Source organism: Cyanobium sp. NIES-981 (assembly GCF_900088535.1).
GTDB lineage: Bacteria > Cyanobacteriota > Cyanobacteriia > PCC-6307 > Cyanobiaceae > NIES-981.
Genome location: NZ_LT578417.1, coordinates 1,806,268 through 1,860,285, shown reverse-complemented (window position 1 = coordinate 1,860,285; position 54,018 = coordinate 1,806,268). Strand labels below are relative to the sequence as shown.

Annotated in this window: 59 protein-coding genes (1 of these 59 only partly in view); 40 read left to right on the top strand and 19 right to left on the bottom strand. The window is 69.8% G+C overall.

All coding sequences use genetic code 11. From position 1 onward, the window contains the following. On the top strand, nucleotides 1–626 hold the 3' portion of the coding sequence (locus tag CBM981_RS09620; protein WP_087068229.1) for a hypothetical protein. The gene continues 130 nt to the left of window position 1, outside the view; the window shows 626 of its 756 coding nt (coding positions 131–756); its start codon lies off the left edge, out of view; its stop codon occupies nucleotides 624–626. A 114-nt stretch (nucleotides 627–740) separates the two neighbouring features. Next, nucleotides 741–887 carry a hypothetical protein gene (locus CBM981_RS15330; RefSeq protein WP_172820863.1) on the top strand — a complete coding sequence of 49 codons (147 nt, stop codon included), beginning with the start codon at nucleotides 741–743 and terminating at the stop codon, nucleotides 885–887. A 30-nt stretch (nucleotides 888–917) separates the two neighbouring features. Here the strand turns inward: CBM981_RS15330 and CBM981_RS15630 are convergent, their stop codons facing one another. Then, nucleotides 918–1,091 (bottom strand): hypothetical protein, encoded by a 174-nt coding sequence (locus tag CBM981_RS15630; protein ID WP_172820862.1) that lies wholly within the window; start codon nucleotides 1,089–1,091, stop codon nucleotides 918–920. A 61-nt stretch (nucleotides 1,092–1,152) separates the two neighbouring features. Between CBM981_RS15630 and CBM981_RS09615 the strand changes: the two genes are divergently transcribed. The 3 genes from CBM981_RS09615 (at nucleotide 1,153) to CBM981_RS09605 (ending at nucleotide 3,715) form a co-directional block, all read left to right on the top strand. After that, nucleotides 1,153–1,647, top strand: a complete 495-nt coding sequence (locus tag CBM981_RS09615; protein ID WP_087068228.1) for a hypothetical protein — start codon at nucleotides 1,153–1,155, stop codon at nucleotides 1,645–1,647. A 62-nt stretch (nucleotides 1,648–1,709) separates the two neighbouring features. Beyond that, nucleotides 1,710–2,027, top strand: a complete 318-nt coding sequence (locus CBM981_RS09610; protein WP_087068227.1) for a hypothetical protein — start codon at nucleotides 1,710–1,712, stop codon at nucleotides 2,025–2,027. Continuing rightward, nucleotides 2,024–3,715: an AarF/ABC1/UbiB kinase family protein gene (locus CBM981_RS09605; RefSeq protein WP_087068226.1), complete on the top strand. Its 1,692-nt coding sequence runs from the start codon at nucleotides 2,024–2,026 to the stop codon at nucleotides 3,713–3,715. Before CBM981_RS09610 ends, CBM981_RS09605 begins: the two co-directional genes overlap by 4 nt. 33 nt (nucleotides 3,716–3,748) lie before the next feature. Here CBM981_RS09605 and eno read toward each other — a convergent pair whose 3' ends face one another. Next, entirely contained in the window at nucleotides 3,749–5,041 is a 1,293-nt protein-coding gene (gene eno / locus CBM981_RS09600; protein ID WP_087068225.1) for a phosphopyruvate hydratase, read from the bottom strand. A gap of 129 nt (nucleotides 5,042–5,170) precedes the next feature. Here eno and gloA point away from each other — a divergent pair, with 129 nt between their 5' ends. The 8 genes from gloA to rplL all read left to right on the top strand — a co-directional run bounded on the left by gloA (nucleotide 5,171) and on the right by rplL (nucleotide 12,259). Beyond that, nucleotides 5,171–5,575 carry a lactoylglutathione lyase gene (gene gloA / locus CBM981_RS09595; RefSeq protein ID WP_087069325.1) on the top strand — a complete coding sequence of 135 codons (405 nt, stop codon included), beginning with the start codon at nucleotides 5,171–5,173 and terminating at the stop codon, nucleotides 5,573–5,575. Next, entirely contained in the window at nucleotides 5,575–8,409 is a 2,835-nt protein-coding gene (locus tag CBM981_RS09590; RefSeq protein WP_087068224.1) for an ATP-dependent Clp protease ATP-binding subunit, read from the top strand. The genes gloA and CBM981_RS09590 overlap by 1 nt, the downstream gene beginning before the upstream one ends. A 47-nt stretch (nucleotides 8,410–8,456) precedes the next feature. Then, nucleotides 8,457–8,768 (top strand): preprotein translocase subunit SecE, encoded by a 312-nt coding sequence (secE, locus tag CBM981_RS09585; protein ID WP_087068223.1) that lies wholly within the window; start codon nucleotides 8,457–8,459, stop codon nucleotides 8,766–8,768. A gap of 77 nt (nucleotides 8,769–8,845) precedes the next feature. Then, on the top strand, nucleotides 8,846–9,577 hold the full coding sequence (nusG, locus tag CBM981_RS09580) for a transcription termination/antitermination protein NusG (protein ID WP_225867329.1): 732 nt from the start codon (nucleotides 8,846–8,848) through the stop codon (nucleotides 9,575–9,577). Nucleotides 9,578–9,682: 105 nt separating this feature from the next. Further along, nucleotides 9,683–10,108 carry a 50S ribosomal protein L11 gene (gene rplK / locus CBM981_RS09575; protein ID WP_087068222.1) on the top strand — a complete coding sequence of 142 codons (426 nt, stop codon included), beginning with the start codon at nucleotides 9,683–9,685 and terminating at the stop codon, nucleotides 10,106–10,108. Between the two features lie 95 nt (nucleotides 10,109–10,203). Further along, entirely contained in the window at nucleotides 10,204–10,911 is a 708-nt protein-coding gene (rplA, locus tag CBM981_RS09570) for a 50S ribosomal protein L1 (protein ID WP_087068221.1), read from the top strand. 350 nt (nucleotides 10,912–11,261) lie between these two features. Then, nucleotides 11,262–11,795, top strand: a complete 534-nt coding sequence (rplJ, locus tag CBM981_RS09565; protein ID WP_087068220.1) for a 50S ribosomal protein L10 — start codon at nucleotides 11,262–11,264, stop codon at nucleotides 11,793–11,795. 80 nt (nucleotides 11,796–11,875) lie between these two features. Further along, nucleotides 11,876–12,259, top strand: coding sequence for a 50S ribosomal protein L7/L12 (gene rplL, locus CBM981_RS09560; protein ID WP_087068219.1), 384 nt, complete (start codon nucleotides 11,876–11,878; stop codon nucleotides 12,257–12,259). 310 nt (nucleotides 12,260–12,569) lie between these two features. Here the strand turns inward: rplL and CBM981_RS09555 are convergent, their stop codons facing one another. Then, on the bottom strand, nucleotides 12,570–13,397 hold the full coding sequence (locus CBM981_RS09555; protein ID WP_087068218.1) for a DUF3747 domain-containing protein: 828 nt from the start codon (nucleotides 13,395–13,397) through the stop codon (nucleotides 12,570–12,572). Between the two features lie 67 nt (nucleotides 13,398–13,464). Between CBM981_RS09555 and rnhA the strand changes: the two genes are divergently transcribed. The 7 genes from rnhA (at nucleotide 13,465) to CBM981_RS09520 (ending at nucleotide 21,492) form a co-directional block, all read left to right on the top strand. After that, nucleotides 13,465–14,274 carry a ribonuclease HI gene (gene rnhA / locus CBM981_RS09550; protein ID WP_087069323.1) on the top strand — a complete coding sequence of 270 codons (810 nt, stop codon included), beginning with the start codon at nucleotides 13,465–13,467 and terminating at the stop codon, nucleotides 14,272–14,274. A gap of 9 nt (nucleotides 14,275–14,283) precedes the next feature. Beyond that, on the top strand, nucleotides 14,284–15,489 hold the full coding sequence (locus tag CBM981_RS09545; RefSeq protein WP_087068217.1) for a quinone-dependent dihydroorotate dehydrogenase: 1,206 nt from the start codon (nucleotides 14,284–14,286) through the stop codon (nucleotides 15,487–15,489). A 66-nt stretch (nucleotides 15,490–15,555) separates the two neighbouring features. Next, nucleotides 15,556–16,437 carry a hypothetical protein gene (locus CBM981_RS09540; protein WP_087068216.1) on the top strand — a complete coding sequence of 294 codons (882 nt, stop codon included), beginning with the start codon at nucleotides 15,556–15,558 and terminating at the stop codon, nucleotides 16,435–16,437. After that, nucleotides 16,434–17,135 (top strand): PilN domain-containing protein, encoded by a 702-nt coding sequence (locus CBM981_RS09535; RefSeq protein WP_087068215.1) that lies wholly within the window; start codon nucleotides 16,434–16,436, stop codon nucleotides 17,133–17,135. Before CBM981_RS09540 ends, CBM981_RS09535 begins: the two co-directional genes overlap by 4 nt. Next, nucleotides 17,132–17,923 (top strand): hypothetical protein, encoded by a 792-nt coding sequence (locus tag CBM981_RS09530; protein WP_087068214.1) that lies wholly within the window; start codon nucleotides 17,132–17,134, stop codon nucleotides 17,921–17,923. The genes CBM981_RS09535 and CBM981_RS09530 overlap by 4 nt, the downstream gene beginning before the upstream one ends. Before the next feature lie 255 nt (nucleotides 17,924–18,178). Then, nucleotides 18,179–20,512, top strand: a complete 2,334-nt coding sequence (locus tag CBM981_RS09525) for a type II secretion system protein GspD (protein ID WP_369801600.1) — start codon at nucleotides 18,179–18,181, stop codon at nucleotides 20,510–20,512. Nucleotides 20,513–20,586: 74 nt separating this feature from the next. After that, nucleotides 20,587–21,492, top strand: a complete 906-nt coding sequence (locus tag CBM981_RS09520) for a DUF4115 domain-containing protein (protein WP_157665392.1) — start codon at nucleotides 20,587–20,589, stop codon at nucleotides 21,490–21,492. Nucleotides 21,493–21,714: 222 nt separating this feature from the next. Here the strand turns inward: CBM981_RS09520 and CBM981_RS15325 are convergent, their stop codons facing one another. Further along, nucleotides 21,715–22,002, bottom strand: a complete 288-nt coding sequence (locus CBM981_RS15325) for a hypothetical protein (protein ID WP_157665391.1) — start codon at nucleotides 22,000–22,002, stop codon at nucleotides 21,715–21,717. Between the two features lie 33 nt (nucleotides 22,003–22,035). Between CBM981_RS15325 and CBM981_RS09515 the strand changes: the two genes are divergently transcribed. The 6 genes from CBM981_RS09515 to CBM981_RS09490 all read left to right on the top strand — a co-directional run bounded on the left by CBM981_RS09515 (nucleotide 22,036) and on the right by CBM981_RS09490 (nucleotide 28,294). Next, nucleotides 22,036–22,635, top strand: coding sequence for a Hint domain-containing protein (locus CBM981_RS09515; protein ID WP_157665390.1), 600 nt, complete (start codon nucleotides 22,036–22,038; stop codon nucleotides 22,633–22,635). A 56-nt stretch (nucleotides 22,636–22,691) separates the two neighbouring features. Then, a complete protein-coding gene (locus CBM981_RS09510; protein ID WP_087069322.1) occupies nucleotides 22,692–24,062 on the top strand; it encodes a nucleotide sugar dehydrogenase in 1,371 nt (456 codons plus the stop codon). 3 nt (nucleotides 24,063–24,065) lie between these two features. Then, complete coding sequence (locus CBM981_RS09505) at nucleotides 24,066–25,013, top strand: UDP-glucuronic acid decarboxylase family protein (protein WP_087068210.1); 948 nt, start codon at nucleotides 24,066–24,068, stop codon at nucleotides 25,011–25,013. Then, the gene (locus tag CBM981_RS09500; RefSeq protein WP_172820861.1) at nucleotides 25,010–26,032 is read left to right on the top strand and encodes an NAD-dependent epimerase; all 1,023 of its coding nucleotides are present in this window, start codon (nucleotides 25,010–25,012) and stop codon (nucleotides 26,030–26,032) included. Before CBM981_RS09505 ends, CBM981_RS09500 begins: the two co-directional genes overlap by 4 nt. A 77-nt stretch (nucleotides 26,033–26,109) precedes the next feature. After that, nucleotides 26,110–27,369 carry a histidine--tRNA ligase gene (gene hisS / locus CBM981_RS09495; RefSeq protein WP_369801599.1) on the top strand — a complete coding sequence of 420 codons (1,260 nt, stop codon included), beginning with the start codon at nucleotides 26,110–26,112 and terminating at the stop codon, nucleotides 27,367–27,369. Nucleotides 27,370–27,460: 91 nt separating this feature from the next. Beyond that, nucleotides 27,461–28,294, top strand: coding sequence for an LpxI family protein (locus CBM981_RS09490; protein WP_087068208.1), 834 nt, complete (start codon nucleotides 27,461–27,463; stop codon nucleotides 28,292–28,294). A 15-nt stretch (nucleotides 28,295–28,309) separates the two neighbouring features. On the opposite strand, the gene hisB is transcribed toward CBM981_RS09490, so the two are convergent. After that, on the bottom strand, nucleotides 28,310–28,912 hold the full coding sequence (hisB, locus tag CBM981_RS09485; RefSeq protein WP_087068207.1) for an imidazoleglycerol-phosphate dehydratase HisB: 603 nt from the start codon (nucleotides 28,910–28,912) through the stop codon (nucleotides 28,310–28,312). A 123-nt stretch (nucleotides 28,913–29,035) separates the two neighbouring features. Between hisB and CBM981_RS09480 the strand changes: the two genes are divergently transcribed. After that, nucleotides 29,036–29,200, top strand: coding sequence for a Nif11-like leader peptide family natural product precursor (locus CBM981_RS09480; RefSeq protein WP_087068206.1), 165 nt, complete (start codon nucleotides 29,036–29,038; stop codon nucleotides 29,198–29,200). A gap of 3 nt (nucleotides 29,201–29,203) precedes the next feature. On the opposite strand, the gene fabI is transcribed toward CBM981_RS09480, so the two are convergent. Then, on the bottom strand, nucleotides 29,204–29,986 hold the full coding sequence (fabI, locus tag CBM981_RS09475; protein ID WP_087068205.1) for an enoyl-ACP reductase FabI: 783 nt from the start codon (nucleotides 29,984–29,986) through the stop codon (nucleotides 29,204–29,206). A 248-nt stretch (nucleotides 29,987–30,234) separates the two neighbouring features. Here fabI and CBM981_RS16105 point away from each other — a divergent pair, with 248 nt between their 5' ends. Together CBM981_RS16105 and CBM981_RS16200 are read left to right on the top strand one after the other, a co-directional pair. Further along, nucleotides 30,235–30,807: a 4'-phosphopantetheinyl transferase superfamily protein gene (locus CBM981_RS16105; protein ID WP_157665389.1), complete on the top strand. Its 573-nt coding sequence runs from the start codon at nucleotides 30,235–30,237 to the stop codon at nucleotides 30,805–30,807. 61 nt (nucleotides 30,808–30,868) lie between these two features. Continuing rightward, nucleotides 30,869–32,230 carry an FAD-binding domain-containing protein gene (locus tag CBM981_RS16200; RefSeq protein WP_197686647.1) on the top strand — a complete coding sequence of 454 codons (1,362 nt, stop codon included), beginning with the start codon at nucleotides 30,869–30,871 and terminating at the stop codon, nucleotides 32,228–32,230. Between the two features lie 18 nt (nucleotides 32,231–32,248). Here the strand turns inward: CBM981_RS16200 and CBM981_RS09460 are convergent, their stop codons facing one another. After that, on the bottom strand, nucleotides 32,249–32,794 hold the full coding sequence (locus CBM981_RS09460; protein WP_087068202.1) for a hypothetical protein: 546 nt from the start codon (nucleotides 32,792–32,794) through the stop codon (nucleotides 32,249–32,251). 17 nt (nucleotides 32,795–32,811) lie between these two features. Here CBM981_RS09460 and CBM981_RS09455 point away from each other — a divergent pair, with 17 nt between their 5' ends. Further along, nucleotides 32,812–33,438, top strand: a complete 627-nt coding sequence (locus CBM981_RS09455; RefSeq protein ID WP_087068201.1) for a thioredoxin family protein — start codon at nucleotides 32,812–32,814, stop codon at nucleotides 33,436–33,438. 33 nt (nucleotides 33,439–33,471) lie between these two features. Beyond that, nucleotides 33,472–34,734, top strand: coding sequence for a DegT/DnrJ/EryC1/StrS aminotransferase family protein (locus CBM981_RS09450; protein WP_087068200.1), 1,263 nt, complete (start codon nucleotides 33,472–33,474; stop codon nucleotides 34,732–34,734). Nucleotide 34,735: 1 nt separating this feature from the next. Here the strand turns inward: CBM981_RS09450 and CBM981_RS09445 are convergent, their stop codons facing one another. Genes CBM981_RS09445 through CBM981_RS09415 form a run of 7 tightly spaced genes read right to left on the bottom strand, consistent with a single transcriptional unit; the run spans nucleotide 34,736 to nucleotide 42,609 of the window. Continuing rightward, on the bottom strand, nucleotides 34,736–36,226 hold the full coding sequence (locus CBM981_RS09445) for an FAD-binding domain-containing protein (protein WP_087068199.1): 1,491 nt from the start codon (nucleotides 36,224–36,226) through the stop codon (nucleotides 34,736–34,738). After that, nucleotides 36,223–36,786 carry an NUDIX domain-containing protein gene (locus CBM981_RS09440; protein WP_087068198.1) on the bottom strand — a complete coding sequence of 188 codons (564 nt, stop codon included), beginning with the start codon at nucleotides 36,784–36,786 and terminating at the stop codon, nucleotides 36,223–36,225. Before CBM981_RS09440 ends, CBM981_RS09445 begins: the two co-directional genes overlap by 4 nt. 33 nt (nucleotides 36,787–36,819) lie before the next feature. Beyond that, the gene (locus CBM981_RS09435) at nucleotides 36,820–37,737 is read right to left on the bottom strand and encodes a DUF6798 domain-containing protein (protein WP_087068197.1); all 918 of its coding nucleotides are present in this window, start codon (nucleotides 37,735–37,737) and stop codon (nucleotides 36,820–36,822) included. Further along, nucleotides 37,665–38,486, bottom strand: coding sequence for a hypothetical protein (locus CBM981_RS09430; RefSeq protein ID WP_087068196.1), 822 nt, complete (start codon nucleotides 38,484–38,486; stop codon nucleotides 37,665–37,667). Before CBM981_RS09430 ends, CBM981_RS09435 begins: the two co-directional genes overlap by 73 nt. A 41-nt stretch (nucleotides 38,487–38,527) precedes the next feature. After that, nucleotides 38,528–39,094 carry a 2-amino-4-hydroxy-6-hydroxymethyldihydropteridine diphosphokinase gene (folK, locus tag CBM981_RS09425; protein ID WP_087068195.1) on the bottom strand — a complete coding sequence of 189 codons (567 nt, stop codon included), beginning with the start codon at nucleotides 39,092–39,094 and terminating at the stop codon, nucleotides 38,528–38,530. A 26-nt stretch (nucleotides 39,095–39,120) separates the two neighbouring features. Continuing rightward, nucleotides 39,121–39,630: a DUF1993 family protein gene (locus CBM981_RS09420; protein ID WP_087068194.1), complete on the bottom strand. Its 510-nt coding sequence runs from the start codon at nucleotides 39,628–39,630 to the stop codon at nucleotides 39,121–39,123. Nucleotides 39,631–39,678: 48 nt separating this feature from the next. Then, entirely contained in the window at nucleotides 39,679–42,609 is a 2,931-nt protein-coding gene (locus CBM981_RS09415; RefSeq protein WP_157665388.1) for a type 2 lanthipeptide synthetase LanM family protein, read from the bottom strand. Between the two features lie 835 nt (nucleotides 42,610–43,444). On the opposite strand from CBM981_RS09415, the gene bchD reads away from it, so the two are divergent. After that, nucleotides 43,445–45,574 carry a magnesium chelatase ATPase subunit D gene (gene bchD / locus CBM981_RS09410; RefSeq protein ID WP_087068192.1) on the top strand — a complete coding sequence of 710 codons (2,130 nt, stop codon included), beginning with the start codon at nucleotides 43,445–43,447 and terminating at the stop codon, nucleotides 45,572–45,574. A 15-nt stretch (nucleotides 45,575–45,589) separates the two neighbouring features. Here the strand turns inward: bchD and CBM981_RS09405 are convergent, their stop codons facing one another. Continuing rightward, the gene (locus tag CBM981_RS09405; protein ID WP_087068191.1) at nucleotides 45,590–46,636 is read right to left on the bottom strand and encodes an MlaD family protein; all 1,047 of its coding nucleotides are present in this window, start codon (nucleotides 46,634–46,636) and stop codon (nucleotides 45,590–45,592) included. A gap of 3 nt (nucleotides 46,637–46,639) precedes the next feature. Then, entirely contained in the window at nucleotides 46,640–47,407 is a 768-nt protein-coding gene (locus CBM981_RS09400) for an ABC transporter ATP-binding protein (protein ID WP_225867646.1), read from the bottom strand. A gap of 265 nt (nucleotides 47,408–47,672) precedes the next feature. Here CBM981_RS09400 and yvcK point away from each other — a divergent pair, with 265 nt between their 5' ends. Further along, a complete protein-coding gene (gene yvcK, locus CBM981_RS09395) occupies nucleotides 47,673–49,010 on the top strand; it encodes a gluconeogenesis factor YvcK family protein (protein WP_087068190.1) in 1,338 nt (445 codons plus the stop codon). Nucleotides 49,011–49,047: 37 nt separating this feature from the next. Further along, complete coding sequence (locus tag CBM981_RS09390) at nucleotides 49,048–49,857, top strand: sulfotransferase family protein (protein WP_087068189.1); 810 nt, start codon at nucleotides 49,048–49,050, stop codon at nucleotides 49,855–49,857. Here the strand turns inward: CBM981_RS09390 and CBM981_RS09385 are convergent. Genes CBM981_RS09385 through ndhC form a run of 3 tightly spaced genes read right to left on the bottom strand, consistent with a single transcriptional unit; the run spans nucleotide 49,854 to nucleotide 51,563 of the window. After that, nucleotides 49,854–50,411 (bottom strand): NAD(P)H-quinone oxidoreductase subunit J, encoded by a 558-nt coding sequence (locus CBM981_RS09385; protein ID WP_087068188.1) that lies wholly within the window; start codon nucleotides 50,409–50,411, stop codon nucleotides 49,854–49,856. The genes CBM981_RS09390 and CBM981_RS09385 overlap by 4 nt on opposite strands. Then, nucleotides 50,404–51,189, bottom strand: a complete 786-nt coding sequence (locus tag CBM981_RS09380) for an NADH dehydrogenase subunit K (RefSeq protein ID WP_087069319.1) — start codon at nucleotides 51,187–51,189, stop codon at nucleotides 50,404–50,406. Before CBM981_RS09380 ends, CBM981_RS09385 begins: the two co-directional genes overlap by 8 nt. An 11-nt stretch (nucleotides 51,190–51,200) precedes the next feature. Further along, entirely contained in the window at nucleotides 51,201–51,563 is a 363-nt protein-coding gene (ndhC, locus tag CBM981_RS09375; protein WP_006911271.1) for a photosynthetic/respiratory NAD(P)H-quinone oxidoreductase subunit C, read from the bottom strand. 97 nt (nucleotides 51,564–51,660) lie between these two features. On the opposite strand from ndhC, the gene CBM981_RS09370 reads away from it, so the two are divergent. The 6 genes from CBM981_RS09370 to CBM981_RS09345 all read left to right on the top strand — a co-directional run bounded on the left by CBM981_RS09370 (nucleotide 51,661) and on the right by CBM981_RS09345 (nucleotide 54,007). Then, nucleotides 51,661–52,122, top strand: a complete 462-nt coding sequence (locus tag CBM981_RS09370; RefSeq protein ID WP_087068187.1) for a rubredoxin — start codon at nucleotides 51,661–51,663, stop codon at nucleotides 52,120–52,122. 10 nt (nucleotides 52,123–52,132) lie between these two features. Beyond that, nucleotides 52,133–53,176, top strand: coding sequence for a photosynthesis system II assembly factor Ycf48 (locus CBM981_RS09365; RefSeq protein WP_087068186.1), 1,044 nt, complete (start codon nucleotides 52,133–52,135; stop codon nucleotides 53,174–53,176). A 91-nt stretch (nucleotides 53,177–53,267) separates the two neighbouring features. Next, complete coding sequence (psbE, locus tag CBM981_RS09360; protein WP_006911727.1) at nucleotides 53,268–53,516, top strand: cytochrome b559 subunit alpha; 249 nt, start codon at nucleotides 53,268–53,270, stop codon at nucleotides 53,514–53,516. A gap of 6 nt (nucleotides 53,517–53,522) precedes the next feature. After that, entirely contained in the window at nucleotides 53,523–53,660 is a 138-nt protein-coding gene (psbF, locus tag CBM981_RS09355) for a cytochrome b559 subunit beta (RefSeq protein ID WP_006909199.1), read from the top strand. Between the two features lie 11 nt (nucleotides 53,661–53,671). After that, nucleotides 53,672–53,791, top strand: a complete 120-nt coding sequence (locus tag CBM981_RS09350; RefSeq protein ID WP_006909086.1) for a photosystem II reaction center protein L — start codon at nucleotides 53,672–53,674, stop codon at nucleotides 53,789–53,791. A gap of 15 nt (nucleotides 53,792–53,806) precedes the next feature. After that, nucleotides 53,807–54,007: a photosystem II reaction center protein J gene (locus CBM981_RS09345; protein WP_087068185.1), complete on the top strand. Its 201-nt coding sequence runs from the start codon at nucleotides 53,807–53,809 to the stop codon at nucleotides 54,005–54,007. Nucleotides 54,008–54,018 lie beyond the last annotated feature (11 nt).

The following is a 54,018-nucleotide window of genomic DNA, read 5'->3' as shown; positions in this document are numbered from 1 at the left end:
AAATCGTTTGCGGTACTGCAAGGTCTGCATCCTTGGAGTTTGACGGGGAGATGCTCTCCGTCGAGTTGAAGCCGCCGGAGCAGTCGGCCTTGGTGCTCGTCGGCAATGGCAACTTCAGTCACTTCTCGGTGTATGAAAGGCAGGGTTCTCTGCCTCCGCTCTGGGTGTGCCTGCCCGGGCCTCGCCAGGCTGCGGTCGCCCAGGCTGGAGGTCTCGCGTCGATCCCCCCGGTTTCGATGGGTCTGTTCCAGGCTGTCTACGCCCCATCAGTCCGTCATAACCTTCTCCATCGGCATGGGTTTACAACGGAGTACTTCAACCGATTCAACACGGTGATCGTTTTTCTCTCGCCCACGCCATCGGCGGACTTCTTCAGAAGACAGCTCTGTTCCGAGGGTTATCTCGAGGCCAACTGCCTGCAGGGCTTCAAGCGCGCTTACGCGGCTGTCTTTGAGCTGGAAGTGGGGCAACTGGGCCTGAGAAGCGTTGAGGTGAATTACCCCCTCAAGCAGCTGGAAGTGGAGGACGGCACCACTGCGCCTGAGTATCTTCTTGAGGAGGTTCTTCAGGTGCATGGCAATGCTGCCTACTGGGAGAGCAGAATCAGAACGTCCTCTCTGCTGTGATGCTGGGATTCCACCGGTTGGGATTCACACAGCATGTTTCCGCCGCCGTGCTGGCTGGTCTTGGGCTCGTGCCGAGGCACGGTCACCGGTCTGGCAGCTATGACCCACCCCGTGTTGCCTGGCCTCCTGTTCGGGCTGGCGGTGGGCTGGAAGGGGTGGCAGCTGGCGCGTTGGTGGCAGGGTCGGCGCCGCGATGGCCCCGCCGCGCTGCAACGCTTCCGGGAGGCTCTCGAGCGGCGCTGGAGGAGCGGCCGGGCCTGAGTGGTGCGGGCTGGGGGGCGGAGCCCGGCGTCAGCGTCGGGCTGCCTGCCAGAGCCAGTACAGCACCACCGCCAGCAGCACCCAGGGAACGAGGGAGCGGAACACCAGCAGCACCAGCAGCAGCACGCCGGCGGAAACGGCGGTGCGCCGGGTGAGGGCCTTCGCCTCGTCGGTCATGTAGCGCCAGCGCGGCAGCAGGGGCATGGAGTGGGTGAACGGCGATCGCCCCAAGTCAACCGCGGCGAGCGGCCCTACTCTTGCCGCCATGGCCTCCTCCAGCCCCACCCGTGCCGTGCAGGCCCGGCCCCGCAACCGCTGGCGCGGCCCCCTGCTGGCCGGCTTCTGCTTCGGGCTGGGCTACGGCGTCACCCAGCGGTTGCTGGCCCTGCAGCTGCCGGGGCTGGTGCAGTTGCGCCAGGGCTTCGACGTACGGGAGTTCCCCGGCACCAGCCTCGAGAGCCTGCGCCTGCGCTTCGGCAACGACACCCAGGAGATCCGCGGCGATCTGGAGGTGCTCGAACTGGAACGTCAGGCCAAGCAGCGGCAGCAGGAGCGCAGGGAGGAGGAACGCAAGCAGGCTGAGGCCGAACAGCGGCGGCAGGCCGAGCAGCGGGCCGAGGAGGAGCGCCGCGACCGGGAATCCGAGGCCTCCGCGTTCCAGCCCCAGCCTGGGCCCGATTCCGGCGCCGAGCCGTCCGAACCCCCCGAGCCCGCCGCCACCGAACCGCCCGCACCCGCCCTGCCGCCGCCTTCTCCCTGACGGGCGGCCGGGCCGCAGCCGCGGGCCCCATCTGGCACAGTTTCCCCAGCAGACCACCGCCCATGCCGGCGCCCCAGCTCCTGATGCAGGCCACCCTGGCGCGATTGGGGGCCCGGCTCGGCAGCGGCCTGGTGGATGCCGCCGCCAGCCTGGCGCTGGTGGTGCAGGACGCTCCGGAGCGGCTGCGGCAGGAGCTGCAGCTCTTCTGGGATGAGGTGGAGCTGGAGGCCGACCGGCTGGAGCGGGGTGGGGGCGATGGCGGTGGGGCGACAGCCCGGAGCAGCTCCGCCCCGACGGGCCCCGGCGCCGTGCAGGATCAGATCGATGCGCTCCGGGCCCAGGTCGCGCAGCTGAGCCGCCGTCTGGATCGTCGGCCGTGATCCGGCGCCCTTTGCGCATCTGGTGGCTGGCCCTGCGTCTGGCCACAGGCCTCTGGTGGGATGGTCAGCGCTGGAGCTATCCCGGTGGACCCACGCCCGAACGGCGCAGCCGGCGGGCCCGCCGCCGCGCCCGCTGGCTCACCGAGGAATTTCTGGCCCTCGGCTCGGCCTTCATCAAGCTCGGCCAGCTGCTCTCCGCCCGGCCGGACGTGCTCCCTGCCGAGCTGGTGGAGGAGCTCGCCGCCCTGCAGGACCAGGTGCCCGCCTTCCCCTTCAGCGTGGTGCAGGCCCTGCTGGAGCAGGAACTGGGCGAGCGCTGCGCCGAGATCATCGACCTGGAGGAGAGCCCGCTCGGCTCCGCCAGCCTGGCCCAGGTGCACCGCGCCAGCCTGCGCAGCGGCCGCCAGGTGGTGCTCAAGGTGCAGCGTCCCGGCCTGGAGAAGCTGTTCCGCCTCGATCTGGAGGTGCTGCAGCAGGTGGCCCGGGTGGTGCAGCGCCATCCCCGCTGGGGCCGGGGCCGCGACTGGGTGGGCATCGCCCAGGAGTGCCGCCGCGTGCTGCTGCGTGAGCTGGATTTCCGGCTGGAGGCCGAGCACGCCGCCCGCTTCCGCCAGCAGTTCCTCGACGACCCCGGCATCCGCATTCCCGCGGTGGTGTGGGAACTGAGCTCCCGCCGCGTGCTCTGCCTCGACTACGTGCCTGGCATCAAGATCACCGACCGCCAGGCCCTGCTGGCCGCCGGTGTGGTGCCCGCCGCCGTGGCCGAGAAGGGCGCGGCCAGCTACCTGCAGCAACTGGTGCGGTTCGGCTTCTTCCACGCCGACCCCCACCCGGGCAACCTGGCCGTCGCCCCCAATGGCGCCCTCATCTACTACGACTTCGGCATGATGGGCCAGCTTTCGAGCCGCCTGCGCTCGAGGCTGGGGCGCATGGTGCGGGCTGCCGCCGGCCGGGATGCCTCCGCCCTGGTGGTGGAGCTGCAGGCGGCCGGAGTGATCGCCGCCGAGGTGGACCCCGGCCCGGTGCGGCGCCTGGTGCGGGTGATGCTCAACGACGCCCTCACGCCCCCCTTTTCCGCCAACGTGCTGGAGAAGCTCTCCGGTGATCTCTACGACCTGGTGTACGGCCAGCCCTTCCGGGTGCCGCCTGAGCTGATCTTCGTGATGCGGGCCCTCTCCACCTTCGAGGGGGTGGGCCGCAGTCTCGATCCCGGCTTTAGCCTGGTGGCCATTGCCCGCCCCTACCTGCTCCCCCTGATGACCTCCAGCGGCAACGGCGGCGATCTGTTCGGCGAACTCTCCCGCCAGGCCGCCGAGGTGGGCAGCCGGGCCCTCGGTATTCCCCGCCGCCTCGATGAGAACCTGGCCCGCATCGAGCAGGGCGACCTGCAGGTGCAGATCCGTGCCGGTGAAACCGACCGCCTGCTGCGGCGTCTTGCCCTGGCGCAGCAATCGGCGGGCCAGGCCATGCTGCTGGCCGGTCTGGCGGTGGCGGCCGCCGTGCTGGCCAGCAGCCGCCAGCCTGGCCTGGTGGCCGTGCCCCTGGTGGCGGGGCTGCCGGTGGGTCTGGGCTGGCTCAGGCTGCAGGCCCGCCTGGCGCGCGACGGCCGCCTGGATCAGATCCCCGGCATCGCCTCAGCTCCCGCCTCCGCCCCCTCGCCCATCGCGGATCCGGCGGCAGGGCCCTGAGCGGGGTCTGCACCTGCGCCGGGAGGCAGGCCGTCAGGCCTTGCCCCGGGGACCCCGGTCCTCGGCGCCGGCATAGGCGGCCTGGCTGCCCAGGTCGTCCTCGATGCGCAGCAGCTGGTTGTACTTCGCCACCCGTTCGCTGCGGCTGAGGGAGCCGGTCTTGATCTGGCCGGCCCGGGTGGCCACGGCCAGATCGGCGATGGTGGTGTCTTCGGTTTCGCCACTGCGGTGGCTGATCACGCTGGTGTAGCCGGCCCGGCCCGCCAGATCGATCGCCTGCAGGGTTTCGGTGAGGGTGCCGATCTGGTTCACCTTGATCAGGATCGAGTTGGCCACCCCCAGATCGATGCCCCGCTGCAGACGCTGGGTGTTGGTCACGAACAGGTCGTCGCCCACCAGCTGCACCGTGCTGCCGAGCTTCTCGGTGAGCAGGGCCCAGCCCTCCCAGTCGTCCTCGGCCACCCCATCCTCGATCGACACGATCGGGAAGCGGTTCACCAGCTGGGCCAGCTGGTCGACCATCTCGGCGCTGGTGTAGCGGCCGCCGTCGAAGGCGTAGCGGCCATCGCTGTAGAACTCGGTGCTGGCCACATCCAGGGCCAGCGAGATCTGATCGGCCGGCCGGTAGCCCGCCTGCTCGATCGCCTGCACCAGCAGCTCTCCGGCGGCCACGTTGCCCAGATCAGGGGCGAAGCCCCCCTCGTCACCCACGGCCGTGCTCAGCCCCTTGTCCTTCAACAGGCCCTTGAGGGTGTGGAACACCTCCGTGCCCATGCGCAGCGCCTCCCGGAAGCTGTTGGCGCCGTGGGGCACGAGCATGAACTCCTGGAAATCCAGGCTGTTGGCGGCATGGGCGCCGCCGTTGATCACGTTCATCAGCGGCACGGGCAGCAGGCAGGCCATCGGGCCACCCAGGTAGCGGTAGAGCGGCAGGCCCACGGCGTTGGCCGCCGCCCGGGCCGTGGCCAGGCTCACCGCCAGGATGGCGTTGGCGCCCAGGGCGCTCTTGTTGTCGGAGCCGTCCAGCTCGAGCATGGCGCTGTCCACGGCCACCTGCTCGAGGGCGCTGATCCCGCAGAGGGCTGGCGCGATCTTCTCCTCGATGTTGGCCACCGCCTGCAGCACGCCCTTGCCCATGTAGCGGCTGCCGCCATCCCGCAGCTCATGGGCCTCGTGGGCGCCGGTGCTGGCCCCGCTCGGCACGATCGCCCGGCCGCTCGCGCCGCCTTCCAGGAACACCTCGGCCTCCACGGTGGGAGTGCCGCGTGAATCGAGCACCTCCCGTGCCACCACGGTTTCGATCGAATAGTCGAGGGAGTCGATCACGGGTGCTGGCCCTAGCGCGGTCAAGGCAGGATCCTATGGGCCACCCCCTCCCGGCCCGGTGTGGCAACGGGCACCGCCCGCACGCCTGCTGGCCAGAATGGTTTCCTCCGCTCCCGCGCCCGTCTGCCGATGCGTCTGCTGCACACCATGCTCCGGGTGGGGAACCTGGACCGTTCCCTTGCCTTCTACACCGAGGTGCTGGGCATGACACTGCTGCGGCGCAAGGACTATCCGGGTGGCCGCTTCACCCTGGCGTTCGTGGGTTACGGCCCGGAGCAGGATCACACCGTGCTGGAGCTCACCCACAACTGGGACACCACGCACTACGCCCTCGGTGAGGGCTACGGCCACATCGCCCTCGGCGTGGACGACATCCATGCCACCTGTGAGGCGATCAGGGCCCGCGGCGGCCGGGTGGTGCGCGAACCCGGGCCGATGAAGCACGGCAGCACCGTGATCGCCTTCGTGGAAGATCCCGATGGCTACAAGGTGGAGCTGATCCAGCTGGGCTCCCGTGCCGATGGGGCGGCCTGATGCGTACGGACGCCCCTCCCCAGCCCGCCAGCCTCACCAGCGAGCCGGACCGCTTCAGCGAGGAGGCCTGGAATCTGCTGCTGGCCAGCCAGGACACCGCCCGCCGCTGGCGCCACGGCGTGATGGATGTGGAGCACCTGCTCCAGACCCTGCTGCTGGACCGCCGTTTCGGCCAGTGGGTCGATCGCCTGCCCCTCGACCCCGATCGTCTGCTCGACCGGCTCGAGGCCTTCTGCGCGGAACAACCCAGCGAGCCTGACGGGCAGCTCTACATCGGTGACGCGCTCGAGGATCTGCTCGAGGACGCCGACCGGCGGCGCGCCGGCTGGGGCTCGCGCCTGCTCGATGTGCCCCATCTGCTGCTGGCCCTGGTGGAAGAGCCCCGCATCGGCGCCCGCCTGCTGGGCCGTGAGGGACTGACGCAGGAGGCGCTGATGCGCCAGCTGCGTCCGGCCGCGCCCGGACGATCCGCCCCGGCGCCGGTTGCGGCTCCACCCCCCGCCGCGGTGCCGCCGGCGGCTGCGCCACCCCCGGCGCAGCCGGCCGATCCCTGGGGGGGAGCGGACGACTGGATCGACGCCGCCCCCACCGGCCGCAGCGCGGGGCGGCCCGCGCCACAGGTGGCCTCGGCCTCGGCCTCGGCCCCTGTCCCTGGCGCTGTTCCTGCCCCTGCCGCCCCCGCGCTGCAGCTGGAGGCCGAGGCCCCTGAGCCCGCCGCTCTGGACCGCTACGGCCGCGACCTCACCGCCGCCGCCCGCGCCGGCGAACTCGATCCGGTGATCGGCCGTGATGCCGAGATCCGCCGGCTGATCCAGGTGCTGTCGCGGCGCAGCAAGAACAATCCCGTGCTGATCGGCGAGCCCGGGGTGGGCAAGACGGCGGTGGCCGAGTGCCTGGCCCAGCGGATCGTGGCCGGCGAGGTGCCCGACGCCCTGCGGGGCCAGCGGCTGGTGGCGCTGGATCTGGGCGCCCTGATCGCCGGCGCCAAGTTCCGCGGCCAGTTCGAGGAGCGCCTGCGCGCGGTGCTGGCGGAGGTGCGCGACGCCGACCCCGGCGTGATCGTGTTCATCGATGAGCTGCACACCGTGGTGAGCGGCGATCGCTCCAATGCCGACGCCGCCAGCATCCTCAAGCCGGCCCTGGCCCGGGGCGAGCTCCGCTGCGTGGGGGCCACCACGCCGGAGGACTACCGCCGCAGCATCGAGAAGGACCCCGCCCTGGAGCGCCGCTTCCAGCAGGTGGTGATCCGCGAGCCGGGGCTGGAGACCAGCGTGGAGATCCTGCGCGGGCTCAAGGAGCGCTACGAGCTGCACCACGGCGTCACCATCAGTGACGCCGCCCTGGCCGCGGCCGCGCGCCTGGCCGACCGCTACATCGCCGACCGCTGTCTGCCGGATTCCGCCATCGACCTGGTGGACGAGGCCGCCGCCAACCTGCGCATGGAGGTCACCTCCAAGCCCCAGCCGGTGGAGGAGGCCGAGGTGGCCCTGCGCCGGGTGGAGCTGGCCCTGCTCTCGGCCGAGGCGGCGCCTGAGGCCGAGCGCATCGCCCTTCAGGAGCAGCGCCGCCAGGCCGTGGAGGCGCTGCAGCAGCTCCAGCAGCGCTGGCGGGCCGAGCGGGAGCGGGTGGCGGAGCTGCGCGACCTCCTGCAGCAGGATGAAGACCTGCGCCATGCCATCGCCGAGGCTGAGCGCTGCGGCGATCTGGAGGAGGCAGCCCGCCTCCAGTACGACCAGCTGCACGGGCTGCAGCAGCGCCGCCTGGCCCTCGAGGCGGAGATGCAGACCGACGCCATGCTGCGCGAGCAGGTGGAGCCCGGCGACATCGCCGATGTGGTGGCCCGCTGGACCGGCATTCCGGTGCAGCGCCTGCTGGCCGGCGAGCGCCAGAAGCTGCTGGAGCTCGACCGGCGCCTGGGCGAGCGCGTGATCGGCCAGCCCGAGGCCGTGGCGGCCGTGGCGGCGGCGATCCGCCGGGCCCGGGCCGGCATGCAGTCGCCGCGGCGGCCCGTGGGCTCCTTTCTCTTCCTCGGCCCCACGGGTGTGGGCAAGACCGAACTGGCCAAGGCCCTGGCGGCGGCCCTGTTCGATGAGGAGGAGGCCCTGGTGCGGCTCGACATGAGCGAATTCATGGAGCGCAACGCCGTGGCCCGCCTGGTGGGGGCTCCTCCGGGCTATGTGGGTTACGAGGAGGGGGGCCAGCTCACCGAGGCCGTGCGGCGGCGCCCCTACGCGGTGGTGCTGCTCGATGAGGTGGAGAAGGCCCACCCGGAGGTGTTCAACCTGCTGCTGCAGGTGCTCGATGACGGCCGCCTCACCGATTCCCAGGGGCGCACCGTGGACTTCCGCCACACGGTGGTGATCATGACCAGCAACCTCGCCAGCCGCTCGATCCTCGACCACGCCCGCGGCGGCCTCGACGCCACCCAGCTGGAGCAGGCGGTGGACCAGGCCCTGGCGGCCCGCTTCCGGCCCGAATTCCTCAACCGGATCGATGAGGTGATCCGCTTCCGGCCGCTGGCCGAAACCGATCTGGCGCGCATCGTGCGGCTGCAGCTGGCCGAGCTGGCCGCGCTGCTGGCCGAGCAGCAGCTGGAGCTGCTGGTGGAGGAGCCGGTGGTCGAGGCGCTGGCGCTGCAGGGCTATGAGCCGGAATACGGCGCCCGCCCCCTGCGGCGGGTGCTGCGGCGCCGCATCGAGAACCCTCTGGCCACCGAGTTGCTGGAGGAGCGCTACAGCGGCGCCCATGGCGTGCGCGTCACGCTGGGGGAGGAGCCCGGCGGGCTGCTGCACTTCGAGCCGGTGCCGGAGACAGGCGGGGAGGGTGTCCGGTAGGGTGATTGTTTGCCGAGTCGCGCGGATCCCCGCGTGCGTCAGCGCCCGTGGTGTCCGAGCCAACTCCAGCCGATCCCAACTCTGCCGCGCCCCCCGCAGCGCCTTCCTCCGAGCAGGGTTCTGCTGAGGCTGCTTCCGCGGAAGCCGCCGCTGCTGCGGAAGCCGCTGCTGCCGAGTCCCCTGCGCCGGCCGGGTTCGGGGCGGCCACCCTCGCGGAGCTGCGCAAGGTGGTCTGGCCCAGCCGCCAGCAGCTCTTCAGCGAGTCGGTGGCGGTGATCCTGATGGTGGGTCTCTCGGCCGCTGCCATCGCCGCCATCGACCGCTTCTACGGCTGGGCGGCCGCCCAGGTGTTCAGCTGATCGCCTCTGGCCGCCTCCATCTGACCGCCTCCACCCGTCCGTTCTCCGCCTTCCCCGCATCCCCAGCCCGAAGCACCGTGTCCGAGACCCTGTCCGAAAGCCACGTCGATCCCGTCGCCAGCGCAGCCGAGCCGATGGCTGACGCCGTGCTCGACCTGCCGGCCGCCGGGGCCTCCTCCTCGGACAACGCCTCCTCGGACGCCATCCCCTCGGACACGTCCGCCGAGGCGGTGAGCGAGAAGCGCCAGGTGGCCCGCTGGTACGCCGTGCAGGTGGCCTCCAGCTGCGAGAAGAAGGTGAAGGCCACCCTGGAGCAGCGGGCCGTGACCCTGGGCGTGGACAACCGCATCCTCGAGATCGAGATCCCCCAGACCCCCGGGGTGAAGCTGAAGAAGGACGGCAGCCGCCAGAGCACCGAGGAGAAGGTGTTCCCCGGCTACGTGCTGGTGCGGATGGTGCTCGATGAGGACACGATGATGGCGGTGCGCAGCACCCCCAACGTGATCAACTTCGTGGGGGCCGAGGAGCGCCGCGCCACCGCCCGGGCCCGCGGCCACATCAAGCCCCGCCCCCTCAGCCGCCAGGAGGTGGACCGCATCTTCAAGCGGGCCGCCGAGAAGAAACCGGTGGTGAAGGTCGACCTCAGCGAGGGCGACCAGATCCTGGTCACGGCCGGTCCGTTCAAGGACTTCCAGGGCGAGGTGATCGAGGTGTCGGGCGAGCGCAACAAGCTCAAGGCCCTGCTCTCGATCTTCGGCCGCGAGACGCCCGTGGAACTGGAGTTCGCCCAGATCAGCAAGCAGAGCTGAGCCTTTGGCTCCCCTCAGCGGCCGCCTCCCTGCGGAGGGTGGCCGTTCCCAGCACCACCTCCATCCCCGGAGGTGATCCGCAGACCCGCCCAGTAGTTCGAGACGATGGCCAAGAAAGTCGTAGCCGTGATCAAGCTGGCCCTCCAGGCCGGCAAAGCCAATCCGGCGCCACCCGTGGGCCCTGCCCTCGGTCAGCACGGCGTCAACATCATGGCGTTCTGCAAGGAGTACAACGCCCGCACGCAGGACAAGGCCGGTTACGTGATCCCGGTGGAGATCTCGGTCTTCGAAGACCGCAGCTTCACCTTCATCACCAAGACCCCGCCCGCCTCCGTGCTGATCTCCAAGGCAGCCGGAATCGAGAAGGGGGCCGCCACCTCCGCCAAGGGTTCCGTGGGTGCCATCAGCCGCGCCCAGCTCGAGGAGATCGCCAAGACCAAGCTGCCCGACCTCAACTGCACCAGCGTGGAGTCGGCCATGCGCATCATCGAAGGCACCGCCCGCAACATGGGCGTCGCCGTCAACGACTGAACCGTTCCCTTCCCATCACCGGGGGAGATCCAGCCAGCCGCCCGTGGCGCCCCGTGCCCCTGGCAGCCCTGCATCGCCCGCACCCCATCACTGCCATGCCAAAAGTTTCCAAGCGTTTTTCCTCCCTCCAGGCCAAGGTGGCCGACCGCGCCTACGAGCCCCTGGAGGCCATCGAGCTGGTGAAGGCCAACGCCACGGCCAAGTTCGATGAAACGATCGAGGCCCACGTGCGTCTGGGCATCGACCCCAAGTACACCGATCAGCAGCTGCGCACCACCGTGGCCCTGCCCCACGGCACCGGCCAGAGCATCCGCATCGCCGTGATCGCCCGCGGTGAGGCCGTGGCCGCCGCCAAGGCCGCCGGTGCCGATCTGGCCGGCGACGACGATCTGGTGGAGCAGATCGCCGGCGGTGCCATGGACTTCGACCTGCTGATCGCCACTCCCGACATGATGCCGAAGGTGGCCAAGCTCGGCCGGGTGCTCGGTCCCCGCGGTCTGATGCCCAACCCCAAGGCCGGCACCGTGACCACCGACCTGGCCGGCGCCATCGCCGAGTTCAAGGCGGGCAAGCTGGAGTTCCGCGCCGACCGCACCGGCATCGTGCACGTGCGCTTCGGCAAGGCCAGCTTCGAGCCCGCCAAGCTGCTCGAGAACCTCAAGGCCCTGCAGGAGACCATCGACCGCAACAAGCCCAGCGGTGCCAAGGGCCGCTACTGGCGTTCCCTGTATGTGACCTCGAGCATGGGCCCCTCGGTGCAGGTGGACTTCAGCGCTCTGCAGGACATCAAGCAGGAGGGCTGAGCGCGCCAGCCCGGCCGCCGGGCGGCTCTTGCGGGAGAGGGGATCACCATGGTCTATGGTTGGGTGCTGGCCAAAGGCCAGATGGGCACGCGCCCAACCCCAGACAGCAGGTTGGTGATGGGTTTTCGGCCGGCTTTCGCCGCACCGCCTTCCCTCTTGCCATAAGTCCTGCCGAGGTGAACGCGACAGGTTTCGGCCTCCAGGCCGTCAGCGGTGAGCAGCCGCCGGCGATCTGATCGGGTCAGGAGCATGCAGCGGCCTCGAGCTGCCCGGTGGCGATTCCTCGGAATCCCCTGCGGCGGTGTCCCGGGCCGCGTACCCGGCTTGTTCCCCCGATCCGATCCTTTCCTATGGGCCGCACGCTGGAGAACAAGCAACAGATCGTCGAAGAGCTCAAAGGGCTCCTCGGCGAGGCTGAAATGGCGCTGGTCCTTGATTTCAAGGGCCTGTCCATCAAGGAAATGTCTGATCTGCGGACCCGTCTGCAGGCCAGCAACGGCGTGTGCAAGGTGACCAAGAACACCTTGATGCGCCGGGCCATTGATGGCAACAGCGCCTGGTCGGATCTCGAATCCCTGCTCACCGGCACCAACGCCTTCGTGCTCGTCAAGGGCGACGTGGGTGGTGCGGTGAAGGCCCTGCAGTCCTTCCAGAAGGACACGAAGAAGTCTGAGACGAAGGGCGGCCTTTTCGAAGGCAAGCTCCTCTCCCAGGCGGACATCAAGGCCATCGGGGATCTGCCCTCCAAGGAGGTGCTCATGGCCCAGATCGCCGGTGCGATCAACGCCGTGGCCACCAAGGTGGCCGTGGGCATCAACGAGGTTCCTTCCGGTCTCGCTCGGGCCCTCCAGCAGCACGCCGATGGCGAGGGCCAGGCCTCCTGAGGCCCGGTTCCCCTCCATCCGCTGCTGTCGAGCTCAACCGATCCGACTGTTTCCCACAGATCTGTTGCTGATTCCCAACCATGTCTGCTACGACCGACCAGATTCTCGAACAACTCAAATCCCTCTCCCTGCTGGAAGCTTCCGAGCTCGTCAAGCAGATTGAAGAGGCCTTCGGCGTCTCCGCCGCCGCTTCCCCCGGTGTGGTGATGGCCGCCGCTCCCGCGGCTGCCGCTGAGGCTGCCGAAGAGAAGACCGAATTCGATGTGATTCTCGAATCCTTCGATGCGGCCGCCAAGATCAAGGTGCTCAAGGCCGTGCGCGAAGCCACCGGCCTCGGCCTGGGCGACGCCAAGGCCCTGGTGGAAGCCGCTCCCAAGGCGGTGAAGGAAGGCATCGCCAAAGCCGATGCCGAGGCCCTCAAGAAGGCCATCGAAGAAGCCGGCGGCAAGGTTTCGATCAAGTGATCGCAGCCGGGGCCGGCTCACTGGCCCCCCAGCTTCCCAAGGCAGAGCCGGCCCTCCGGGGCCGGCTTTGTTGTGGGGAGACGGTGCGGCAGGGCTCACCCCGCCACCGCGGCATTGGGCAGCCAAAAAAAAGCCCCGCCAAAGGCGGGGCAGGATTGTGGAACGGGCTTCGGGAGTCTGTCCTCGTTTCGACCCCGAAGAGACGTTCCGCACTCCTCACACCCCATGAAATTAGAGGATGCGACCGGAGTCAGGGACGTTGCCGTGCCGGTTGCTCAGCTGTCCGTGAGGCGGTTGGCGCCCCTCGCCTTCAGCTGCCGTAGGGCACCACTTCGAGGGCCACCACGCCCGTGGGGCGCGCTGGGGAGCGGCTGGTGCGGCTGTCCCGGCTACCGCGGCTGTCGAGCCTGCCGCTGAGGCGGTTCGAGCTGTCCAGGCGTGCCACGGCGGTCACGGAAGGAGGTGGGGGCGCCGCCGGCAGGGAGGCCAGCTGCCCACCGCCCCGGGCCCGGGCGAGCAGCACCGGCAGGGGTTCGGCGTTCGCCATGTAGAGGTGGCGCAGGGGCTCGTCGCCGTAGGTGCGGCGCTGGAAGCTCCAGCCAGGCGCCAGCTGGAGGGCGGCCAGGCCATCGGCGGGAACCCGGCCGCTGGCGACGGGGATCATGGTGCTGTTCTGGGGGTTGGCAGCCAGCAGCCGCAACTGGCCGTTCTCGCTCTCCACCCTCAGCCGCCAGGGGTTGCTCAGGTCGTTGTCGTTGACCCGCAGGGAGTAGGCGCTGCTCGAGAGATAGCGGCCACAGACGCCCTCAGCCACGTCGCCGTCGTAGGACACCACCGAGCCATCGGGAAATTCCCGCCAGCAGGGTGGCGCCGGCTGGAGCTGCTCCAGCACGATCAGGTTCCAGCGGCCTCCGGCCAGGGGCTGGGCCAGGGCGATGGCCTGGCCCGTGGCGATCGGCTGGCTGCCGAACAGGTTGGCCGCCTGCACCCGCTCCCCTGGCGTGCCGGCCAGCAGGGCCGCCACTCCCGCACCCAGGGCGGCGAGGCCGCAGGCCAGCGGCAGGCGCAGGGCTTGCGGATGCAGGGCGCGTGCGCCCAGGGATTGCCGGCGTCGGCGGCGTTTCGGTGTGCTGGCCATGGCCCTTCCTGCCCTGGGGGCAGCACAGAGTAGGGGGTCTGTTTAGCGAAGATCTGAGGTGTGTCCAGTGGCGGATCGGCCGGTGAGAGTGGTGGCGGCAGCCTGTGATGGGGCCTGCAGCGGCAATCCCGGGCCTGGCGGCTGGGGAGCTCTGCTCCGTTTCGAGGATGGGTCGGTCCACGAGATGGGCGGGGCCGAGGCGGACACCACCAACAACCGCATGGAGCTCACCGCGGCGCTGGCGGTGCTGGAGGCCCTGCGCGACCTGCCCCGCCACCCCGACCTGGCCCTCCGCACCGACAGCCGCTACCTGATCGATGGGCTGGGCAAGTGGATCCAGGGGTGGAAGCGGAAGGGGTGGCGCACCGCTTCCGGCGGCGCCGTGCTGAACCGTGATCTCTGGGAGCAGCTCGACCGGGCCAGGCTGCATGACGTGTCGCTGCGCCATGTGAAGGGGCACAGCGGCGATCCCGACAACGAGCGGTGCGACACGATCGCCGTGGCCTTCTCCCGGGGACGGATCCCGCCGCTGCGGGAGGGGGAGGTGCTGGGCATGGCGCGGCTGGAGGCGGACGTGCCTGCCGGAGCCGGGGAGGCAACGCGGCAGGCGGGGCCGGCGCTGGCCCCTCCCCCAGGGGCGGACCTGGCTCCGGCCGATCTTCAGAAGCTGCTGAGCCGCCTGGAATGGGCGGATCGGGTGGCCACCCAGGGCTATGGGCTCACGCTGGTGGAACTGGCCCAGCTGGTGGAGCAGCCCCTGCGCAATCTCGAGCGCCGCACCAGGCCCTGGACCTGGCGCGACTGGCAGGTGGAGCCGATCGGTGATGGCCGCTGGCGGTTGCGGCGCGGGACGGCAGGATTGGGCGATGGCCGCTGAGCAGCAGAGATGGGCGAGGGCGCACAGGACGGTGCGACGGCGGCAGCAGTGGGGTCGGCGGCCGGCACCACGGGCGCGCTCTATCAACGCGTCCTCGGCCCGGTGCTCTCGCAGGATGGCGGTGCCGATGCGGAGCAGCTGAGCCGGCTCACCCTGGCGGCGCTGGGCCAGGCCGCCCTGCGCCGCCGCTGGCCCGTGGTGAGCGGTGTGCTGGACGGCCTGGGCCAGGAGCTGCGTCGCCCCGATCCGCGGTTGGAGCAGAGCCTGTTCGGCTGCCGGTTCACCAACCCCGTGGGACTGGCGGCCGGCTTCGACAAGGACGCGGTGGCTGCGGCCGTGTGGCACCACTTCGGCTTCGGCTTCGCCGAGCTCGGCACCATCACCTGGCATCCCCAGCCCGGCAATCCCCGCCCCCGTCTGTTCCGCCTGGCGCCGGAGCGGGCCGCGCTCAACCGGATGGGGTTCAACAACCAGGGCGCCCAGGCCGCCCGGCGCACCCTGGAGCGCCAGCGGCTGCCCCCCCCGGGCCAGCGTCCGGCGGTGCTCGGCATCAACCTGGGCAAGTCGAAGATCACCGCCCTGGACCAGGCCCCGGACGATTACGCGGCCTCCCTGGAGCTGCTCGCTCCCCTGGCCGACTACGCGGTGATCAACGTGAGCTCGCCCAACACGCCCGGGCTGCGGGATCTGCAGGATGAGCTGCTGCTGCGTCGTCTGGTGGAGCGGTTGCGCCGCCTGCCGGCCTGCCCGCCGCTGCTGGTGAAGATCGCCCCGGATCTGGAGGACGACGCCATCGATGCCATCGCCCGCATGGCCTACGAGGAGGGCCTCGCCGGGGTCATCGCCGTGAACACCAGCCTGGACCGCCTCGGCCTGGAGGGGCGGCGTCTTCTCCAGACCGGCCGCACCCTGGCCGAGGAGGCCGGGGGGCTGAGCGGGGCGCCGCTGCGGGCCAGGGCCCTGGAGGTGCTGCGCCGGCTGCGGGCCACAGCCGGGCCCGCCCTGCCCCTGATCGGCGTGGGGGGCATCGATTCACCCCAGGCGGCCTGGGAGCGCATCACGGCCGGTGCGTCCCTGGTGCAGCTCTACACCGGCTGGATCTATGCCGGTCCGGCGCTGGTGCCGCAGATCCTGGAGGGCCTCAGCAGTCAGCTCGACCGCCACCGCCTCGCCCACATCGGCCAGGCGGTGGGTTCGGGGCTTCCATGGCGCTGATGCCGCCACCGTTGCTGGCCGCTTTTCGAAAGTTCGGTAGCTTTGCCGCAATCGAGGTGGTCACCCTTGGTACTCGCGGGGATCAGAGAACGGCTGCGCCCCCTCAGGGCCGAGATCTTTCCGAGCACGGTGCTGCTTGACTTCTCCGATCCCCAGCTCCTGGTGGGGCAGGGCATCAAGGCGGGCGGTCCCGATCCGGCCGTATGGCAGGCGCCCGTTCCCGCCCGCACCCTGAAGGACGGCGTGCCCATCGCTGCCGATGCCCTGGGTGACTTCGTGGGTGACCTGCTGCTGGAGCACAGCACGGTGATGGCCAACCTGGTGGTGGCGCTGCCCCGGCCGGCCAGTGCCTGGAGGGTGATCACCTGGCCGGGCGGTGTGTGCCCCGAGGAGCCGATCGCGGCGCTGCGCGAGCGCAACCCCGATCTGCGGCTGCCGTTCTCCCTGCGAGACGCGGCCATCGACCTTCAGCCCCTGGCCGGCCCGGCGGGCCGATCCCTGCTGGTGGCCGCCCCGAACAGCACGGTGGAGGCCTGGATCCAGCTGTTCGCCATCGCGGGGGGCAGCCTCAGCCACCTCCTGCCGGCCCAGGCCTGCCAGATCCTGGCCCTGCGCGACCAGCTCGAGGCAACCCGCCCGGGCACCATGGTGGCCGTGCTGCAGCCCACCAGCAGCGCCTGCCTGCTCGATGTGTGGGTGGCCGGTGCGCCGGAATTCCAGCGCACACTTCCTCTGTGGCCCCAGGATCTGGCCCCGGCGCTGCAGCGCTCCCTTGCCTTCTGCAGGGCCCAGTTCGGTTGCTCCACGTCACGCCTGCTGCTCACCCGGCCGCTGGAGGGCGTCGAAACTCTGGAGGCGGCCCTTGGCCAGGCGCTGGAGCCGGTTGACCTTGCTGGCTTCGGTAGCCTTGCCCTGCAGGGTCTGGCGGAGCTGGACAGGGCTCGATGATCTCCACACCGTTCGATCTCCTGCGCGAGAAGCGCGAGGCCCTGGGGCTGCCGGAACCCTCGGTGGCACAGAAAGCCACCCGCCAGACCCTGCTTCAGGGTGTCGCCATCGGCTCCGGCATCCTCGGCCTGGCCCTGGGCATCAGCGGCCTGCTGTTCCTGCGTGGAGTGTTCGTGAAGGCCGAGCTGGATCGTCTGGCCACGGTGGAGGCCGAGGAACAGCAGCTGCAGAGCCGGCTCAACGGCAGCAACGCCAAGCTCAAGCAGGTGCAGGGTTCCAACCGCAAGCTCGTGGAGGGTCTGATCGGCACCCGCTCGTCGTCCGCCCTGATGCGCGACCTGCAGCTGCGGGTGCCCGAGGGGGTGCAGCTCACCGACGCCCAGCAGCAGGACCAGGACATGGTGCTCAAGGGCCGTGCCAACGACCCCCAGGCGTTCGTTCGGATCAATGCACTCCAGCTCGATCTCAAGCGATCGCCGCTGCTGGATGCGGGCAAGGGGGTCACCCTGCTGAAGGCATCCCGCGACCGCAGCGATGCCACCAAGGATCTCGCCGCTCCCGCCGTGAACTTTGAGCTGCGGTTCTCCTTCCGCGATGGCCTGCCGCCGGCTTCCGAGAAGCTGATTCTCGAGCAGCTCGGGGCCGAGGGCCTCACCCGCCGCATGGCACTGCTTCAGAAGGAGGGACTGCTCCCATGACCAATCTCCAGGCCTCGGTGAGTGCCCAGCAGCAGCTGCGGCGGCAGCGACTGCTGCTGGGTGTGCCCATCGCGGTGGGGGCGGTGCTGGCGGCGGCGGTGGTCGGTGCCGTTCTGGTGCCGCAGTGGTTGCGCCTGCGCACCGATTCCGAGCGCCTCTCCGAGCTGCAGGCCCTGCAGGAGCGTCTTCCCCTGCTGCGGCAGCAGCTCGATCAGTCGGCCCGCGACCAGGAGAAGGCAGACCTCCAGCAGCGCAAGATCCTCAGCCTGATCGAAGGGAGCGGCGAGTTCCTCACCTTCCTCTCCCAGATCGATCGGGAGGCCACCCGGTCGGGGGTGCAGCTGGAGCTCTACGAGCCTGTGCCAGCCCAGCCCCCGGCCCCCGAGGCGCCGCCAGCCACGCCTCCGGCCCAGCCCGGCGGCACCCAGCCGCCGCCCGCTCCTCCCAAGTCGGCCCTGGAAGAGGCCGGCCTGAGTTCCGAGCGTGTGCTGCTCACCGCCCGCGGCAACTACCCCAGCCTCCTGGCCTTCCTGCGGGCGGTGGAGAAGCTCAGCCTGCTGGCGGTGCCCAGCCAGTTCACCATGGCCCTGGTGGACAAGCCGGGCGTGCCCGCCGTGGCCCAGCCTGGAGGTGGCGCCGCGGTGAAGCCCACCGTTCCTGAACTCAAGCTGCTGCTCACCTACTACAAGGCACCCGAGGGCGGATTGAAGCCCCCGCCGCCATCCCGGCCCGCAGCCCCGGCTCCTGGGGCTGCGGCTCCCGCGCCGACGGCCCAGCCGCCATCCTGAGCTGTGCCGGCCGGTGTACGAGCTGAGGCTGCGGTGCTGGCCCGTTTGATTTTCCTCGGTAAACTCCGCCCACAGATGGGGTAGGGCGCGTTGGCCAAGCTCATGAGTTCTCGCCTGTGGCTCTCGGGGTGGTGCAGTGGCTGCCTGGCTGTCGCCTGGCTGGCCCCCGTCAGCAACGCGGCTCCTCGTGTGCCTGCCGCCACGCCTTCGTCGTCGGCACGGCAAGCCCCGGTCAGCGGTGCTGTGCAGCTCAAGGTGCGCCGCCTTCCCGATTCGGTGGAGCTGCTGATCGAGGGCACCGGCATCTCCCCGCAGCTGCAGCAGTCGAGCGATGGGGCCGGCTGGCAGGGGCAGCTGTCCACGGCCGCCCCCTCGGCCCTGAAGCTCGGCCCGCAGCGCCTGTCCCTGCCGGAGGTGGGCCTGCAGAGCATCAGCTTCGACGGTGGCGGCAACAGCTTCTCGATCGGGGTCACCCCCATGCCCGGGGTGACGCTCAGCCGCCCCGTGGTGAGTGCCGACGGCCAGAACCTGATCATCGCCTTCCCCTCACCGGTTCCCCAGGCCTCGCTGCAGGTGAACCGGGTGAATCTGGCCCGGCCGGGTGCCGTGCCGCTGCCCAGCTATGCGCCGCCGCTGCAGCCCCGGGCGGTGGCCCCGCCGCTGGGGGACATGGCGGTGGGCACGATGACCCTGCGGAACCCCGGCTACGTGAACGTGTCCGGGCCCTCGGTGACGATGACGCTCAAGAATGCGCCGGCCCGCGATGCCCTGATGGCCCTGGCCCAGCTGGGGGGCTACGGCTTCGCCTATGTGGACGAACCGCTGGCCGCTGCCGGCCAGAACCCGGCTGGCGTGAATCCCGGTGCCCGCCCGCTCTCGATCTCCTTCCGGGGTGAGTCCTATGCCCGTGCCCTCAACACCACCCTGCTGGCGGCGGGCCTGCAGGGGAAGCTGGAGGGCAACATGATCTTCGCCGGTCCGAACGCCCTCTCCAAGAGCTTCGGTGCCCAGGTGTCGAAGGTGTACCGCCTCAACCAGGTGGGGCCGAATGCGGCGGCGGATTATCTGGCCAACCTCGGGGCCTCCGTCACCAAGACGAACACCATCACCACCTCGGTGACCCAGGGGGTGTCCCAGGGGGAGGCCATTGCCTCCGCCCCCAATTCCCAGACCACCCAGGCCAGCAGTGTCACCACCGTGGAGGCCTATGGGGCCTCCACCGGACCCTTGATCGGCCTGCGCGCCACAACCGACACCCGCCTGGGCACCATCACGATGGTGGGTGACCCGGCGATCGTGGGCATTGCCGAACAGTATCTGCGGCAACTGGATCTGCGCCAGCGCCAGGTGGCCCTCAATGTGAAGCTGCTGGATGTGAGCCTGGAGAACGATGCCGCGATCGACAACTCCTTCGCCTTCCGCTTCGGCAACAACTTCATTGTCAACAACAGCGGTCAGCTGCTGGGAGCCTTCGGGAATCGCCTGCCGCCCGATGAAACCTCCTTCCGTCGCGATATTCCCGAGGATCTGGAACTCACCATTGAAGATGGCAGGGTGACCGTGACCAACCTGCCGCCCGGTGTGGACATCAGTGGTGACCGCAGCCTGGTTTCCTTCGGCAGGAATACCAACCTCTCGCGCAACCAGATCCGCCGCATCGAGCGGCAGACCGGTTCCACCATCCAGGAAGTCACCGATCCGGTCACGGGCCAGAGCAGTTTCGTGGCCATTCCCAACGGCTCCAACTCCGATGCGATCGAGCGCACCATCACCCGCATCCTCGGTCGCAATGCGGGCGTGGCCAGGGTGACGGCCACCGGAATCAACCGCGCCACCCGAGGCAACCCCGGCAGCGGCTACGACGACAACACCTTCTTTGACTTTGTACGGGCCCAGATCACCTCAGGTTCCACCAAGCTGCTGGCCAGCCCCACGTTGATCCTGCAGGAAAATGCGGCCGAGTTGCGCGGCTCCGGGGTGACGCTCGGCGGCACCGACCGACCGGGTGGACTGGATGAGTACAGCCCCGATTCGCCGATCGGCCGCCGCCGCGCCAACGAAGGCGTCGTGCGGGTGGGCACCAATGTGGTCACCAACTACCAGGTCACCACCCCGGAGGGCGGGGGCAACATCGTGTGCGATCCGGAAGTGTCGACGGCCGGCCTGGTGCTGGGCGCCCGGGTGGAGAAGATCGACGACAACGGCTTCGTCACCTTCTCCCTCTCCCCCAGCGTGTCGGCCATCACCGGACAGGAGCAGGCACCGGAGGGATGCGGCTCCAACCTCAATATCCTGAGCGTGCGCCGACTGGATACCGGTGCTGTGCGGGTGCGTGACGGCCAGACTCTCATCCTCACCGGCGTGATTTCAGATTTCGACCGTTCGGTGGTGAGCAAGTGGCCGATCCTCGGCGACATCCCGCTGATCGGTCAGTTCTTCCGCAACACGTCCAACCAGAAGGAGAAGCGAGAACTGGTGATCATGGTGACCCCGCGCATCATCAACGATGAGCAGGGAGGTGCCTATGGTTACGGTTACCAGCCAGGCACCCGCCAGGTGCGCGATTTTCTGGGCACCAGCAGCTTCTAGCCGCTCCACTGGGGCCCAGCGGTGCTGATCACGCCGTTCACTGTTCTGCTGGCGCCGTGCTGCGCCCCCTTCCCATGGAGCAAGCACCAACGCCGAAGCCCCGCTCGGGTGAGCCAGGCCCCGACGACCAGCCGATCGAGGCCCTGGAGCGGGACCTCGCCCTGGCCAGGGCTGAACTGGCCGAATACCAGGCGCTGATCGACGAGCTCCCCGGCATCTACGAAACCAAGTTTCGCCATCAGGTGCAGAGCCTGGCCCAGGACATCAAGCGCCTGCTCGATGAGCGGCGTGCCCTGCAGGGCCAGCTCGACACCGGCTTGCCCCCCGCTTCAGCCCCGGGGCCCGTGCCCGCCCTGCCGCCGGCCCTGGGGCTCACGGAGGAGGGGAGTGCACCGGCTGCGGCGGCTCGGCTGCGGCGGCCGGCTTCCCTGCGGCTGCGGCGCTGGAGGCGTGGCCTGGTCCGCGGCTGGGGCGGGTGGCGCGCGGCGGCGATCCTGCGCAGCCGCGCGCTGGGCTCAGCGGTGCCGCAACGGGCCCGCCTGCCGCTGGTGGCGGCGGTGTCCGCCCTCGGGGTGGCTGCCCTGGTGATCACGGTGGATGGTGCGTGGCGCCGGGCTGCTCCGCCCGCACCGGGGAGGGGGCAGCAGCCGGCGGCACCGGCCGTGAAGGATCCGGCTCCGAAGCCGCAGCAGCAGCAGGATCAGGCCCTGCTGCTCCGCGCCCGCGGCGAGTGCTGGCTGGAAGTGCAGACGCTCGAGGGCGAGGTGGTGGTCGTGAACACCCTGCAGGAGGGGCAGCAGCAGCGCCTCCGCCTGCGCGGCGGCCTGCGGGTGCGGGCCGGGCGGCCTGATCTGCTCGATGTGGCCGTGGGGGGCGGACCGTTCGAGGTGCTCAACCCGATCAACGATGTGGGCTGGCGAACCTTCCTGCCGACCAGGCCCCCCACCTCCCGGCCACCGGAGCCGACTCCCGCTCCCTGAGCCAGCACGGCCCGGCGCTGGTGCCGCTGAATCATGCAGGGATTGTCGTGGCGGTGGCCACTGGCCCCTGGAAGGATGCATGTCACGGTCAATACATAACTGGCATTGGCATTGGCATTGGCATTGGTGATGGGGATGATCCAAGCAATACGATGATCCAAGCAATACCTTGAATCGTGGCTACAATCCCTGAACAGAGCGCACTAAGCGCCTATCGCCTCGTTAACCCGGCGTTAATCCGTTCTTAACTTCATCCCCATGGCCGATTTCACTTTCAACGCCTTTCAACAGGTTACAAGTCAAAATCCTATTCAGTATCGTTTCCAGGTCAACAACGGGCCAATCACCATATCTGATGCCGATGGCATCTTTACGATTGGTGAAAGTTATGTCATCGGCAGTGTCACCTATTTTTACAGAGGAACCACCACCGGAGGTGGTTTCGCCTTCACTACGTCCAGCAACAGTAATCTTGCGGATGGATTTTTCTACGTAGGACAAACGGCCCAACCTACGGGCAACACGCAGAAGACCAACTATCCGGTGACAGCCCAGGATGCCCCGGCCTGTTTCCTGGCCGGCACCCTGATCGACACGCCCCAGGGGCCCCGCCCGATCGAGACGCTTTCCCCCGGCGACCTCGTCAGCACCGCCAACGGGCCGATGGCGTGCAAGTTCGTGTGCCGCTCCGAGCATCCTCCCCTGGCCCTGGCGTCCAACGGTCAGCTCCCTGTCCGCATCGCCCGGGGCGCCCTGGGTGATGGCCTGCCCCGTCGGGATCTGGTGGTGAGCGGCGGTCACGCCATCGTTCTGGAGGGCCACCTCATCCAGGCCGCGGCCCTGGTGAACGGCGATTCGATCCGGCGCACCGACCTGGCCGACTGGGAAGGCAGCGAGCGGATCGTCTACTACAACATCGAATTTGAAACCCAGCAGATCATCACCGCGGAAGGGCTTCCGGCCGAGTCGTACTACGACATCCTGCCGCGCTCCTTCTGGGACAACTACCAGGAGTACCGCGATCTCTACGGCGATGGTTCCCCCATCGTCGAACTGCCGATGTCCAGGGTCAATTTCTCCCGGCAGCTTCCCACCGCCCTCAAGGCGCGGCTGGACACGCTGGCCCAGCCTTGCCTGGTGTGAGTGAGGCCCCTGGGGCTCTAGCCTGACCCCTTCTGGCTGGAACAGGTTTGGCCGCTCTGCGTCCGCGTCGCATCTGCTGCATCGGCGCCGGTTACGTGGGGGGGCCAACCATGGCCGTGATTGCCGACCGCTGCCCCGATCTCACGGTCACGGTGGTGGACCTCAATGCCGCACGGGTGGCCGCCTGGAACGATCCCGACCTCTCCCGCCTGCCTGTGTACGAGCCTGGGCTCGATGCCGTGGTGGGCCGCTGCCGGGGCCGCAATCTCTTCTTCTCCACCGCCGTGGAGCAGGCCATCGCCGCCGCGGACATGGTGTTCCTCTCGGTGAACACCCCCACCAAGACCCGGGGCCTCGGCGCCGGCCAGGCCAGTGACCTCAAGTGGGTGGAGGCCAGTGCCCGTACCGTGGCCGAGGCGGCCACCGGCCACACGATCGTGGTGGAGAAGAGCACCCTGCCGGTGCGCACCGCCGAGGCCATCCAGGCGATCCTCGGCTCCGGCCGCCCTGGCCAGAGTTTTTCCGTGCTCTCCAATCCCGAGTTCCTGGCCGAGGGCACGGCGATCCGGGATCTGGAGGAGCCCGACCGGGTGCTGATCGGTGGCGCCGACCCCGAGGCCATCGAGGCCTTGGCGGCCATCTACGCCCGCTGGGTGCCGCAGCCCCGCATCCTGCGCACCAACCTCTGGAGCAGCGAGCTGAGCAAGCTCACCGCCAATGCCTTCCTTGCCCAGCGCATCTCCTCCATCAACAGCATCGCCGCCTTCTGCGAGGCCACCGGTGCCGATGTGAGTGAGGTGGCCCGCGCCATCGGCGCCGATACCCGCATCGGGGAGAAGTTTCTCCAGGCCGGGCCCGGTTTCGGTGGCAGCTGTTTTCAGAAGGACATCCTCAACCTGGTGTACCTGTGCCGCCACTACGGCCTCGAGGAAGTGGCCGCCTACTGGGAGCAGGTGGTGAGGCTGAACACCTGGCAGCAGCACCGCATCGCCCGCCTGGTGGTGACCCGCCTGTTCGGCACGGTGACCGGCAAGCGCATCGGTCTGCTTGGTTTCGCCTTCAAGGCTGACACCAACGACACCCGGGAGTCGCCCGCCATCCGCATCGCCCGCGACCTGCTCGAGGAAGGCGCCCAGCTCCAGATCGTGGACCCCAAGGTGAGCGAGCAGCAGATCACGCGTGATCTCGGCCTGCCTCCGGGCGAGGGGGAAGGCAGCTGGCAGCTGGCGAGCGGCGTGGAAGCGGCGGCCAGCGGCGCCGATGCCCTGGTGCTGGTCACCGAGTGGGACGTGTTTGCCCGGATCCACTGGCCGGCCGTGGTGGCGGTGATGCGCCAGCCGGCCTGGCTCTTCGATGCCCGGGGCAGGGCCGACGAGACGGCGGCCCGCGCCGCTGGTCTGCGCGTGTGGCGCATCGGCCAGGGTTGACCCGTGCCGGCTTCCCTCACCCGCAATCTGATCACCGGGGGTGCCGGCTTCCTCGGTTCCCACCTGGTGGACCGCCTGATGGAGGCGGGCGAGGAGGTGCTCTGCCTCGACAACTACTTCACCGGCCGCAAGGCGAACATCGACCGCTGGATCGGCCACCCCCGCTTCGAGCTGATCCGCCACGATGTGACCGATCCGATCCGGCTGGAGGTGGATCGCATCTGGCACCTGGCCTGCCCGGCTTCGCCGGTGCACTACCAGCACAATCCGATCAAGACCGCCAAGACCAGCTTCCTCGGCACCTACAACATGCTCGGCCTCGCCCGCCGGGTGGGGGCCAGGCTGCTGCTGGCCAGCACCAGCGAGGTGTACGGCGATCCGGAGGTGCATCCCCAGCCGGAGCAGTACCGCGGCTGCGTCAACACCATCGGCCCCCGCAGCTGCTACGACGAGGGCAAGCGCATCGCCGAGACCCTCTGCTTCGACTACCGCCGCATGCACGGCACGGAGATCCGCGTGGCGAGAATCTTCAACACCTATGGCCCGCGGATGCTTCCGGATGATGGCCGGGTGGTGAGCAACTTCATCGTGCAGGCCCTGCGCGGCCAGCCCCTCACCCTCTATGGCGATGGCCTCCAGACCCGCTCGTTCTGCTACGTGGCCGATCTGGTGGATGGCCTGATCCGCCTGATGAACGGGGAGCACACCGGCCCGATCAACCTCGGCAATCCGGATGAATTCACGATCCGGCAGCTGGCCGAGCTGGTGCGCAGCCGCATCAACCCCTCCCTGCCCCTGGTGTTCGAACCCCTGCCCGAAGATGACCCGCTGCAACGTCAGCCGCTGATCGCGCGCGCGCGCCAGGAGCTCGGCTGGCAGCCCTCGGTGCCCCTGGATCAGGGCCTCGAGCCCACCATCGCCTGGTTCCGCTCCTGCAGCACCCTGCCTTGACCAGGCCCGTGCTCGTGACCGGCGCCGCCGGCTTCATCGGCGCCGCCGTCTGCGAGCGCCTGCTCGCCCGCGGCGAGCGGGTGCTGGGCCTCGACAACCTCAACGCCTACTACGACCCCGCCCTCAAGCAGGCCCGGCTCGGGCGCCTGCAGGCCCGGGCCGCCCCGCAGCAGTGGACCTTCCTCCCCCATGCCGTGGAGGATGCCGCCGCGATCGGCGCCCTGTTCGCCCAGTGGCGGCCCGCCCGGGTGGTGCACCTGGCCGCCCAGGCCGGGGTGCGCTACTCGATCGACAACCCGGCGGCCTATCTGCAGAGCAACCTGCTGGGCTTCGGCCATGTGCTCGAAGCCTGCCGGCGGCACGGGGTGGAGCATCTGGTGTACGCCTCCAGCAGCTCGGTGTACGGCGGCAACACCAACCTGCCGTTCAGCGAGGCCCAGGCGGTGAACCATCCGGTGAGCCTCTATGCCGCCACCAAGAAGGCGAATGAGCTGATGGCCCACAGCTACAGCCATCTCTACGGCCTGCCGGCCACCGGGCTGCGCTTCTTCACCGTGTACGGGCCCTGGGGCCGCCCGGACATGGCCCCGATGCTGTTTGCCCGGGCGATCCTGGCCGGTGAGCCGATCCAGGTGTTCAACCACGGCCGCATGCGCCGTGATTTCACCTACATCGATGACATCGTGGAGGGCGTGGTGCGCTGCCTGGACCGTGCCGCCACGCCCGATCCCGGCTTCCAGCCCCTGGCTCCCGATCCGGCCACGAGCTGGGCGCCGCACCGGATCTTCAACATCGGCAACAGCCAGCCGGTGGAGCTGCTCCGCTTCATCGCCCTGCTGGAGCGTGCCCTGGGCCGCACGGCCCGCAAACAGCTGATGCCGATGCAGCCCGGCGATGTGGAGGCCACCGCGGCCGACACGGCCCTGCTGGAGGCCTGGGTGGGATTTCGCCCCGCCACGCCTCTGGAGGAGGGGGTGGAACGGTTCGCCCGCTGGTATCAGGACCACTACGCCCCCTGAGGGCGCCTGCACCGCCGGGCACACTGGGATGCCCTGTGAGGCGTCGATCCGTGCAACCGCTCCAGAGCCTGCGTGGCATGGTCGACCTGCTGCCGGAGCACACCCCCCTCTGGCAGCACGTGGAGGCCACGGCGGCGGCCCATTTCCGCCGGGCGGCGGTGCGGGAGATCCGCACGCCGCTGCTGGAGGTCACCGAGCTGTTCGCCCGTGGCATCGGCGAGGCCACCGATGTGGTGGGCAAGGAGATGTACACCTTCCTCGACCGCGGTGAGCGCAGCTGCACCCTGCGCCCGGAGGGCACGGCCTCGGTGGTGCGGGCGGCGATCCAGCACGGCCTGCTCAGCCAGGGACCCCAGCGGCTCTGGTATGGCGGGCCGATGTTCCGCTACGAGCGGCCCCAGGCGGGCCGGCAGCGGCAGTTCCACCAGATCGGCCTGGAGCTGCTCGGCTTCGCCGCTCCCCGCAGCGACGTGGAGGCGATCGCCATCGCCTGGGACCTGCTGGCCGATCTGGGGGTGGGCGGTCTGGCGCTGGAGCTGAACACCCTGGGCAGTCCGGACGACCGGGCCCGCTACCGCGACGAACTGGTGGCCTGGCTGCAGGCCCACCGCGAGCAGCTCGATCCCGATTCCCAGCAGCGCATCAGCACCAATCCCCTGCGGGTGCTGGATTCCAAGAACCCCGCCACCCAGGCCCTGCTGGAGGGGGCCCCCAGCCTCGCCGATGCCCTCAGCGGTGAGAGCCACGAGCGCTTCTCGTGCGTGCGGCGGGGGCTGGAGGCGCTCGGCATTCCCTTCACGCTCAATCCGCGCCTGGTGCGGGGCCTCGACTACTACAGCCACACCGCCTTCGAGATCACCAGCTCCCAGCTCGGCGCCCAGGCCACGGTGTGCGGTGGCGGCCGTTACGACGGCCTGGTGGAGCAGCTGGGCGGTGCGCCCACCGCCGCGATCGGCTGGGCGATGGGCCTGGAGCGGCTGGTGCTCCTGCTGGCCGGCGCGGGGCCGGCAGCGGCGGCCCCGCCCCCCCCCGATCTCTACGTGGTGTGCCGGGGCGAGCAGGCCGAGGCCCGGGCCCTGCCCCTGGCCCGCCTCTGCCGCCAGGCGGGGCTGGCGGTGGAGATCGATCCCAGCGGGGCGGGCTTCGGCAAGCAGTTCAAGCGGGCCGACCGCTCCGGTGCTGCCTGGGCGGCCGTGATCGGCGACGAGGAGGCGGCCGACGGCGTGGCGATTCTGCGGGCCCTGCGCCGATCCTCGTCCGCGTCAGGCGGAAGTTCCGGGGAGGATCAGCGCGTCACCCCCGAGCAGCTGGTCGCGCTGCTGCGCGAGGGCCGATGACGACCGAGGACGTGTCCACTCCAGGCGGTCAGCCCAGGGCTGCTGGCAGTTGACTGCCCCAACCATGACTGGGATGTGACAGCCGGCCTAGATGGGTGACCCGACCCTCGCGATCATTGCCGGTGCCGGCGTGCTGCCCAGGATGCTTTCACAGGCACTCACGGCATCCGGGCGCCCCCATCTCGTCTGCCGCCCCCATGGGCTGGAGGAGGTGGAACTCGACGATGCCGAGGAGTTCTACTTCGAACGCTCGATCTCCTTCTTCCGCTCCCTCGGGCAGCGGGGCATCCGGCAGGTGGTGATGGTGGGCAAGTTCCACCGCCCCCGCGCCCTCAACATCATGCGCTTCGAGGGCAGCACGCTGATGGCCGCCCCCCGCATCCTGGCCTCGCTGCGCAAGGGCGACGACGCCTCGCTGCGGGCCCTGGCCGAGATCATCGAGGAGCTGGGTCTGGAGGTGGTGGGGGTCGAGGAGGTGGCGCCGAACCTGCTGCCCGAACCCGGTCTCTACGCCAGCCGGCTGCCGAGCGAGGCGGATCGCGCCGATGTGGAGCGCGCGGCCCACATCGTGGAGGCGATCTCCATGGTGGATGTGGGGCAGGGGGCCGTGGTGGCCGGCGGCCTGTGCCTGGCCACCGAGGCCCTGCCCGGCACCGACGCCATGCTCGACTGGGTGGCCACCAGCCGGGCCCTGCCTCCGGAAGCCCCCCGCTCCGGGGTGCTCTACAAGGCCCCCAAGCTGCAGCAGGATCGCCGCATGGACCTGCCCGCCATCGGCCCCACCACGGTGGCCAAGGCCGCCGCCGCCGGCCTGAGCGGCATCGCCTGGGAGGCCCGCGGCGCCCTGCTGCTCGACGCCGAGCAGACCATGGCCGATGCCGAGCGGCTCGGGCTGTTCCTGTGGGCGCGCCAGCCGATCCGCTGACCAGCCGGGGCGCGGTCAGGCGCCGGCGCGCTCCAGCACCCCCTTGCTGCTCGGCACCGCCCCGGCGCGGCGCGGGTCGATCTCGGTGGCCAGGCGCAGGGCCCGGGCGAAGGCCTTGAAGCAGGCCTCCACGATGTGATGGGAGTTGGCCCCCTCGAGCTGGCGGACGTGCAGGGTGAGGCCGGCGTTGTTCACCACCGCCACGAAGAACTCCTTCACCAGCTCGGTGTCGTAGCTGCCGATCTTCTGGGCCGGGATCTGCAGGTTGAAGCTGAGGTGGGGCCGGCCGCTGCAATCGAGGGCCACCTGCACCAGCGCCTCATCCAGCGGGGCCACGAAGTGGCCGAAGCGGTGGATGCCGCGCCGGTCGCCCAGGGCCTGGGCCAGGGCCTGGCCGAAGGCGATGCCCACGTCTTCGTTGGTGTGGTGATCGTCGATGTGGGTGTCGCCTTTGGCGCTGATCTCCAGATCCAGCAGGCCGTGGCTGGCGATCTGGTGAAGCATGTGGTCGAGGAAGGGCACGCCCGTGTCCGCGCGGCAACGGCCGCTGCCGTCGAGATCGAGCTGCACGCGCACATCGGTTTCACCGGTGACGCGATGGATGTCGCCGCTTCGCATGGCTCTCCCCGCCCGGGAGGCGGGGCTGGATCGGAGCTCCTGATCATGGCGGTCCCCGGGCCCCCGGGCCCGGCGGGCGGCCCAGGACGGCCTAGGGTTAAGGCGAACTTATTGACAACTGCAATGTCTAAAGCGCAGCTAATCGCTTTTCTGGCCAAGGCCGACGCCACCCCCGCCATCCAGCAGCGGATCGATGCCGCCGCCGATGGCAGCGCCGTGGTGGCCATCGCCCGCGAGGAGGGCTTCCTGTTCTCCCCTGCCAGCCTGGCCCGGCACCTCAGGGGTTGAGCTTCACATCCCCGTGATGCAGTACCCCGCGTCCACGTAGAGCACCTGGCCGGTGATCCCTGAAGCCAGGGGGCTGGCCAGGAAGGCCGCCGTGGCCCCCACCTCGTCCTGGGTCACGGTGCGGCGCAGGGGGGCCTTCTCCTCCACGTTGTGGATCATCTCGAGGATGCCGCCGATGGCGGAGCTGGCCAGGGTGCGGATCGGCCCGGCGCTGATGGCGTTCACCCGCACCTGCTTCTCCGGACCCAGTTCGGCGGCCAGGTAGCGCACCGAGGCCTCCAGGGCCGCCTTGGCCACGCCCATCACGTTGTAGTTGGGGATGGCCCGCTCGGCCCCCAGGTAGCTGAGCGTGATCACGCTGGCGCCGTCGTTGAACAGGGGTTTGGCGTGGCGGCACAGGGGCGCCAGGGAGTAGGCGCTCACCTCCAGGGCGCGGCCGAAGCCCTCGGGGCTGATGGCGGAGTAGTCGCCCACCAGCTCCTCCTTGCCGGCGAATGCCAGGCAGTGCACCAGCACATCCAGGGAGCCCCAGTGCTCCTGCACCCGCTGGAACACGGCCTCGATCTGGGCCGGATCCTGCACGTTCAGGGGCTCGAACAGGGTGGGGGCCAGGGGGGCCGTGAGGTCGCGCACCTTCGCCTCGAAGCGGCCCTTCTCATCCGGCAGGAAGGTGACCCCCAGCTCGCAGCCGGCGGCCGCCAGCTGCTGGGCGATGCCCCAGGCGATCGAGCGGTTGTTGGCGATGCCGGTGACGAGGGCCTTCTTGCCGCGAAGATCAAGGAGCATGGGGAGAGGGGCGAATGCCGGTTGCAGCGGAGAGGCCGATGCGGGAACCGTGGCGTTCGGGCGATTCTCCCGCAGCGGCGGCAGTGGCGCTCCAGGGGTGCTCCCGGCCTGGGAACCCGGCGGCCTGCCCTGCGGACACGGCAGGCCTGGCCCTCGTTCCCCGGCCTTGGCTCCCCGGGCTGCGGCCCCCACGCCCGGCTGGGGGGGCAGAGCCCAGCCTCTGGTGGATCGATCGCCGCTGGCCACAGGTGCGGGCGGCGCTGCCCGGGCTGCTCAGGCTGCTCGCACCCAGGGAGCTGGCCCGATACGGGGCCTTCCGCCGGGAGGACGACCGGGAACGGTTTCTGCTGGGACGCTCCGCGCTGCGGCAGCTGCTGGGGTGCTGGCTGCAGTCCGATCCCCGCCGACTGCCGCTGGCCGCCGGGGCGCATGGCAAGCCGGAGCTGCGGCTGGAGGGGAGGCCGGCGGGCCCGCCGTTCAACGTGGCCCATTCCGGTCACCTCGTGGTGCTGGCGTTCCATGCCGACCGCGGCGTCGGCGTGGATGTGGAGCGGAGCCGCCCGCAGCTGGCCTGGCGGCCGATCGCCCGCAGGGTGCTGCCCTCGGCCACGGTGGCCTGGCTGGACCAGCGGCCGGAGGCGGAACGCCCCGAGGCGTTTCTGCAGCAGTGGTGCCTGCTGGAAGCCTCGCTCAAGGCCCGCGGCACAGGCCTTGCCGCCCGTGGCGCCGGGGTGCTCGATGCGCGTCCCGAGCCACGGCGGTGGTGTCTGGCGATGCCACCCGGGTACCGCGGAGCCGTAAGTCTGCTGGGGTGGGGCTGAGATGCCATCCGACGCGATTCCATCCAACGCGATGCCACCTGACGCAATGTCACCCGACGCAATGCCCTCCGAGGCCCAGGACCTGCCCCGCCGCGGCCGCGACCGCCCGGCCTTGCAGGCGACGCTCGCGGCCTGGTTCCCCGCGGCGCAGGGCGGGCTCAGTCCGATCCCGGGGGGGATGGCGGCGGCCCGGCAGCGGCTGGCGGCCCTGGATCCGATCGCCTACGGCCGCAGCCGCAATCACCTGGATGGGGCCGTCACCGGGCTCTCGCCCTACATCCGCCACGGGGTGCTCACCCTGGCGCAGGTGCGCGATGCCGTGTTCGCCTGGCTGCGGGAGCGGGGCTACGCCAGCCCGGAGCGGCAGGCCGAGGCCCAGCGGCTGGCCGGCAAGCTGATCAACGAGCTGGGCTGGCGTGACTACTGGCAGCGGCTCTGGCGCCAGCTGGGCGATGGCATCTGGCACGACCTCGAACCGCTCCGCACCGGCCACCCCGCCGAGGCCTATGCCCCCGAGCTGCCGCCCGACATCGCCGCGGGCCGCACCGGGCTGGCCTGCATCGATGCCTTCGCCGCCGATCTCACCGCCACCGGCTGGCTGCACAACCACGCCCGGATGTGGCTGGCCAGCTACGTGGTGCACTGGCGCCGGGTGCGCTGGCAGGCGGGAGCCCGCTGGTTTCTGCAGCACCTGCTCGACGGCGATCCAGCCAGCAACAACCTCAGCTGGCAGTGGGTGGCCAGCAGCTTCAGCAGCAAGCCCTACATCTTCAACCGGGCCAACCTGGAGCGCTACGCCGGCGATCGGCACTGCCGCACCTGCCCCCTGGCCAGCGGCGGCTGCCCCTTCCAGGCCAGCTACGAGAGCCTGCAGCAGCGCTTGTTCCGGCCCGAGCCGGGGGGGCACCACCCTGTGGCCCCTGCCCTTGCGTCGCTGGAGCAGGGCCGCTGGCAGGTGTCCCCCACGCCCTCTGGGCCGCACCCCCCCTCGCCAGCGCTCACGCGCCCGATCGTGTGGGTGCACGGCGAGGCGCTGGGGCCCGCCAACCCCGCCCTGCGGGCCTGGCCAGGGGCTCCGGCCCTGTTCGTGTTCGACGACGACCTGATCGCCTCCGCAGGCCTGAGCCTCAAGCGGCTGGTGTTCCTGCAGGAGTGCCTGGAGGAGCTGCCCGTCACCGTGCGGCGGGGGAAGGTGGCCGAGCAGCTGCTGGCCTTCGCGGCGGAGCATGGCGCCGATGGGGTGGTGACCTCCACGGCGGTGGACCCCCGGTTCAGCTGGATCCGAAACGCCATGGCCGAGCGGCTGCCGGTGCTGGTGCTGGAGCCGGATCCCTTCGTGAGCCTCAAGGCCGCCCCCGACCTGCGGCGCTTCTCCCGCTACTGGCGCCGGGCCGAGCCGCTGGTGTGGCGGCACTTCGGCTGAGGCCCCCGCCCCACCGGTTCACTCCGTGGGTGCTCCCGGCTCGGCCGTGGTGCCCTTGAGCAGGCTCTCCTCCCGTTTCTGCACCTCGGCCGGCTCGCTGAGCAGATCGGGCTCCTCCAGCAGCGGGAACTTCTCCTCCTTCACCTGCTCCTGGCTCAGGGGCGGCTCCTGCCAACGGAAGCTGCGGCGTGGATCGCGGGCCAGACAGAGGGCTTCGCTCTGCTGCCGCAGGGCCCGCTGCACATCCTGGCGGGCCACCACCTGGAAGAACTCCTGCCGCGGCACCAGTCCCGAGCTGAAGGGGGCCGTGCCATTGCCGTTGAACAGACGGGCGGCATCGGGAGTCCAGCGCGGCTGGCACACGCCGCTCTGGCGGGTGTCGGTGTCGACCCAGATGTGCAGGCCGTAGCCGTCGGGCTGGCTCACCACCGCCAGACCGTCGTGCGGCACGCGGCGCTGCAGGGGGTAGATCGCCCAGGAGGGCTGGCGGTGGGCGGGAACACAACCGGAGACCAGCAGCAGCGACACCAGGGCGGCGGGGATCCGTAGGTTGGGATCTGGCATTGATGAGGGCAGGGCCCATGGCGCTGACGCCGTCCACCATGCTGCCCCTGGGCACGGCCTTGCCGTTCGAGGCGATCAGCGCCGCGTTGGCTGCGGGCTCCCTCCGGCAGGTGAGTGGTGACCCCCTCCAGAGCGAGGCGCTGGGCCGGGATCCGTTGCTCGTGCTCTTTCTCTGTGCCCACTGCCCCTTCGTGAAGCATGTGGAGCCGGAAATCACGCGCCTGCAGCACGACTTCGCCGGCCCTGGTGCCCGGCCGCGGCTCCAGATCCTGGCGATCTCCAGCAACAGCGTGCAGACCCACCCCCAGGACGGGCCCGAAGGCCTCCGGGCCCAGGCGGAGTGCCATGGCTGGCGCTTCCCCTACCTCTTCGACGCCGAGCAGCGGATCGCCCGGGTGTTCCGTGCCGCCTGCACCCCCGATCCCTACCTCTTCGCTCCGGGAGCGGATGGGGTGCCGAGGCTGGTGTACCGCGGTCAGCTCGATGCCAGTCGCCCCGGCAACGGGGTACCCCTGGATGGGGCCGACCTGCGTTCCGCCCTGGCCGCCCTGGCCGCCAGCCGCCTGCCCGATCCCGCCCAGCAACCCGCGATCGGCTGCAACATCAAGTGGCATCCAGGTGCAGAACCGGAATGGGGGCGGTGATCCCCGCCTTGCGGGGCACTTAAGGTTCGCTGCATGAATGTGCCCCCCTTCAGCCTCGGCGAGCAGATCCAGGAGCTGGGTGGGTCGCTCGAAGCCGCCGTTCTCGAGGTGCTGCGCAGCGGCCAGTACATCGGCGGTCCCACCATCGCGGGCTTCGAGGCCGCCTTCGCCGAGGTCTGCGGCGTGCCCCACGCGGTGGGGTGCAACAGCGGCACCGATGCCCTCACCCTGGCCCTGCGTGCTCTGGGGGTCGGCCCGGGCGATGAGGTGATCACCACCTCCTTCAGCTTCTTCGCCACCGCCGAGGCGGTGAGCAGCGTGGGTGCCACGCCGGTGTTCGTGGATGTGGACCCCGCCACCTACCTGATCGACCTGGATCAGCTGGAGGCGGCCATCACCCCCGCCACCCGGGTGCTGCTGCCGGTGCACCTGTTCGGCCGCCCGGTGGACATGCAGCGGGTGTGCGCCATCGCCCAGCGCCACGGCCTGCAGGTGGTGGAGGACTGCGCCCAGGCCACCGGCGCCCACTGGGCCGGCAAGCCCGTGGGCAGCTGGGGGGACGCCGGCTGCTTCAGCTTCTTCCCCACCAAGAACCTCGGTGCCGCGGGCGATGGTGGCGCCGTGGCCTGCCAGGACCCGGCCCTGGCCCAGCGGGTGCGGGAGCTGGCCGTGCACGGCATGCCGCGGCGCTATCTGCACACTGAGCTGGGTTACAACAGCCGGCTCGATGCCCTGCAGGCGGCGGTGCTGGCCGTGAAGCTGCCGCATCTGCCCCGCTGGCTGGAGGCCCGCCGGGCCATCGCCGGCCGCTACCACGCCGAGCTGGCCGGACTGCCGGCGGTGGTGCTGCCGGCGGCGGGCCCCGAAGGCCACAGCTGGAACCAGTTCGTGGTGCGCGTGCCCGCCTGTCCGGTGGGCACCCGGGTCTGCGCGTCCCGCGGCGGCGCTTCCTGCACCCCCTCCAGTGACAGCCCCAGCCATGGCCTGCCGGAGGCCTGTTGCCGCGACTGGCTCAAGCAGCAGCTGCAGGAGGCCGGGGTGAGCACGATCATCTACTACCCGATTCCGATCCACCGCCAGCCGGCCTACGCCCACCTGGGCTATGGCCCGGGCAGCCTGCCGGTCACCGAGCGCCTGTGCACCGAGGTGCTGAGCCTGCCGATCTTCCCGGAGTTGCCTGTGGTTCAGCAGGAGCGGGTGGTGGAGGTGCTGCGCCAGCTCGTGATCGGTGCGGTGGCGTTCCCCCCATCCCCCCCAGCCACCAGCGTTTCGGACCGGGCCGGTTGCGCGGCCTGATTCAGGCCCTGATCCCGGCATACAGCGCCTTGAAGCGCGCCTGCTGCACCCTGTGCTCCACGATCGGGCCGGGGTAGCCGCGCCGCTCCAGGGGCGGAATGGCGCCGCTGATCAGATCGGCCGTGGCCACATGGCGCAGTTCCGGCAGCCAGGTGCGGATGTAGCTGGCCTCCGGGTCGAATTTGGCCGCCTGGGTGGCCGGGTTGAAGATCCGCAGGGGCTTGGGGTCCATGCCGCTGCTGGCGCTCCACTGCCAGCCGCCGTTGTTGGCGGCCAGATCGCCATCCACCAGCCGGGCCATGAAGGCCCGCTCGCCCCAGCGCCAGTCGCAGATCAGATCCTTCACCAGAAAGGAGGCCACGATCATGCGGCAGCGGTTGTGCATCCAGCCGCTGGTGTTTAGCTGGCGCATCGCCGCATCCACGATCGGCACGCCCGTGAGCCCCTCCCGCCAGGCCTCGAAGCGCCCTTCGTCGTTCTCCCAGGGAAACCGCCTCCACTGGGGCCGGTAGGGGCCGTCGGCCAGCTCCGGGAAGTGGAACAGTGCCTGCTGGTAGAACTCGCGCCAGGCCAGCTCCTGCTCCCACACCGTGATCGACTGCCGCGCCTCCTCACTGCGGGCCAGCGCCCGGGCCTGCTGGGCGGCAGCCCAGGCCTGGCGCGGGCTGAGCGTGCCGAATTTCAGCGCCGCGCTCAGTGCCGAGGTGCCGGCCTCGCCGGGCAGGTTGCGGCCCGGTTCATAGGCCAGCAGCCGTCCGCCATCGCAGAAGCGCTGCAGCTGCTCCTGGGCGGCGGCCTCGCCGGGGCGGCAGGGGCAGAGGTCGACGCCAGCAAAGCTGTGGGGCCGATGCAGCCCGGTGGAGGGGTCGGGCTGCACCAGGGGCAGGGGCGACGCACCGGCCTGGTCGAGCGCCTGGAGCTCGTGCTCGCCCAGATCCATCAGGCCCGAGGGCGCCGCTACCGGCTCGAGGCCTCCCGCCGACGCACTGCCCAGACCCGCCTTGGCCTCCACCTGGCTGCGCCAGTTGCGCCAGAAGGGGCCGTACACCCGGTAGGGATCCCCCTGGCCGGTGCGCAGGGCCTCCGGCGCGATCAGCAACTGGTCCCAGTCCACCAGCACCCGCCGGCTGTCCGCCTGCAGCGCCGCCGCCACCCGGCGGTCGCGCTCGCGGCCGTAGGGCTCCACGTCGCGGTTCCAGGCCACCACCGGTGCCTTCAGAGCCTCGGCCAGCTGCGGCAGCACCACGGCCGGATCGCCCCGCAGCACCAGCAGGCGGCTGCCGGCGGCGCGCCAGCTCTCCGCCAGTTCCCGCAGGCTCGCGGCCAGGAACCAGAGCCGGGCCGGGGCCAGGTCCGCCGCCTCCAGGATCCCCGGATCCAGCACGAACACCCCGGTCACGGCTGGGGTGGCCGCGGCGGCGGCGGCCAGCCCCAGGTTGTCGGCCAGCCGCAGGTCGCGGCGGTGCCAGAACAGCCAGCGCGCGCTGCTCATTCCATCCCCAGCTGCTGCTTGGCCCGCAGCCAGGCGGTCACGCTCTTGCCATCGAGGTACTCATCGCCGCTGGCCAGGGCCGCATCCAGTTCGGCCGGTTGCAGCAGCAGCACCTCCAGGTCTTCGTCGTCATCGCCCACCGGCTGCTCGCTGAGGGCGGTGAGCTCGCGGGCCAGAAAGAGGTGGATCACCTCGTCGGCGTAGCCGGGGCAGGGCAGCAGCGTTCCGAGCGGATCCCAGCGCTCGGCGGCATACCCCGCCTCCTCCTGCAGCTCCCGCCGCATCGTGCTCAGCGGCGTCTCCCCGGGATCAAGGGTGCCGGCGGGGAACTCCAGCACCCGCGTGGCCACGGCGAAGCGGTACTGGCGCAGCACCACCACCCGGCCGTCATCGAGCAACGGCACCGCCAGCGCCGCGCCGGGGTGACGGATCACGCCGAAGGTGCCCTCCACCCCGATCGGCAGCGCCAGGCGGTTCACCTCAAAGCGCAGCTTGCCGGCCTGCAGGGAGGCGGTGGTTTCCAGATGGCGCGCGGGCTCGGGAGCGGGCAGGGGCGCCATGGGCGGGGCATCAGCTGGCTCCCAGCATGGCGCTCAGGGGCGCCGCCAGGCCGTCCATGCCGGGGTGCGGTGGGCCTCCAGCCAGCCCTGAGGTCCAGGCTGCTGGCTGGCGGTGATCAGAAGCGTCGCTCCGCTCTGTTCCGCCAGGGTCGCCAGCGCGGTTGGGGGCAGGGTCCCGTAGGCCTGCGCCAGCCGGTCGCGGGCCTTCCATCCCCCTGGTCCCTGCCAGACCCCGGCATCGCCCCCGGCCAGGGCCGTGAGACGCGTGAACCAGGTGTGCAGGGCGGTGGCGGCGGTGGGCACCTGCTTGAACTGCACGAAGCCGGCGCGGCCGGTCTGGAGGGCCAGGTCCTCGAAGCCCGAAGGGGGCGTCACCACCAGGGCCGTCGGGGGGCTGTGGTGCCGGATCCAGCTGTACAGCTCCGCTCGGGCCGGGGTGTCCACGAAGCCGCGCGCCCCCCTCGCCAGGGCCTGGGGCAGTTCCCGCAGCAGGCCCGCCAGGACGACCACCAGCACCAGGCCCACCAGCCCCCGCTGCAGCCCCCGCTGCAGCCGCCGCCGGCCCGCCGGCCCCAGCGGCCCCCGGCGGCCAAGCCAGCGGGCCAGGCCCGCGGCCAGCAGTAGCCACAGGCCGAGCATGAGCAGCGTGTCGGCCACACGGAAGGGGTAGAGGCTCAGCAGCAGCAGGTCTGGTGTGGTGGCCGCCGGAGCCTCCGCCGCGCTGGCGGGAACGCGGACCCCTGCCACCAGGCCGAGCAGCGCCAGGGGCCAGCTCATCGCCACCCACTGGGCCAGGTCGCGGCTGGCCAGCCGCCGGGGGTCGCTGCCAGGCCGCCGCACGCCGGCTCCTGCCGCCGCCAGGGCGAACAGGCCCAGCATCAGCCCCAGCCGGGCCCAGTCGCCCGCCGACCAGCTGCTGGGCAGCAGGTGGTGGGGATTGCGCAGCACCACGTAGATCCAGCTCGCCGGCGGCAGGCTCCCCCCGGCGGGGACCGCCGGTGCGCTGCCCCCCCCAGCAGTTGCTCCACCACCGCCAGCAGCGCCGGCAGGGCGGCCAGCAGGAAGCCCCAGGTCCATGGGGCCAGGCTGGGCCGCCTCCAGCGCCAGCCGGCGCGCAGCAGGGTGAGCCCCGCCAGGCTCAGAACCCCAAAGCCCCCCACCAGCAGATGGAAGGAGCAGGCCAGGCCGCTGTACAGCCCGCAGGGCCACCAGCGCCGCTGCCGCCAGGCGGTGTAGGCCAGCAGCAGCGCGGCATAGGCGAAGGTTTTGGGCTCGGCGCTGCCCACCATCCACTCGGCCGCCACCACCCCCTGCTGCAGGCTGAACAGTCCCGCCGCCAGGGCCGCCAGCGCCGGCGGCAGGCCCAGGGGCACCGTGAAGCCAGCCAGGGCCCAGCCCCACAGCCCGTAGCCCAGCAGCCTCAGCAGCAGCGACCCGGGCCCGAAGCCCAGCCAGCCGACGACCCGGCCGCTCAGCTGCTGGAACAGCCACTGGTAGCCCTGGCTGTCGTTGAGGTACCAGTCGCCCGGGATCCAGCCGGGATCCACCGCCTGCCGCGCCAGGGCCAGCTTGCCGGCCTCATTGCCGTCCAGGTTGCCGTCGAACAGGCACAGGGCGGCCACCACCAGGCTGATGGCCAGGGCGCTGCGCCAGCGGGTGGGGGTGGGTAGCTCGGCACCGCGCCGGGAGACCGGGGACAAAGGGGACGACGTGGCGGTGGGGCTGGTCCCATTCAAGGGCGTCATTCTGGCCAGCCGGGCCGTGGTGCCAGCCGTTCGGGCGCGGGCTCGGCATCCTCCCGGCCGGACACGGCGGCCAGCAGTTCCGCCACGCTCTTCTCGGCCCCAGGTGGCACCACCTCCGGCATCAGGGCCGCCAGCGGCGCCAGCACGAATGCCCGCTGCTGCCAGCGGGGATGGGGCAGCCACAGCGCCGCGCTCTCGCAGCGGTGCCCGCCGCACCAGAGCAGGTCGAGATCGAGGCTGCGCGGACCCCAGCGCTCCTGGCGCCGGCGGTCGAAGGCCGCTTCCAGGCGCTGCAGCGCCAGCAGGAGGGCCATGGGATCGGCGGTGGGCGGGAGGCTGGTCAGCAGCACCGCGTTCACATAGGGGGGCTGTCCCGGCGGCCCCCCCACCGGAGCGGTGCGGAACAGGGGCGACCAGCGCAGCGGCGGGTGTCGTGAGCTCCCCGGGTCGTCACGGCTGGCCCCGGCCCAGGCGCGCACGGCGGCGGCCAGCCGCGGACGCACGGCGGTGAGCGTGGCGATCGGGTCGCCGAGGTTGGCGCCCAGGGCGATGGCGGTGCTCACCGGATGGTCAGCCTGCGGCCGGGTGCTCAGGGCTCGCCGAGGTAGTCGCGTTTGCCGAGCACCACGCCATTGTGGCGCAGGATCGCGTAGGCGGTGGTGGTGTGGAAATACACGTTCGGCAGCACGAAGGTGGAGAGGAACGGCCAGCCCTCCATCGTGATCGTCTGGCCCCGGCCCACCGGCACGGTCACCTGCCGCTCGGCGCTGCCCTCCAGCTGCCCGGGGCTGTAGCCGTCGAGTTCGCCGATGGCGCTGCGGAGCCGCGCCATCAGCTGCTCGAAGCTGGTTTCATCGTCGGCCACCGCCGCGGCCTCCACCCCCGCCAGGCGGGCCACGCCGCGGCGGGCGATGTCCGCGGCGATCTGCACCTGCCGGGTGAGAGGGAACATATCCGGATAGAGGCGGCTGGCCAGCAGCACGGCCGGATCGATGCCTTGGCTCTCGGCGTGGGCCTGGGCCTTGGCCAGCACCCCGATCAGAGTCGTGAGGGTGCGGCGCAGGGGGGGCACGGCGGCCTGATGCATGGAGATGGCCATGGGGTAGGCAGGAGTCGTTGTTGCCGAGGTTCTGCAGGCTACGAGGGCTTACTGACCCGGATCGAGAAGTCCTCCCGACATGACCTGGGCCAGGCAGCTCATGCTCTCGGGGCTGTCGAGCAGCCCCAGTGCGATCCCGCTCAGTCCCGTCATCATTCCCGGTGACGTCAGCGGTCCCGCCACCAGGCCCCGGAGGTCATGGCAACCGCCACCTTGGTTGAGTCGCGCCAGCACATTGGCCTCCAAGGCATCGGCGTCCTGGCGTCGTTGCGCCAGCCTGAGGATCACCACAAGTCCCATCGTCCCGCAGCAGAGATGGTCGGAAGCCAAGGGTTTGGCAGCCGTGCAGTCCAGAGCCGCCTCCCACTCCCTCTGGAAGCTCTCACCTCCAAACCCGCACTGGCTCATGCACAAGCGCGACAGGACGACACCCGGCGCGCCGTGGCACCAGGCCACCATGAAACGAGAGGTGCTCTCAGGCAGGCGCAGGTCCGGCCAGTTGCCCAGGGCAGGGCAAAAGTTGAGCGTCTCCAGATTCAGGGCGCGTTCCGTCGCTTCCAGGGCTCCTGCCAGGTTCAGGTGGTGATGGAGAACGGCAAGGGCTGCGCTGATGCCCGATGTGCCGTGAGAAAAGCCCAAAAGACTCCTTCCCTCATGGGCAGGCGGCCATCCTCCCTCTGCGTTCTGCGACCGGATCAGATGCCTTCCGGCCCGGATGGCAAGTTCGGTTGCGCAGTCCTCCCGGAGTTGCAGCAGCGGGCCCACCAGTCCTGCCACGCCTCCCATGAGGTCAAACACGCCATCAGCGTCGATCCGTTCGTTTTGGAGGCCATGCAGCAGCCTGAGGGCCAGCTGGCGATAGGACGACCAGCCATGCGGTGGGGGCTGCTGGAGCCGATCCAGCTCCAACAGGGTCAGCACTATCCCTCCGCTGCCGGATAGACCGAGGGGCTGATCACGCCACCAGCGGTGGAGCACCCCAGGATCACCCTGGAGGGCCAGATCAGCCAGGGGATGCATGAGCTCCCTCACCATGTGCTCTTTGTGCCGATCGATGGCCTGACTGAGACATGCCATCAGCAGAACAAATCCGGCGCAGCCTCCATAGAGATCCATCCCTAAAGGGCCATAGCAGAACGTTCGACGATCAGCGCCGAGCACCAGATCCAGCCAACCGAGGGACCCGTCGGAGCTTCTGATCGCCAGGTCGCTGATCTGCTCACACAGCTGCTGCGCGAAATGGGATCTTGGTACGGTCTCCCGGGAGGGGAAAGCCGTCAGGTCGCCTGAAGAACTGCGACGGGCGCGCTGGGTTGGTTGCTCCATCCCTGGTCGCTCCATCCATCGAGCTCCAAGCGCACCCTCGATCAATCGGCATTGGAAAGCGATCGTGTCGGGGCTGAGCTCCTGCAGTCGTTCGAAACAGGCCTCAAGCCCACTGGATTTGAAGAAACCTTCAATCGGGTCCATGCCATGGCCGAGAGGTAGACAGGTCTCGTCCGTTGGATGCTGGAAACAAGGCACATCGCGCTGCTCCAACTGGGCCAATTCAGCGGCGAAGACGGGCCAGTGGCGGGGTTCCTCCTCTGCCTTCAGATAGCTTCGAGCCAGAGCTTCGAGCACCAGCCCCTGGGCTTGTTCGCTGGCAAGCGCCGCTGGCTGACGACACTGCTCGAGAATGGATTCGTAGACCCGGGTATGGCGAAGCACAATGCGTCGTGTTTTCCCACCCAGGCGATGGAAAGCCCCCGTGCCTGCCAGCAAGCCGTTCCTGCGCGCCAGAATCAGTTCTGACTGCCGCCGGAAACCCTCCACAAAGACCTTCCGAAAACGCGGTAATGGGTTGTGCGCTCCAGGTCCCACAGGCAGGCTGCTCGGCCACGGGATCGCCTCGCGCACAGGGCCGCGCATCATCCCGTCCGTGTTGATGGCTATCCAGCCATGGACCGTCCTGGTGTCGGATACTTCGGGAGAAATACCCAGGGCACTGATGTCAACGGGGGTAGAGGCTTCTCCATGAAAGCTCCAGCTGGGTAACAGGCCCGTTCTCAGGACGGATGAGCTCAGGGTACGAAGCAGATCACTTTTCTCGGGTAGTGAAGTGCTTTGCTTGGTGTGATCAACAACGTTAGGCTCAAGGAGTGTTTCTGCATCCACCAACAGAAGTTGATCGCCATGTGCTATCAAGTTCTGGTGATGCCCATCAGTGCAGCCAAGCAGGTGAAGCACCGCCAAGAGCCTGCCAGCATTCAGGTAAAATCTCGATAGCTCATCGTCGTTCTTGCATGGGCTCTGAACGATGGTTTCCATGTAGCCATGGTCACCACGGCAGACCGCCTTGGCCGTTTTCAACGGCGGTAAGCGGCTACGGGAATTTAGCTCGTCAACCAATGCATTGTAGGCTTCTTCCAGTCCAAGGCTCCGTGGTTTGTGAATGACGCCAGGATGCTCGGGCGGATCGGAGAATCGGATTGACGTGACGCTTCTTCCTCCTCGATGAGGATCTCCAAGTCCAGTCTCTATCGCGGTAATAAAAGCTGATTTCGGAATTCCAAAAGTTGTTTCTAAGCAGTCCCTGTCTGCATTAATCTGGAGGATTATTTCCAGAGAAGCCTGTTCCCACAGGAGTAACGCGTTAGCCAGTAGTCGACCGAGGACTGGATGACGCTTCAGCAGGGTTTCAAGGCCTTCCTGGCGTTTTCGCTCCACGAAGCCAGAATAGAAGTGGTGCGTGATGGATCCATTCTCCGGGGTCTGCTTGTGGGCTAGCAACATGATTCCCGGGCCGCGCTGCTGGTGAAAGTCCTCCCAGAGGACATGTTCCGTCAGGTGACACAACCTGCTCAACAGGGTTCGGCCAATGCCACGCCAGGCAGTGGGGGTTATGCGTTGCTGGGACTGTCCCTCCACCCTGTCCTGGAGCTGTGACAGCAGCGCGGCGACGGCTGGCTTCCACAGGTCCTGAAACGGCAAGGGCATGGGTGGCGCCAGCGCGTGGTACTCCGCCCCGGCCTCTGCAGCGGTGCCACCGTGCTGGAGGGCCCGCCGGAGGCGCGCGAGGGACTCTTTCAGGACGGGGGCCGAGAAGGCGTTGGAGTCATGAATGAGAAGGGTGCAGGGGGCGGTCCACTTGCGCCGTCGCTCCAATGCCCAAGGGGTTGACTGCCCAAGTGTCTTCCTCCAGGCCTTGACCAGAACCGCATCAAGGGCTGGGACCTGGGGTTGTCGGTGCCAGGGAGTGCTCGGCAAGACGAGTTGACGCCGGAGGTGAAGATGTTTACGGTAGATGAGTTTCTATTGAATGAGTTGGTACCATGCAACAACTCAGCGCGTTCCTGGAGTGTTTGGACCGGGATAATGAGCTTCGGTTGGGTTTTGAGGCCGCCTCTGCTTCTGGCACGCTTCATGCATTTCTGCTGGGCCGTGGGTTTCCACAGGTTGCAGCCGTGGTTCAGGAGCAATTCCTTCCCTTCACCCCATCGCTGACAAGTTTTGAACTTGATACCTTGGTCGGCCAGGATTGGCAGAGCTTGGGTACAAGTACTGGTGGTTGTAGTCCCACCACCTACTGCGGCTCTACCTGTGGAGCGGGGTGTGCTCGGTGAGCAAGGCTTGGATGCCCGGTTGGGTGCGTCATACCCAGGGCCTCTGTCAGGCTGCATGCTGATGGCGGACAAGGTGCTGGCACTTGGGAGCGAGCACGCTTGAGGCAGCGCCTGGGCTTGAGGCAGCGCCTGGGTTTGCATAGGCGCTCTGCCTGTCTGCTTGCCCCCATCGGCCAGACTGCAGCCCTCAGTGCACCAGGCCCGGCTCCATGGTTGTCAGCGGCTCCGCAGCTCCTTCGGCCCAGGCCGGCCAGGACGGTGTCCGCTCCTTCCCGCTGGCGGCGATCACGGGCCACGGCACCTTGAAACTGGCCCTGCTGCTGGCCGCGGTGGACCCGGGCCTGGGCGGTGTGGTGATCGCCGGTGGCCGCGGCACCGGCAAGTCGGTGCTGGCCCGCGGGCTCCACGCCCTGCTGCCACCGATCGATGTGCTCGATCTGGGCACGGCACCGGCCCAGGCCCTCAACGTGGATCCCCGCCGCCCGGAGGACTGGGACGCCACCATCGGCGCCCGCCTGCAGCAGCTCGGCGCCGATCCCAGTGGCTCCGATCCCGCTGCCCTGCTGCCCACCCGGGTGATCCCCGCCCCGTTCGTGCAGGTGCCCCTGGGCATCACCGAAGACCGGCTGGTGGGTTCGGTGGATGTGACCGCCTCGCTGGCCAGCGGCCAGGCCGTGTTCCAGCCGGGCCTGCTGGCCGAGGCCCACCGGGGCGTGCTCTACGTGGACGAGCTCAACCTGCTCGACGACACCATCACCAACCTGCTGCTGGCGGCGGTGGGCAGCGGCGAGAACCGGATCGAACGGGAGGGCCTCAGCCTCTCCCACCCCTGCCGCTGCCTGCTGATCGCCACCTACAACCCCGAGGAGGGGGCCGTGCGCGACCACCTGCTGGATCGCTTCGCCATCGCCCTCAGCGCCAACCAGGCCCTGGATCTCGATCAGCGGGTGGCGATCACCCGCTCGGCCCTCGACCATGCCGAGGCGAGCGACGCCTTCCGCAGCCGCTGGCAGGAGGAGACCGACGCCCTGGCCACCCAGCTGCTGCTGGCGCGCCAGTGGCTGCCGGACGTGCAGATCAGCCGCGACCAGATCGCCTACCTGGTGAACGAGGCCCTGCGGGGCGGCGTGGAGGGGCACCGCTCGGAGCTCTACGCCGTGCGGGTGGCCCGGGCCCACGCCGCCCTCTGCGGCCGCGATGGCGTCGATGCCGACGACCTGCAGGTGGCCGTGCGGCTGGTGATCGCACCGCGCGCCCGGCAGATGCCGCCCCCCGACCCCGAGCAGCCCCTGGAGCCACCGCCGCCACCCCCCCCCCAGGGGGAGCAACCTCCTGAACAGGAGCCCGAGCCCCCGGAGAACGACCAGGACGACGAACCAAGCGACGAGGACCCCGAGGAGGAGGACCAGGAGGACGACACTCCTGAGGACCAGGCGCCTCCTTCGGTGCCCGAGGAGTTCATGCTCGATCCCGAGGCCGTGGCGATCGATCCCGACCTGCTGCTGTTCGGCGCCGCCAAGGCCCGCAGCGGCGGCAGCGGCAGCCGCGCCGTGGTGTTCAGCGACTCCCGCGGCCGCTACGTGAAGCCGATGCTGCCCCGCGGCCCGGTGAAGCGCATCGCCGTGGACGCCACCCTGCGGGCGGCGGCGCCTTACCAGAAGTCCCGCCGCGAGCGCGAACCGCACCGCAAGGTGGTGGTGGAGGACGGCGACCTGCGCGCCAAGCAGCTGCAGCGCAAGGCCGGCGCCCTGGTGATCTTCCTGGTCGATGCCAGCGGCTCGATGGCCCTCAACCGCATGCAGAGCGCCAAGGGCGCCGTGATCCGCCTGCTCACCGAGGCCTACGAGAACCGCGACGAAGTGGCCCTGATCCCCTTCCGCGGCGAGCAGGCCGAGGTGCTGCTGCCCCCCACCCGCTCGATCACCGCCGCCCGCCGCCGCCTGGAATCCATGCCCTGCGGCGGCGGCTCCCCCCTGGCCCACGGCCTCTCCCAGGCGGCCCGGGTGGCCGCCAACGCCCTGGCCACCGGCGATCTGGGCCAGGTGGTGGTGGTGGCGATCACCGATGGCCGCGGCAACGTGCCGCTCAGCCGCTCCCTGGGCCAGCCCGAGCTGGAGGGCGACGAACCGGTGGACCTCAAGGAGGAGGTGAAGCAGGTGGCCAGCCGCTACCGGGCGTTGGGCATCAAGCTGCTGGTGATCGACACCGAGCGGAAGTTCATCGGCAGCGGCATGGGCAAGGACCTGGCCCAGGCGGCCGGTGGCAAATATGTGCAGCTGCCCAAGGCCAGCGATCAGGCCATCGCCGCCATCGCCATGGAGGCGATCAGCGCGGTGTAAGGCCCGCGGAGGCCCTCACGGGGTCGAAGGAATCGGATAGGCCTCCGGGGCTTTGCCGTGGGGGCGGGCCTGGCGCCGGGGGTTCTGGTCGGCGGGCGTCGTGCCCTGGTCGGCCGGCTTGCCGGCCTCGGCAGCGCTTCCCTTCTCCTGGGCGTCCCGCTCCCGCTTGGCCTTGTCCCGGGCGGCGGCTGTCTGGGCGGGATAGAGCTCCTCGAAGAATTCCCCCAGGCCCACCGCAACGCTGCGCAGCCCGTCCATGAAGCGGGGGTCGGCCGTGAGCTTGTTCACGTCGCCCCCCACGGCATCCCAGCGGGCGGTGAGTTGTTCGGCATTGGTCACCGTCTGCTGCAGCTGGGCCACGGTCTTGGGGTTCTCCAGCGCGGCGATCAGGCGGCGCAGGTGGGCGGAGCTGGCCCTGATGTTGGCGATCGCGGGCCGGGCCTCCTGCACCGACTGGTCGAGGCTGCCCACCAGTGCACGACCCTCCTGCAGGAAAGCGGCGGCGTCCTTGGAGGTTCTGTCCACACTGGTGGCCACGCCGGCAAACTTCTGCACCAGTTGCTCCTTTTCCCCCTGCTTGAGCAGCTGTTCCATCTGGCTGATCACGGAGCCGAGGGTGGGCTGCTCGCTGCCCTCGATCCGCGAGCCGTTGCAGAGCATGCGGCTGCGCGGACAGCCGGGTGCCCGCGGGCTCGGTGCCGTGGCCTCCATGGGTTTGCCCGTGCTGATCAGGGCCACCTGGGCCTCGCCACCGAGCAGGGACCCCTGGCCCACCACGGCCTTCGCCGGCAGGGCCAGTTTGAGGCTGGGGTTGGTGATTTCGAGCTCCGCCACCACCGCTTCCGGGGTGACCCGCACCGAGCGCACGCTCCCCACCATCACGCCCCGAAACACCACCGGGGAGCGGGCCGCCAGGCCCCCCGCCTGGCTGAAGGTGGCCTCCACGGTCCAGAACTGCCGCGTCAGCGACAGGCCCCGCAGCCAGAGGGAAAATCCCGCTGCACCGGTCACGGCGGCCAGCAGGGAGAACCCCACAATCGCCTCACGCACGGATCGGCGCATCGATCAGGCCTCCGCCGGCTGCATGGGCCCGCGCAGGCTACCGCTCCTGAACTGCACCACATAGGGATTGTCGGTGTGGCGGTAGGCCTCCAGGTCTCCGCTCCAGCGGAACGCTCCGTCGTAGAGGAGCACCACCTGCCCGCCCGTGCGCTCGATCGTGCTGTGCACATGGCTCACCACCACCGAACTGGCCTGGGCCACGGCGGTGGTGCGCACGATCAGATCCTCGATGCGGGTGCAGGCCACCGGATCGAGGCCTGCGGTGGGTTCATCGAACAGCAGCAGCGGCATCTGGCTGTCCTCCTTCTGGGGAGCGGAGATCAGGGCGCGGGCGAAGCTCACCCGTTTCTGCATGCCCCCGCTCAGCTCACCGGGCAGGCGTTCCTCGATGCCACCAAGACCCACGGCTTCCAGGGCATCGGCCACCCGGCGCCGGATCTCCGCCTCGGGAAGACGTCCGTAGCGGTAGAGCAGGAAGCCCACGTTCTCCCGCACGGTGAGCGAGCCGAGCAGGGCCGGGTTCTGGAACACCAGGCGCACATCGGGCGGGTTCTGCTGGTCGAGGCGCAGGTAGGTCTGGGGGCGGCCATGCAGCAGCAGCCGGCCGCTGCTGGGCAACTGCAGACCGGCCAGCAGGCGGAGGATCGTGGATTTCCCCGCGCCCGAAGGCCCCACCACCACGAGCCGCTCGCCGGGCTGCAGGGTCAGGCTGACCCGGTCGAGCACGCAGTTCCGTCCCCAGCGCACACTGAGATCCTGCAGCTCCACCAGGGGGACGGCGGGCCCGGATGGGGCGGGCTCGGTTGGGGTGGGAGCAGCCAGGCGAGGGGCTTCAGCACTGGGGGCATCTTCGCGCCTGCCCAGGCAGGCGTCTGCCAGCGCTGACACCGGGCAGCCCACCTACAGTCGGCCAGAGCCCGAGCCTCCAGCCACGCCCACCCCTTCCCCAGCGTCGGCTCCCCGGCCGCGCCGGTCCCGCCGGCTCAGATCACGGGCCAGCTGGGTCGGACGCGGTGAACTGCGCCAGCGTGATCTGGTGAGCCGCTCGCGCCGCGCCGTGCGCTGGCTGCAACCCGGCCTTGTGGTGAAGCGCTGGGTGTTCACCTCCGGCCTGGGGCTGCTGATCGCGCTGCTGGGCGCCGCCGTGTGGGCCGATCTGCAGCCCATCTACTGGACCATCGCCGGCATCCAGTGGCTGCTGAAGAACATCACCACCGTGCTGCCGCGCGGCATCACCGGTCCGCTGGTGCTGGCGATCGGTGCCGCCCTCATCTGGCTGGGCCAGAGCCGCAGCTTCGGCACCATTCAGCAGGCCCTGGCCCCCGATCGCGGCACCCATCTGGTGGATGCCCTGGCCGCCCAGGGCCGGCTCAACCGCGGCCCCAGCATCGTGGCGGTGGGCGGCGGCACCGGCCTGTCCACCCTGCTCAGCGGCCTGAAGCGCTACAGCAGCAACCTCACGGCGATCGTCACCGTGGCCGATGACGGCGGCAGCAGCGGCGTGCTGCGGCGGGAGCTGGGTGTGCAGCCCCCCGGCGACATCCGCAACTGCCTGGCCGCCCTGGCCCGGGAGGAGCCCCTGCTCACCCGTCTGTTCCAGTACCGCTTCCAGGCGGGAAATGGCCTGGAAGGCCACAGCTTCGGCAACCTCTTCCTCTCGGCCCTCACGGCGATCACCGGCAGCCTGGAGTCGGCGATCACCGCCAGCAGCCGCGTGCTGGCGGTGCAGGGTCAGGTGGTGCCCGCCACCAATGCCGACGTGCGGCTCTGGGCTGAGCTGGAGAACGGCGAACGCCTCGAGGGGGAGTCGGCCATCGGCCATGCCTCCAGCCGGATCGTGCGGCTGGGCTGCACGCCCGAGCGGCCGCCGGCGCTGCCCCGGGCGCTCGAGGCCATCGCCCATGCCGATCTGATCGTGCTGGGTCCGGGCAGCCTCTACACCTCCCTGCTCCCCAACCTGCTGGTGCCCGAGCTGGTGGCGGCCATCGCCCGCAGCAAGGCCCCACGGCTCTACATCTGCAACCTGATGACCCAGCCCGGCGAGACCGATGGTCTCGACGTGGAGGGCCACCTGCGGGCGATCGAGGCCCAGCTGGCCACCCTCGGGGTGAAGCAGCCCCTGTTCACGGCGGTTCTGGCCCAGGAAGACCTGGAGGACACGCCGCTGCTGGATCGCTACCGCCAGAAGGGGGCCGCCCCGGTGATCTGCGATGTGCGCAAGCTGCAGCGCCAGGGTTACGAGGTGATGCAGGCCGCCCTGCAGGGGGCCCGCCCCACGGCCACCCTGCGCCACGATCCCCGCAGCCTGGCCGTGGCGGTGATGCGCTTCTACCGGCGCCACCGCAACGCCATGCGCTCGGCGCCCAGCCGCTGAGGTTCGTGCCGGCCAGGGATCCGAGTAGCCTCCGCCCATGGCGGTTTCCGACCAGCATTTCCTCCACCTGCCTGGCCACCACCTGCTTTATGGCCGTGTTCCCAAGGCCGCCAACAGCAGTGTCAAGGCGGCGCTCACGGCCCTGATCCGCCCGGAGCTGCGGCGCTCACGCCACAGCCTGCGCCAGCAGCTGCTGCATCGACTCTGGCCCAGCCGTTCCTGGCTCGGGTTGTCGTCGCAGATGGATCAGTACTGGGATCGGCTTCCAGGCTCGATCGCCAATCCGGTGAACCTGGCCACCGCCAGGTCGCTGCGCGGCCGCTGTTTCAGCTTTGCGGTGGTGCGGAATCCGTTTGACCGTCTGCTCTCGGCCTACAACAACAAGGTGATCGAAAACCCCGACTGCACCGCCAGGCTGAGGGCGATCGGGGTGCATCGCGGCATGGCCCTGCCCGCGTTCCTCGCCTGCGTGTGCGCGGCCCCTACGGCCGATCTGGACGTGCACGTGCTGCCCCAGAGCGACATCCTCTGCCTCGGGGACGAGCCGGTGCCCACCTGGGTGGCCTACGCCGAAAGTCTGGAGGTCCACTGGCCCTTCCTGGTGCGCAAGGCCCGGCGGGCCGGTGTGCGGGGACTGCCCCGCCGGCTTCCCAACCGCAACAGCCGCCGCGGTGGCAACACGGCCGATCTGGAGGCGCTGCTGGCCCAGCCCGCCCTGGTGGGTCTGCTGCGGCGGCGCTACGCCGAGGACTTCCGCCTCTTCTATCCCTGGCTCCAGGAGGGGGAACTCAGCGTGGAGCGGGTGCGGCAGGGCGGGCCCCGCCGGCCGAGGCACTTCGTGCCCTAGTAGGCGTCCTGCATCTCGTAGAAGTCCGGCTGCACGTAGTCCTTGCGCAGCGGCCAGCCCTTCCAGTCCTCCGGCATCAGCAGCCGCTTGGGGTGGGGGTGGCCCTCGAAGCGGATCCCGTACATGTCGAAGGTTTCGCGCTCCTGCCAGTCCGCGCCGCGGAACAGGCCGTAGAGGCTGGGAATGGTGAGGTCACCATCCCTGGCCAGGAACACCTTGAGGCGCACTTCCTCAGGACGCACCTCCCCTGAAAGCCTGGGGGAACTGGCGCTATGCTCGGCCAGCACGGCCAGCTTCACCAGGTGGTAGAAGCTCACCAGCCGGCCGCCGGGGCCTTCGTCGTAGCCCCCCTGGCACTGCAGGTAGTCGAAGCCGTGGGCCTTGAGCGCCGTGGCCAGCACCGGCAGGAAGGCCGGCTCCACGCCGATCACCTCCACACCGAGGTGGTCGGCGGGAAGAACCTCATGGTCGAAACCCTGGCTGCGGAGCCATTGGCTCACCGGGCCGGGTTCCACGGCGGCGATGGCGTCGCTGCTGGGGGTGGGCTCAGGCATCGTTCTGGGAAGCGGGGCTGTCGGAGGGCTGGGCCTCGGAGATCGAAGCGGTTCCTGCGGTGGCGGTGTCGCGGAGAGTACCGAGCGGCAGACCGGCCGCAGCGGCCAGGGCCTGGCGCTGGGTTTCAGCCCCGAGGTAGGCCCCGGTCACGATCGGCTCCACCGCCTTCATCTGATGGGCCACCGTGCAGTAGCGGTGGGTGGGACGGAGCCTGCCCCGCTCGGGCAGGGCTTCGTTGCCCACCTTCTTGCGCAGCTTGATCACGGCATCGAAGATCGCCTCCGGCCGCGGTGGGCAGCCGGGCAGGTAGAGGTCCACCGGGATCAGTTTGTCCACGCCGCGCACGGCCGTGGTGGAGTCGGCCGAGAACATGCCGCCGGTGATGGTGCAGGCGCCCATGGCGATCACGTACTTGGGCTCGGGCATCTGCTCATAGAGCCGCACCAGGGCCGGGGCCATCTTCATGGTCACGGTGCCGGCCACGATCAGCAGGTCGGCCTGACGCGGGCTGGAGCGCGGCACCAGGCCGAAGCGGTCGAAGTCGAAGCGGGAGCCGATCAGGGCCGCGAACTCGATGAAGCAGCAGGCCGTGCCGTAGAGCAGAGGCCAGAGGCTGCTCAGCCGGGCCCAGTTGTGCAGGTCGTCGAGCGTGGTGAGGATCACGTTCTCCGAGAGGTCGGAGGTGACCGCCGGAGAGCCGACCGGTCCGCAGCTGGCGGCGCGCACGTCCCGCAGGGCGTCGATGCTGGGGCTGGAGGAGGAAGGGGTGATGGTCATGGTGGGATCCGTCAGCTCCATTCGAGGGCGCCCTTGCGCCAGGCGTAGGCCAGGGCCACCACCAGGATGGCGATGAACACCAGGGCTTCGATGAAGGCGAGCAGGCCGAGGCGGTGGAAGGCCACGGCCCAGGGATAGAGGAACACGGTCTCGACGTCGAAGATGACGAAGACCAGGGCAAACATGTAGTAGCGGATATTGAACTGAATCCAGGCCCCGCCGATGGGCTCCATGCCGGATTCATAGGTGAGCTCCCGCTCACCCTGGCGGCTGTCCGGCGACAGCAGCTTGTTGGCCACCAGTGCCAGAACGGGAACGGCGGCGGAAATCAGCAGGAAGCCCAGGAAGGCGTCGTAGCCGGAGAGCACGAACATGCGGGCGCAGCCAACGTGGCGCGCAGTCTGGCACCTGTGCCGGGTTCCGATGGCCACAACGGCAGGTTCCTACAGTTGCCGTCCCTGCCCGTGTCCGGTGACCGACGAGATCGCTCCGCAGGAGCAGCCGACAGCCAACCAGGACACGGCTCCCCAGGCCGTCTCCGACGCCCCCGCCGAGACCGACGACCCCGCCGAACTCTCTGCCTCGGCCCCTGCCGATCCTGCCGAGACTGTTGACGATCCCGACAGCCATCGCTTCGAGTGCCGCAGCTGCGGTTACGTGTACGACCCGGGGGAAGGGCTCAGGAAACTGGCGATCCCCGCCGGGACGCCTTTCCTCAGCCTGGATGCCGCCACGTTCCGCTGTCCGGTGTGCCGCAGCAAGATGGGGGCCTTCAAGGACATCGGGCCACGCAACAAGCCCAGCGGGTTCGAGGAAAACCTCAACTTCGGCCTCGGGGTGAACCGGCTCACCCCCGGCCAGAAGAATGTGCTGATCTTCGGTGGCTTCGCCCTGGCCATCGCCTTTTTCCTCTCCCTCTATTCCCTGCGTTGATCCTGCGCCGATGACCCGCCCCTCGCTCCCGCTCCGCTCGCCCCAGCCCAGCGGCTCGGGCTTCCGTCTGCTCCCCTCCCTGCTCTCCCTGATCCTGGTGGTCGGGATCGCCTTCGGCCTCGGCGGCTGCGTCACCACCGGCCTGCCCGAAGCCGCCGCCAGCCCCTGGGAGGCGGTGCCGCTGGCCACCAGCGGCAACCCCCTCTCGCTGGCCTTCTCCGATGCGCGCCATGGCTTCCTGGTGGGGAGCAACCGCCTCATCGTTGAGACCAACGACGGCGGCGCCCACTGGGAGCCGCGGGCGCTCGACCTGCCGGAGGAGGAGAACTTCCGCCTGATCAGCATCGATTTCAGCGGCGATGAGGGCTGGATCGTGGGTCAGCCCGGGCTGCTCCTGCACACCACCGACGCCGGACGCAACTGGAGCCGCCTGTTCCTGGACACCAAGCTCCCCGGTGAGCCCTACTTGGTCACCGCCCTCGGCCGCAACAGCGCCGAGCTGGCCACCAACGTGGGCGCCATCTATGACACCCGCGACGGAGGGGCCAGCTGGCAGGCCAGGGTCGACGACGCCGCCGGCGCCGTGCGGGAGCTGCGCCGCAGTCCTGACGGCCGGTACGTGAGCGTCAGCAGCCTCGGCAACTTCTTCGCCACCTGGGATCCCGGCCAGGACGTGTGGCAGCTGCACCAGCGGGTGAGCAGCCAGCGGCTGCAGACCATCGGCTTCCAGCCCGATGGCGCCCTCTGGATGCTGGCCCGGGGGGCTCAGATCCGCTTCGGCTCCGACCCCTCCGACCCGGAGCAGTGGAGCAAGCCCGTGATCCCGATCACCAACGGCTACGGCTATCTCGACATGGCCTGGGATCCCCGCGGTGCGATCTGGACCGGCGGCGGCAGCGGCACGCTGCTGGTGAGCGATGACGGGGGCAAGAGCTGGCAGAAGGATCCTGTGGGCGCCGAACAGCCGTCCAACTTCACCCGCATCGTGTTCCTGGCTGACGGGAAGGGCTTCGTGCTGGGCGAGCGCGGTTCCCTGCTCCGCTGGGTCGGCTGAGCCGCCCGCCAACTTCTGTAACCAAGGGGGGCCGCCGTTCCCGCTGGATCGGCCCAGCCCCCTAGGATCGCCGGGCTGAACGCTTGTCGCTATGGCTGCCGGCTCCACTGGGGAACGCCCGTTCTTCGAAATCATCACCAGCATTCGCTACTGGGTGATCCACGCGGTCACGCTGCCAGCGATCTTCCTGGCTGGCTTCCTCTTCGTGTCCACCGGCCTCGCCTACGACGCCTTCGGAACGCCCCGCCCTGACGCCTACTTCCAGGCCCAGGAAAGCAAGGCTCCGGTCGTGAGCCAGCGCTACGAGGGCAAGAGCCAGCTCGACCTGCGCATGCAATAAGACGCCATGACCCAGTCTCCCGTTTCCACCACGCCACGCAACTACCCGATCTTCACGGTGCGTTGGCTGTCTGTGCACGCCCTCGGCATCCCCACGGTGTTCTTCCTGGGGGCCCTGGCCGCGATGCAGTTCATCCGTCGCTGAGGCCTGCTGTCATGCAACGCAATCCCAACCCCAACAACCTGCCGGTCGAGCTCAACCGCACCAGCCTCTACCTGGGTCTGCTGCTGATCTTCGTGACTGGCGTGCTGTTCACCAGCTACTTCTTCAACTGATCCGGAGAGCACCCCATGAGCGGCAAGAAATCTTCCCTGCCCGACGGCCGGATCCCGGATCGCCTGCCTGATGGCCGCCCAGCCGTGGCCTGGCGCTCCCGCTGGACCGAAGGCGTGCTTCCCCTGTGGTTGGTGGCCACCGCTGGTGGCATGGCCGTCATCTTTGTGGTGGGCCTCTTCTTCTACGGTGCCTACACCGGCGTCGGTTCGGCCTGAGCCAGCCGCTG

What these genes read in the sequence shown, in the direction of transcription:
- CBM981_RS09350 (WP_006909086.1), top strand. Translation starts at nt 53,672, where the DNA reads ATGCAACGCAATCCCAACCCCAACAACCTGCCGGTCGAGCTCAACCGC.
- CBM981_RS09440 (WP_087068198.1), bottom strand. Translation starts at nt 36,786, where the DNA reads ATGGCGCCCCTGCCCGCTCCCGAGCCCGCGCGCCATCTGGAAACCACC.
- CBM981_RS09405 (WP_087068191.1), bottom strand. Translation starts at nt 46,636, where the DNA reads ATGCGCCGATCCGTGCGTGAGGCGATTGTGGGGTTCTCCCTGCTGGCC.
- CBM981_RS09365 (WP_087068186.1), top strand. Translation starts at nt 52,133, where the DNA reads ATGACCCGCCCCTCGCTCCCGCTCCGCTCGCCCCAGCCCAGCGGCTCG.
- CBM981_RS09610 (WP_087068227.1), top strand. Translation starts at nt 1,710, where the DNA reads ATGCCGGCGCCCCAGCTCCTGATGCAGGCCACCCTGGCGCGATTGGGG.
- CBM981_RS09590 (WP_087068224.1), top strand. Translation starts at nt 5,575, where the DNA reads ATGCGTACGGACGCCCCTCCCCAGCCCGCCAGCCTCACCAGCGAGCCG.
- CBM981_RS09480 (WP_087068206.1), top strand. Translation starts at nt 29,036, where the DNA reads ATGTCTAAAGCGCAGCTAATCGCTTTTCTGGCCAAGGCCGACGCCACC.
- CBM981_RS09345 (WP_087068185.1), top strand. Translation starts at nt 53,807, where the DNA reads ATGAGCGGCAAGAAATCTTCCCTGCCCGACGGCCGGATCCCGGATCGC.
- ndhC (WP_006911271.1), bottom strand. Translation starts at nt 51,563, where the DNA reads ATGTTCGTGCTCTCCGGCTACGACGCCTTCCTGGGCTTCCTGCTGATT.
- psbF (WP_006909199.1), top strand. Translation starts at nt 53,523, where the DNA reads ATGACCCAGTCTCCCGTTTCCACCACGCCACGCAACTACCCGATCTTC.
- CBM981_RS09555 (WP_087068218.1), bottom strand. Translation starts at nt 13,397, where the DNA reads ATGGCCAGCACACCGAAACGCCGCCGACGCCGGCAATCCCTGGGCGCA.
- CBM981_RS09545 (WP_087068217.1), top strand. Translation starts at nt 14,284, where the DNA reads ATGGGCGAGGGCGCACAGGACGGTGCGACGGCGGCAGCAGTGGGGTCG.
- bchD (WP_087068192.1), top strand. Translation starts at nt 43,445, where the DNA reads ATGGTTGTCAGCGGCTCCGCAGCTCCTTCGGCCCAGGCCGGCCAGGAC.
- CBM981_RS09520 (WP_157665392.1), top strand. Translation starts at nt 20,587, where the DNA reads ATGGAGCAAGCACCAACGCCGAAGCCCCGCTCGGGTGAGCCAGGCCCC.
- rplK (WP_087068222.1), top strand. Translation starts at nt 9,683, where the DNA reads ATGGCCAAGAAAGTCGTAGCCGTGATCAAGCTGGCCCTCCAGGCCGGC.
- CBM981_RS09420 (WP_087068194.1), bottom strand. Translation starts at nt 39,630, where the DNA reads ATGGCCATCTCCATGCATCAGGCCGCCGTGCCCCCCCTGCGCCGCACC.
- CBM981_RS09445 (WP_087068199.1), bottom strand. Translation starts at nt 36,226, where the DNA reads ATGAGCAGCGCGCGCTGGCTGTTCTGGCACCGCCGCGACCTGCGGCTG.
- fabI (WP_087068205.1), bottom strand. Translation starts at nt 29,986, where the DNA reads ATGCTCCTTGATCTTCGCGGCAAGAAGGCCCTCGTCACCGGCATCGCC.
- CBM981_RS09455 (WP_087068201.1), top strand. Translation starts at nt 32,812, where the DNA reads ATGGCGCTGACGCCGTCCACCATGCTGCCCCTGGGCACGGCCTTGCCG.
- rplA (WP_087068221.1), top strand. Translation starts at nt 10,204, where the DNA reads ATGCCAAAAGTTTCCAAGCGTTTTTCCTCCCTCCAGGCCAAGGTGGCC.
- CBM981_RS09380 (WP_087069319.1), bottom strand. Translation starts at nt 51,189, where the DNA reads ATGACCATCACCCCTTCCTCCTCCAGCCCCAGCATCGACGCCCTGCGG.
- CBM981_RS09535 (WP_087068215.1), top strand. Translation starts at nt 16,434, where the DNA reads ATGATCTCCACACCGTTCGATCTCCTGCGCGAGAAGCGCGAGGCCCTG.
- hisB (WP_087068207.1), bottom strand. Translation starts at nt 28,912, where the DNA reads ATGCGAAGCGGCGACATCCATCGCGTCACCGGTGAAACCGATGTGCGC.
- rplL (WP_087068219.1), top strand. Translation starts at nt 11,876, where the DNA reads ATGTCTGCTACGACCGACCAGATTCTCGAACAACTCAAATCCCTCTCC.
- CBM981_RS09450 (WP_087068200.1), top strand. Translation starts at nt 33,472, where the DNA reads ATGAATGTGCCCCCCTTCAGCCTCGGCGAGCAGATCCAGGAGCTGGGT.
- CBM981_RS09615 (WP_087068228.1), top strand. Translation starts at nt 1,153, where the DNA reads ATGGCCTCCTCCAGCCCCACCCGTGCCGTGCAGGCCCGGCCCCGCAAC.
- rplJ (WP_087068220.1), top strand. Translation starts at nt 11,262, where the DNA reads ATGGGCCGCACGCTGGAGAACAAGCAACAGATCGTCGAAGAGCTCAAA.
- CBM981_RS15630 (WP_172820862.1), bottom strand. Translation starts at nt 1,091, where the DNA reads ATGCCCCTGCTGCCGCGCTGGCGCTACATGACCGACGAGGCGAAGGCC.
- gloA (WP_087069325.1), top strand. Translation starts at nt 5,171, where the DNA reads ATGCGTCTGCTGCACACCATGCTCCGGGTGGGGAACCTGGACCGTTCC.
- CBM981_RS09460 (WP_087068202.1), bottom strand. Translation starts at nt 32,794, where the DNA reads ATGCCAGATCCCAACCTACGGATCCCCGCCGCCCTGGTGTCGCTGCTG.
- CBM981_RS16200 (WP_197686647.1), top strand. Translation starts at nt 30,869, where the DNA reads ATGCCCTCCGAGGCCCAGGACCTGCCCCGCCGCGGCCGCGACCGCCCG.
- CBM981_RS09490 (WP_087068208.1), top strand. Translation starts at nt 27,461, where the DNA reads ATGGGTGACCCGACCCTCGCGATCATTGCCGGTGCCGGCGTGCTGCCC.
- psbE (WP_006911727.1), top strand. Translation starts at nt 53,268, where the DNA reads ATGGCTGCCGGCTCCACTGGGGAACGCCCGTTCTTCGAAATCATCACC.
- hisS (WP_369801599.1), top strand. Translation starts at nt 26,110, where the DNA reads ATGGTCGACCTGCTGCCGGAGCACACCCCCCTCTGGCAGCACGTGGAG.
- CBM981_RS09530 (WP_087068214.1), top strand. Translation starts at nt 17,132, where the DNA reads ATGACCAATCTCCAGGCCTCGGTGAGTGCCCAGCAGCAGCTGCGGCGG.
- CBM981_RS09415 (WP_157665388.1), bottom strand. Translation starts at nt 42,609, where the DNA reads ATGCCCTTGCCGTTTCAGGACCTGTGGAAGCCAGCCGTCGCCGCGCTG.
- CBM981_RS09390 (WP_087068189.1), top strand. Translation starts at nt 49,048, where the DNA reads ATGGCGGTTTCCGACCAGCATTTCCTCCACCTGCCTGGCCACCACCTG.
- CBM981_RS09385 (WP_087068188.1), bottom strand. Translation starts at nt 50,411, where the DNA reads ATGCCTGAGCCCACCCCCAGCAGCGACGCCATCGCCGCCGTGGAACCC.